Origin of the sequence: Novosphingobium sp. PY1 (assembly GCF_017312445.1) — a bacterium.
Classification (GTDB): Bacteria; Pseudomonadota; Alphaproteobacteria; order Sphingomonadales; family Sphingomonadaceae; genus Novosphingobium.
The window spans coordinates 447,517-504,674 of sequence record NZ_BLTI01000004.1; the positions used below are offsets into that span (position 1 = coordinate 447,517).

The following is a 57,158-nucleotide window of genomic DNA, read 5'->3' on the forward strand; positions in this document are numbered from 1 at the left end:
TTTCCGGCTCTGCGACGCCTGCGTCGGCCGGGCTTTCATCGGTCGCGCTCTCATCGGCCGCGGGCGTCCGCGCCGGTCGGGGCGGCGGGGTTTCCTGCACCGGGCGCTGGGCCGCGGCCTGCGCTTCGGTTTCGGCCAGGACGAGTTCCGGACCTTCCTGGAACCAGCTATGACGGCATTTGGCGCAACGAACCGTGCGGCCATCCACGCCGATGGCGCTGTCCGGGACGGCGTAGCGCGTAGAGCAGGCAGGACAGGCGATGATCATGGTGTCATGTTATAAGCACGGTTAGCTCGCGCGGGACAAGCTTCGGACATGTGGGTAGGCGGCCCAATGGCCTTTTTTCCACATTCAATGCTCGCTATAGGCCGCAAATCGCCCGTTCGGACCCGGACACACTGACGAACCAGATGAGTATGACTGCGGACGGGGAAATCATTCACTTCGACAACGTGGGGCTTCGCTACGGAACCGATCGCGAGGTTCTCAGCGACTTGAGCTTCACCTTGTTCCCGGGGCGCTTTTACTTCCTGACGGGCGCCAGCGGCGCGGGAAAGACTTCGCTGCTGCGCCTGCTCTATCTTGCCCAGCGCCCTTCGCGCGGGATGATCCGCATGTTCGGGACCGATGCGATCACCATGCCGCGCAGCCGCCTGCCGGGGCTGCGGCGGCGGATCGGCGTGGTCTTCCAGGACTTCCGGCTGATCCCGCACTTGTCCGCCTTCGACAACGTCGCGCTGCCGCTGCGCGTGGCCGGCCACCAGGAAAAGGACCTCGCCGGGCCGGTCCGCGACATTCTCGACTGGGTGGGCCTTGCCGACCGCATCGATGCGCGCCCGCCCACTCTTTCCGGCGGTGAGCAGCAGCGCGTGGCCATCGCCCGCGCCGTGATCGCGCGTCCCGCGATGCTGGTCGCCGACGAGCCGACCGGCAACGTCGACCCGGAGATGGCGCTCAAGCTGATGCGGCTGTTCGAGATGCTCAACCGCCAGGGCACCACCGTCGTCGTCGCGACCCACGATCTCGACCTGCTGCGCAAGGTGCCCGAGAGCCTGATCATGCGGCTCGACCGCGGCCGCCTGTCCGATCCGACCGGAGCGCTGCGCTACCCGCCGAGGAAGATGCAGTGAACCTGCGCACCTTACTGGGCGGCGGGCGCCGGCTGATGGGCCGGGGCGAGGCCGAGCTGATCCCGCAGGGGCGCATGTCCGGGCCGATGCCCTGGGTCATCGCGATCATGGTGGCGATGACGGCCATTGCGCTTGCAGCAGGCCTGGCGCTGGGCAATGCCGTCAGCGCCGCGCGCGCCGAGATCGAGGGCGGCGTCACCATCCAGATCGTCGAGCCGCGCGGTGATTTGCGCGCAAAGCAGGCGAAGCGCGCGGTTGCGGCGATCAAGGACCTGCCGGGCATCGCCGGCCTGAGGCTGGTCCCCCAGACCGAGCTGGATGCCCTGATCGAGCCCTGGCTTGGCACCGGCATCGACGATGCGACGGGCACGGCGATCCCGGTTCCCGCGCTGATCGACGTGCGGCTGGACCGTCAGGCCACGCCAGCCCGGCTTGCCGCGATGGAGCAGGCAGTCATGCCGGTGGCGCCGTCCGCGAAGATCGATGCGCAGTCGAACTGGCTCAAGCCGGTGTTCGACGCGATGGTTTCGCTGCAATTGCTTGCCATGGTGCTTGTCGGCCTGCTGGCGCTTGCGCTCGCCGCGGCGGTGCTGCTGGCGGCCCGCTCGGCGCTCGGCGCGAATCGCGATACAATCGAGATCGTTCACCTGCTCGGCGGTACCGATGCCCAGGTCGCGCGCGTCTTCCAGCGTTCGATCGGCTACGACGCGGCGGGCGGCGGGGCGGTCGGGCTGGTCCTGGCGATGGTGGTTATCTTCGCACTGGGCCGCCGCTTCGCCGGGCTGGGGGCAGGGCTGGTCGATAACGGCGCGTTGATCTGGAGCGACTGGCTGCTCCTTGCACTTGTCCCATTGCTGGCCACATTGCTGGCAATGGTCACGGCGCGGCTCACGGTGATGCACGCCCTGCGCAAGATGCTATAGTACACACAAGATGTTTCGTCGCACGGTCGCATTCCTGTTCCTTGCCTGGCTTTTCGGGTTCCTGTGGTTCGCCATCGCGCTGCCGCAGCCTCTCGACGGGACGAAGACCGATGCGATCATCGTGCTGACCGGCAGCGCCGGACGGATCGAGCACGCGCTGGATGTCCTGAAGGAGGGTGAGGCCTCGCGCCTGCTCGTCTCGGGCGTCGACCGCGAGGTCAAGCCGCGCGAGTTCGCCGCCCAGTTCGGCGTCTCGGACAAGCTGCTCGAATGCTGCATCACGCTTGGCTACAACGCCTACGATACGCGCTCGAACGCGATCGAGGCGGCGCAATGGGTCAGCGAGCACAAGTCGAAATCGGTGCGGCTCGTCACTGCCGACTGGCACATGCGCCGCGCCATGCTGGAAATCTCGCGGGAATTGCCTGCCGGTGTCGAGCTGAAGCCGGACGCGGTATCCTCGCGCCCCAGTCTCGGTGCGCTGTTCCTTGAATATCACAAGCTGCTGGCGCGCTTCGTGCTGAACCTGTGGGGCAAGTGATGCGCAGCACCCCGGCCGACGTCCTGCGCAGTCTCGCGTTCTACGCTGCCTTCTATACCGGCTCGATCTTCTACGTGCTGGGCTTCTTTCTGGCCGCAAGGCTGGGCGAAATGCCGGCACGCCGCGTCGTGCGCGGCTGGTCGCGATACCACCGTGCCTGTGCCCGCTGGCTGCTGGGCATGCGCGTGGTCGTCGAGGGCGAGATGCCCAATGACGGGGTGCTGGTGGCGATCAAGCATGAAAGCTTCTTCGAAGCCATCGACCTGCCTTCGCTGATGGACTGGCCGGTGCCGTTTCCCAAGGCGGAGCTTGCCCGCATTCCCGGCTGGGGCGCTGCGGCGATGCGCTACGGCATCGTCGTCGTCGAACGCGAGGAGGGGGCAAAGGCCCTGCGGGCAATGGTCGCCAATGCCAGGCACTTCGCAGCCAGGGGCAGGCCGCTGGCGATCTTCCCCGAAGGTACGCGCGTTGCGCATGGAACGCGCGGTGAACTGCAATCTGGCTTCGCCGGGGTCTACAAGCTGCTCGGCCTGCCGGTCGTGCCGGTCGCGGTCGACAGTGGACGGCTCTATCACCGGCGCTGGAAAAAACCCGGAGTGATCACCGTGCGGGTGGGCGAGCGGATCGAGGCCGGTCTGCCGCGCAAGGAAGTGGAAGCGCGCGTGACCGAGGCGATCAACGCGCTCAATCGCTGACCAGGCTGACCTGCGGCCCGGGGCGCAGGCGGTGAGGAAAGCAGGATCCCCGCCTGCGCAGGGATTACGGAGGTGATAGCGGTCTCGGCGGCTATGCCACTTCGGAGACTTCCACGCTTTGCGAATTGAGCGTGACCGCACCGTAGCTGGTGAGGAACGAGACGTCTGCGGCGTCGCGGCCCACGCCGATCTTGGCGATGCACTCGGGGCGCGACATGCCGGTGGCGTCGACCATGTGCCAGGCACCGTCCAGGAACACTTCGGCGACGGCGTGGAAATCCTGCGGGTCGACGCCCAGGCCATAGACGCTGGCAAAGCGCGCCGGGATCGCACTGGCGCGGGTGAGCGTGATCATCAGGTGCGCGAAATCGCGGCAGACCCCCTGCCGGGTGACGAAAGTCTGCTCGGCGCAGGTGCTGCTCTCGCTCGATCCGACCACGTAAGTGAGGTGCTGGCCGATCCAGTCGCGGATCGCACCGACGCGCGCGCCGCCCTGCAGCCCGCCGAATTCGGCCTCGACCAGGTTCTGGAAGGTGTCCGATGGGCAGTACCGCGAAGGCATCAGGTAATCGACCGTCTCCCCGGGCAGCAGGTGGGCCGGAACCGCCGCGAGGTCGTCGACACGGGCGAGCATGCGCACCGGTTCCACTGTAGCCTCGTAATGGACCTTCAGCGTTTCTGCCGCTGCCAGCCAGATGCGGTCGCCGATGTTGTCATGCCCGGGGATGCGCGCGAAGTGCTCGACCGGCGGCAGGTCGATATGGGCGCGCAGCACTTTCTGTTCGGGCAGGATGGCCGCCTCGACCTGAAGCAGCACGTCGGCGGGAGCCGGGAGCGAATAGTCGAGCTCGGTACGGATCGATAATTTCATGGGGGCAGGGCTCCGGTGCGGGGGCTGTCCTCCGCTCAAAGCCGGGTAGCCGAAAAAGGTCCTGCGGGCCTCAGATTTTCTTCGTTCCGTTCTCGTGGTCGCCGCGACCGAAGTCGGGGCGGGAATCGTCCTGACCTTCCTGGATGATCGAGCGGCGGATCGCGCGGGTGCGCGCGAACTGCTCGAACAGCGCATTGCCGTCACCCACGCGGATCGCGCGCTGCAAGGCGGTGAGGTCCTCGGTGAAGCGCTGCAACATGGTGAGCACCGCTTCCTTGTTGGTCAGGAAGACGTCGCGCCACATCGTTGGATCGCTGGCGGCGATGCGCGTGAAGTCGCGGAAACCGCCGGCAGAGTACTTGATCACCTCGCTCTGGGTCACGTCCTCGAGATCGGAGGCGGTACCGACGATGGTATAGGCGATCAGGTGAGGCAGGTGGCTGGTCACGGCGAGGACGAGGTCATGGTGCTGCGCGTCCATGATTTCGACATTGGCGCCGAGCGCTTCCCAGAATTCGACGAGCTGCGAGAGCTTGACGAGGTCGGTATGCTCGGGCGGGGTGACGATGCACCAGCGGTTGCGGAACAGGTGGGCAAACCCTGCGTCGGGGCCGGAATTCTCGGTGCCGGCGACGGGGTGGGCCGGGATCACGTAGTGATCGGGCAGGGCTTCGCGCAAGGCCGTCGCGATCGACTGCTTGCACGAGCCGACATCGCTGATCAGCGCGTCCTCGCGTAGGGCGTCCCGCACCTGTGCCGCCGCTTCGCCCATGACGCCGGGGGGCACGCAGAAGATCACGAGATCGGCCTCGCGCACCGCCTCGGCAGGGGTTTCGCAGACCTGGTGGACGAGGCCGCGCTCCGCAGCGCGGGCGCGGGTGGCGGGGTCTAGGTCGAAACCGGTAGTCTGGACCTCGGGCAGGAATTCCTGCGTGGCCAGGCCGATCGATCCACCCTGCAGCCCCAGACCGATGATGGCGACTTTCTTGAAACTCATTTGGCGGCCTGCGCCATGTCGCGCAGGGCATCGGCGATCACATCGAGATCGGCGCGTTTGCCGATGGTAATGCGCAGAGCCTGCGGCAGGCCCTGTCCGGGTAGCCAGCGCACGATGTAGCCGCGTTCGGCAAGGCCGTCGAAGGCGGTCTCGGCGGAGAGCGGGCCCTCGAACAGGATCAGCACGAAGTTCGCCTGGCTCGGCAGCGCGCGCAGGCCATGGTTGCCCAGAGCCTCGATCTTCTCGACGAAGCGGGCCCGCTCGTCGCGGTTGTGTACGCGGCTGCGCTCGACGAACGCGGTGTCTTCCAGCGCGGCAAGCGCCATCGCCTGCCCGGTGCTCGATACGTTGAAGGGCCCGCGGATGCGGTTGAGCGTCTGGATGATGCCCGGCGCGCCGGTGCCCCAGCCGATACGCTCGCCGGCAAGTCCGAAAATCTTGGAGAATGTGCGGGTGACCAGCACGTTATCGTGCGCGGCGGCCAGTGCCATCGCGCCGTCCTCGTCCTCGGGCGCGACATATTCGCCGTAAGCCTGGTCGAGCACCAGCAGCACGTCGGCGGGCAGCGCTGCGTGGAGCCGTGCGATCTCGCCCCTGGGCAGGTAGGATCCGGTCGGGTTGTTCGGGTTGGCGATGAAGACCACGCGCGTCCTGTCCGTCACCAGGGCGATCAGGGCATCGACATCGGTCCCGTAGTCGGCATCGGGGGCTACGACCGGCGTCGCGCCGCAGCGACGCGCGGCAATGTCGTAGACCGAAAAGCCGTAGCGCACGTAGATCACTTCGTCGCCCGGGCCGGCATAGCCCTGTGCGGCGAGGTTGAGCAGTTCGTCCGAGCCGGTGCCCATGACGATCCGCGCCGGATCGATCCCGTGCAACTCGCCGAGCTTGGCGCGCAGCGCCTTGCTGTCCGGGTCGGGATAGAGCGCGGGGGCCTGCGCTCTTGCGGCCAGCGCGGCCTCGCTGGTGCCCAGCGGGTTCTCGTTCGCCGAAAGCTTGATCAGCGGTCGCCCGTCCTTGCCGGAGGATTTGCCCGGTACATAGGCGTGAATCGCCTCGATCCAGGGCTTGGGTTGCGGGGCTTTCGAACGGGTTTCGGTGTCGGTCATCACGCGCGCGCCTTTAACGCAGCGTGGGACCGATTGACAGCCTGTGATTGACAGTTGCCGGGACGTCCCCCACTTGGCGGTTCATTATGGCCACGGCCCGCGACATGGAAACCAGCAAAGTCCTTGAACTGGCGCAGCCTCTTCCGCTTGACGGCGGGCAGAGCCTCGAAGGCGTGCGCATCGCTTACGAGACGCACGGAACCCTCAACGAGGCTCGCGACAACGCGATCCTCATCTGTCACGCCCTGACCGGCGATCAGCACGTCATGTCCGACCATCCCAAGACCGGCAAGCCGGGCTGGTGGGTGCGCATGGTCGGGCCGGGCAAGCCGATCGACACAGACCGGTACTTCATCGTCTGCGCCAATGTCATCGGCTCGTGCATGGGCTCGACCGGTCCGGCGAGCCCTGGCCCGGACGGCAAGCCTTACGGCATGCGCTTCCCGGTCATCACCATCCGCGACATGGTGCGCGGCCACATCGCCCTGCTCGATGCCTTGGGAATCGACCAGCTCCATGCCGTCGTCGGCGGCTCCATGGGCGGGATGCAGGCGCTTTCGCTGGCGGCGAACTTCCCCGAACGCGTGCGCGCCGCGCTGGTCATCGCTTCGACCGCGCGTCATTCGGCGCAGAACATCGCCTTCCACGAAGTGGGGCGCCAGGCGATCATGGCCGATCCCGACTGGCGCGAGGGCGCCTATTACGAGGCCAAGGAGAACGGCGGAAAGGGGCCCGAAAAGGGTCTCTCGGTCGCGCGCATGGCCGCGCACATCACGTATCTGTCCGAAGCCGGGCTGACCGAAAAGTTCGGCCGCCGCCTGCAGGACCGCAGCGAGAAGACCTTCGGCTTCGATGCCGATTTCCAGGTCGAATCCTACCTGCGTTACCAGGGCCTGTCCTTCACCGACCGGTTCGACGCCAATTCCTATCTCTACATCACCCGCGCGATGGACTACTTCGACCTCGCGGAGGAGCATGGCGGGATGCTGGCCAACGCCTTCGCCAGCTCGAAGGCGCGCTTCTGCCTCGTCAGCTTCGATACCGACTGGCTCTATCCCACCTCCGAATCGCGCAATGTGGTCCACGCGCTCAATGCCGCGGGCCTGCCGGTGAGCTTCGTCGAGCTTTCCGCGCCGTTCGGGCACGACTCGTTCCTGCTGGACGTTCCCGCGCTCGATCGCGTCGTCGAAGGATTCCTGAACCAGTGAGCCCGGTGATGAGCAACCTGCGGCCCGACCTTTCCGTGATCGCCGCCAATGTCGCGCCCGGATCGAGCCTGCTCGACGTCGGCTGCGGGGACGGGACCCTGATGCAGGCCCTGCGCGACGAGAAGCAGTGCGACGCGCGCGGGATGGAGCTGAACCCTGCGAACGTGGGCAAGTGCGTGGGCAAGGGGCTGTCGGTGATCCAGGGCGATGCCGACAGGGATCTTGCCTTCTATCCCGACAAGTCGGTCGACTATGCGATCCTCTCGCAGACGCTGCAGACGACGATGCGCCCCGACATGGTGCTGGAGGAACTGCTGCGCATCGGCCGCAAGGCCTTCGTCAGTTTCCCCAATTTCGCCCACTGGCGCGTGCGCCTCTCGCTGTTGTGGGGCGGGCGCATGCCGGTGACCCGGCTGCTGCCGGTCGCATGGTACGAGACACCGAATATCCACCACCTCACCGTCGACGATTTCCGCGCGCTGGTGAAGGAGCGCGGAATTACCGTAGAGGGTAGCTGGTTCCTCTCCGGCGACACCCAGTGCAGTTCGGCGGCCGCGAACTTCCGCGCTGAACACGCGGTGTTCCAACTCTCGCGCAACTGATCGGGTCGGGCCAGCGCCCGGCCTGCGACAGGTTCAGGCTGGCTGAACCGTGTCTTGGATCAAGAGAGGATTGGCCAAGGTTATTCGCTCCATCCGCTCAGGCTGAGTTTGCCGAAGGCCGTGCGCCCACCCGGGGCAGCGCTTAGCGCGCCCCGAGGTCTCCCTTGCCCACCGTGCCCGATGCCATTTCCAGCATCCGGTCGAGGCTCTTCTTAGCGGCGACGCGCAGGCCTTCCTCGATTTCCACGCGCGGCTGCAGGTCGCGCAGGGCGAGGTAGAGCTTCTCCATGGTGTTGAGCGCCATGTAGGGGCAGATGTTGCAGGCGCAGTTGCCGTCGGCACCGGGGGCGCCGATGAAGGTCTTGCCCGGCAGCGCCTTTTCCATCTGGTGGATGATGTGCGGCTCGGTGGCGACGATCAGGGTCTGGCCTTCGAAATCCTGGGCGAACTTGAGGATGCCGCTGGTCGAACCGACGTAGTCGGCGTGATCGATGATGTGCGGCGGGCATTCCGGATGAGCGGCGATAGGCGCGCCCGGGTGCTGCGCCTTGAGCTTGAGCAGTTCCGTCTCGCTGAAGGCTTCGTGGACGATGCACACGCCCGGCCAGAGCAGCATTTCGCGATCGAACTTGCGGCTGAGGTAGCCGCCGAGATGCCGGTCGGGGCCGAAGATGATCTTCTGGTCCTTCGGGATCTGCTGCAGGATCGTTTCGGCGCTGGAGCTGGTGACGATGATGTCGGACAGCGCCTTCACCTCGGTCGAGCAGTTGATGTAGGTCAGCGCGATGTGATCGGGGTGGGCTTCGCGGAACGCCTTGAACTTTTCGGGCGGGCAGGAATCCTCGAGGCTGCAGCCGGCTTCGAGGTCGGGCAGCACGACGATCTTTTCCGGGCTCAGGATCTTGGCGGTATCGGCCATGAACTTCACGCCGCAAAAGGCGATGACGTCGGCATCGGTCGCGGCGGCCTTGCGGCTCAGTTCGAGGCTGTCGCCCACGTAGTCCGCCAGGTCCTGGATTTCCGGCTTCTGGTAGTAGTGGGCGAGGATGACGGCATTGCGCTCCTTGCGCAGCCGCTCGATCTCGGCGCGAACGTCGATGCCGGACAGATCGGCGGGCATTACGGTCATGGTAGGCTTTCCCTCTGGTTCCTGTGCCGGTTTCGTTCCGGTTGCCGGGCCTATCTAGGGATGGAATGCCCGTGTCCCAAGGGGAAAATGCGTCATGCGCTGCCGGTAATGCGCGCCGCCAGTGAAGCCATGAGCGATGTGCGGCCCATTATTTCATAGAGACCGTGGTTTGCCACGACCGCGACCATCGCGATCAGCGTGGCGCGGTGAACGCTGCCCAGCGTCGCCTTGTCGTGGCGTGCCACGATCGCGAGCGTGCCGAGCTGGATAACCATGCCCACGGTCTCGCCCCAGGGGCCGAGTAAGGGCATCGGCAGCAGGCGGCCATAGGCCGGCTCCATCAGCAGCACGTTGGCACCTACGATCAGGCGGCGGTGCACTTCGGTATCGCGCCGGTTCACGATCGCGGCGACCAGCATCGCGACGAACAGGACAAGGCCGATGTGGGTGAGCGCCAGAAAATAGGCGGGCGTGAAGAATGGCGGCACGTGATTCGTGCGGATCGACATGATCGCCGAAAAGCTGCCGAGGATCACGATCAGTGCGGCCAGGGCCAGCGCGATCCGTCCAAACCGGCGATGGCGTGCCGGCTCGCCGCGCTTGATCAGGGTCGGCTGGTAGATGAACAGGCCGAGCCAGCCGACCATGACCAGCGCATGGACGTGGATCCAGATGGGCACGCGCGGGATATCGACGAAGCCGCGTGCGGCCCACTGGAAGAAACCGAAGAGAATGAAGGCGGCAATGCCGATTGCCATCTTCTGCCAGAACGTCAGCGCGTCACTGCGTTCACCTGCAATGCTTGCCACGAATTTCCCCCGCGATTATTTCCTATATCGCGCGGTAATACAGTATTGTTGGTCAGTCTTCCAGATGCGGCGAAGTCAAGTCCGCAATGACCACTCGCCGTTCTCGCTCGTGACCATATCTCTTCTTTCCAGATCAATTAGATGGGCATGTACAGACCGCCCGGCGGCAGGCCAGAGGCGCTCGTCCACGCCCTTGTACATGTGCGGAATCATCTCGCCGATCCGGTGGCGGCCTGCTTCGATCTGGCGAAGGATCTGCTTCTCGCGCTGTCGGCGATGGCCGATCATGCCGCGCACGAGTTGGCGCGGCTTTTCGACCGCGGGGCCGTGCGCCGGGTAGTAGACGGTGTCCTGTTCGCGCCGGTAGAGCGCGGCGAGGCTTTCCATGTAGTCTGACATGTCGCCGTCCGGCGGGGCGACGACGCTGGTCGACCAGCCCATCACGTGGTCGCCGGTAAACAGCGCGCCGGTATCGGGCAGGGCGAAGCACAAGTGGTTCGAGGTGTGGCCGGGCGTTGCTACGGCCAGAAGCGTCCAGCCGTCGCCCGAAACCGCCTCGCCGTCGGTCAGGACCCGGTCGGGACGATAGTGCGCGTCGAAAGCGGCATCCGCGCGCGGCCCGTCGTCTTCCAGCGTAAGCGGGGCGCAGCCGACGATCGGCGCGCCGGTGCGAGCGGCAAGCGGGGCAGCGGCGGGGGAGTGGTCCCGGTGCGTGTGGGTGCACAGGATCGCGCTGACGCGCGCGTCGCCGATGGCGGCCAGGATCGCATCGATGTGTTCGGCCTCGTCCGGGCCGGGGTCGATCACCGCCACATCGCTGCCTGAGCCGACGAGGTACGTCTGGGTGCCGGTGTAAGTGAAAGGCGAAGGATTGCGTGCCAGTACGCGCCGCACGAGCGGGCCGACCTGTTCGGCTTCGGAATAGGGGGCGGCGATGGCGCTTTGCTCGGTCATGGAGGCGATATGGCCCCTGATCGCTGCGCTGTCGAGTTTCCGGCCCGAACGCGGGCCCGATCAGCCGGCCAGCCGTTGTTCGATGCGTTCGCGCAGCCGCTCTATCGCGCTGGGCTCATGGCTTTCGCTCAGGCGCCAGTTGCGATCGAGCCAGAGCAGGCGTTCGTAAAAGCGCCGAGTCGCCTGGACCAGTTCGACTGTTTCGGGCTCGAGCAGGGCCAGCTGCTGCGCATCGGACCGGCGCATTTCGGCCGACAGGCGGCCGTGGCGGCGCAGCTGGTAGTCGGTGATCTCGCCCATGAAGAAGGCCCGGTGATTGAGCAGCCAGGCGATCGCGTGCATCATCCGGGTCGTCGTGCGCAGGCCCTCGCTCGACAGGGCGACGCGCGCGTCGTCCTCGTCGTGTCCGGCCCGCTCCAGCTGGCCGGGCAGCGTGAAGGCATGGCGCACTTCGTCCGAAAGCGTGAGAGCTTCGCAATAGAGCGCTTCGACGATGCGCGGATTTATGGTCAGCGGTTTCGACATTGCATTCGATATTTATGAAGGTCGAATCGCGGGCAACAGCGTCTTGGCAAGAATCCACGGCCCGATTCGGGACTGTCCCTGCGTGGCACGTTTCATGGTTTGCCGATGTTAACTGAAAGGCAGCATTACTCCGCAGAAATCCGTCGAATCAGGCAATTATATCCGGGATTAGGTAATCCTCGATCTGCGCGATCTGATCCTTCAGGATGAGTTTGCGCTTCTTGAGCCTGGCAATCTGCAGCTGATCGGAGGCTCCCGTGGCATTGAGAGCGTCGATGGCAGCGTCGAGATCGCGATGCTCGATCCTCAGGAGTTCTAGGCGCTTGCGCATTTCCTCTTCGGTCACGCCGGAATTCCTCATAAGTTTGCGCGGTTTGGGGCCGCGGCGCTGGTTTGGCTGCTGGCCTGCTCAACGCAGCGACCATGCGATTCACCGAATATGAATCAATCATCCTCTTCGCAAGGTGGCCTGAATATGTTTGGATGACTTTGCGCCGTATCCGACAGGAGTCGAGTCGCCAATCCGGGAGCTCGGCGCGGATCCGGCCCCTTCAAGAGGAGAACCGTCCATGGATAGTTCGCACGTCAGCGCCCTTCAACTCAAGCATGCCGGGATCGAACGCCGGCTTCACGACGAGATGGCCCGGCCGTTGCCTGACAATGCGGTAATCCAGTCCCTCAAGAAGCGAAAGCTCAGACTCAAGGAAGAAATCGCCCGCTGTTAGACGCGCGATCCCCCGCGTAGCGGAGATAAGTTCCGAATTAAGCTGATTTCACGGTCCCGCTCCGTTCCCAAAGCGCTCCGATTGGGGTAGTTCTCAGGGTATGACCAGCGGAGCCGTCGAAGCAGCAAGAAACATTCTCACCCGCCTCCACGAGGTCATGGCTTCGCGCAGCAATGCGCAGGCCAAGCTGAACAACGTGGTGGAAGTGATAGGCGAGTGCCTCGATAGCGAGGTCTGCTCGATCTACCTCCTGCGTGAGGGGATGCTGGAACTCTTCGCAACGCGCGGCCTGGCCCAGGAGGCTGTCCACGTCACGCGAATGGCGGTGGGTGAAGGTCTCGTCGGCACGATTGCCGACAATATCGAGACACTCAACCTCGCCGAAGCGACGGCGCACCCCGACTTCTCCTATCGTCCGGAAACGGGGGAAGAGAAGTTCCATTCCTTTGCGGGTGTACCGATCGTGCGGCGCGAACGTGCGGTTGGCGTGCTGTGCGTGCAGCACGTCGATCCGCGCCGCTACGAAGAAGTCGAGATCGAGGCCCTGCAGACAGTGGCGATGGTGCTCTCAGAGCTCATCACCAATGCGGACCTCATCGACGAAGTGGATACCCATTCCTTCGATGCGGCCAGCAACGGTCCGGAGCAGCTTCATGGCCTGACCCTGGTCAAGGGACTGGCATCGGGTACCGCGGTCTATCACCAGCCGCGGGTGACCATCGAACATGTCGTCGCGGAAGACACCGAGGCCGAGCGCCAGCGCGTCATCCTCGCCTTCGAGAAGATGCGCGAGCAGATCGACCGCATGGCCAGCCAGGCGGAATTCGGTGTGGGCGGAGAGCATGAGGAGGTCCTCGAGACCTACCGCATGTTCGCTTACGACGAAGGCTGGACGCGCCGGATCAACGAGGCGATCGATTCGGGCCTGACCGCCGAGGCGGCGATTGAACGCGTGCAGCAGCGCACCCGCATGCGCATGCGCCAGATCGACGACCCGCTGCTGGCGGACCGCATGCACGACCTCGAGGACCTGGCGAACCGCCTGCTGCGGATCGTTTCAGGCCAGATGGGCACGGCGGCCTCGATGGGACTGCGCAGCGATGCGATCCTGATCGCACGCAATCTCGGCCCGGCCGAGCTTCTTGAGTACGACCGGCGGCGCCTGAAGGGCGTCATCCTCGAGGAAGGCTCGCTTACCAGCCACGTCGTCATCGTCGCGCGCGCCATGGGCGTGCCGGTGCTCGGACGGGTTCGCAGCATGCGTGGTATCGTGCGGGAAGGCGACCTGCTGCTCCTCGACGCCGACCAGGCCACGGCGATCGTTCGGCCCGCAGCGGGCATGATCGAGGCCTTCGAGGCCCGTTTCGCCAAGAGCCGTGAGCGCCAGGCTGCCTATGCGGCGCTGCGCGATGTCCAGCCGGTTTCGCGCGACGGTGAGCGGATCACGGTCATGATCAACGCGGGCCTGCGCGAGGACATCACCAATCTCAGCCTCACCGGCGCGGACGGCATCGGGCTGTTTCGCACCGAATTCCAGTTCCTCGTCTCGGCCACGCTGCCGCAACGTGAACGCCAGACCCGCCTCTATCGCGACGTGCTCGATGCGGCAGGGGACAAGCCGGTGATGTTCCGCACGGTCGACATCGGCGGCGACAAGACCTTGCCCTACCTGCGGCACGACGACGGCGAGGGGGAGGAAAACCCGGCGATGGGCTGGCGCGCGCTGCGCGTGGCGCTTGAGCGCGACGGCCTGCTCAAGGCGCAGGCCCGTGCCTTGCTCGAGGCGGCTGCCGGGCGCACGCTCAACGTCATGTTCCCGATGGTGGCCGAACCCTGGGAGTTCGACGCCGCCAAGGCGGTGTTCGACAATCAGCTCGCCTATCTCAAGACGCAGAAGAAGGTCCTGCCCGAAGCGATCCGCTACGGGGTCATGCTCGAGGTTCCCGCGCTTGCCGAGCAGCTCGACCTGCTGGCGCCGAAGATCTCGTTCCTGTCGATCGGCACCAACGACCTGACCCAGTTCCTGTTTGCGGCGGACCGTTCGAACCCCAAACTGGCCGAACGCTATGACTGGCTGAGCCCGGCTATCCTGCGTTTCCTGCGGCGGGTTCTGCGCAACGTCGAGGGTCACAACGTCGATGTCGGCGTGTGCGGCGAGATGGGCGGGCGGCGGCTGGAAGCCCTCGCCCTGCTTGGCCTGGGGATCACGCGGCTGTCGATCACTCCGGCGTCGGTCGGTCCGATCAAGGAGATCATCGGCAAGGTCGATATCTCGCAAATCCGTGAAGCCATGAACGGGTGGCTGGTCAACCCGCCGGAGAACATGCGCGCGACGCTGGCGCGCTGGGCTGCGGATCGAGAAATTCTCGTGGATTGACATAACTCTGGCGCAAGCAGAGGATATCCGTCGCCGGTCAGGCACGACCCACCGCATGCCCTTGAATCAGAAACCTGCCTTCTGATTGACTTCGGGGACTCGTGCGTCTTGGGTTGGGCCGGATCGGGGCCGTATCACCTCATGTCCCTTCGGGAGCGGAATGGAAGACGTCGAAAGCAACGGAGCGGCAGTATCGCCGACGACTGCGGGCAGCAGGCTGCGTCAGGCGCGTGAGGCTGCGGGGCTGACCCGCGCCGATATCGCTACGCAGACGAAGATTGCCGAACGCCACCTCATCGCCATCGAGGAAGATCGCTTCAACGATCTCGCGGCGCGGACATACGCCGTCGGGTTTTCGCGTGCCTACGCGCGCGCCCTCGGCATCGACGAAGTGGAAATCGCCGAGCAGGTTCGCGAACAGCTCCACGCGGGAGATCATTTGCGCTCCGAACTCGTCGAACCGAGCTTCGAGCCCGGCGATCCGGCCCGCGTTCCGCCGGTGCGCATGGCCTGGATCGCAGCGGCCGGCGTTGTCGTGGTGGTTGGCCTGCTGTTGGCCTTCTGGGGCAGCTTCCTTTCGCCCGAGGGCAAGTTGCCCGACCTGATCGCCGACAAGCCGGTGGCAACCGCCAGCAAGGCGCCTGTGCCGGGCCCGGCGGCCGCGCCCAGCCGGATGGCGGCGAACACGGGGCCGGTCGTGATGACCGCCACGGCCGACAGGGTCTGGGTCAAGGTCACTGACGCCGACGGCAAGCAGCTTCTGCAGAAGGAACTGGCGCTCGGCGAAAGCTGGACCGTGCCTCAGGATGCCGCGGGACCCGAACTGCGCACGGCTCGCCCTGACGCGCTGCAGCTGACGGTGGGCGGGCAGGCGGTGCCCGAGATCTCCGACAAGCCGACGCTGGTTTCAGGCATTTCCTTGGCGGCGGCCGATGTCCTCGCTCGGGGAGCGGGAGGTGCGGCCGGCGCGTCGACCCAGGCGGCCCCCGCGCCGGCCCAGACGCCGCGCACGATCGTCGCGCCGACGCGCGATCCGGTGCCGTCTGCGCAGGCGGATCGTCCCGGCACTTTGCCTACGCCCAGCCCTACACCGGTCGCGGCATCGCGGGCGCCAGCGCCGCTCGCATCACCGCGGGCTGCCGCGCCGCGCCCCGCGGTAACGGCATCCGCCACCGTGCGTGCGAAGCCCAGCGTTGCCGCTGCCGCACCAAGCGAGGCTGCATCGGCCAGGCCCGCGCCGCAAGCGAGGCCGACGTCCACAGCTGCGCCTCTTCCGACGCCTTCGCCAACGCCCAGTCCGCGGCCGTCCGATCCTGCGGTTTCCACGGTTTCCGAGTAAGGCTGCCTCGACACACACGTCCGCTTTCTGCAAACATCCGGCGTATCGCGCATGGTTAATCGCCGGTTTTGCCGGCGCAGGCCAGAGTGCGATGCCATTGGGGGCAATGGCATCGGGGGCAATGGTGATGGGGCGGTGGGCCCCGACTTGGAGTAGATTTGGCGATGATTGGTTCACTTCGGGCTGGGCGAGGGATGCGGTTCATGAGCGGACGCCTGCTGGCGACCTCGGCCGTTGCAGCCCTGCTGGTTTGCGGGACGGTGCCGGCTCTGGCGCAGGATTCCACGGAAGGCCGCCTGACCAAGGTCGAGGCCGAAGTTCGGGCCTTGCAGCGCAAGGTCTTCCCGGGCGGCGATGGCAAGTTCTTTGAGCCGCAGATCTCCACGCCTGCGCCTTCGGCGTCTAGCGGGCCGCAAGTGCCCACCAGCACGCCGGTGACCGACCTGCTCGGACGCATGGACGCGGTCGAGGCGCAGATGAGCCGCCTGACAGCGCAAGTGGAACAGAATACCAACCGCCTGAACCAGCTGAAAGCGAAGCTGGCGGCCGACGCGCCGGTCGCGGCCGCTTCGGGTGCGGCTTCGCTGGCGGCGACCTCGGCGCCCGCAACGAGCGCGCCTGCCGCCAACCTCTCTACGATGAGCGGTGTCGCCAACCAGCCTTCCTCGCTTAACCGAACTCCGGTAACGGCCAAGCCGTCCGCGCCAGCGGTTCCTTCCGCGTCCCGCCTTCAGGCGGTGCAGGCCATCGTCAAGCCGCAGACGGACGATCCGGCCGACGATGAGTACAGCTACGGCTACCGTCTCTGGGATGCCAAGTTCTATCCCGAGGCGGAGCAGCAGCTGAAGCTGTTCCTCGAAAAGTACCCGAAGAGCAGCCGTGCAAGCTGGGGACGCAACCTTCTGGGCCGCGCTTATCTCGACGATGGCAATGCGCTCGAGGCGGCCAAGTGGTTCGTCCAGAACTACCAGGCCGACAAGAACGGCGAGCGTGCGCCTGACAGCCTGCTCTACCTGGCGGTTTCGATGAAGCAGCTCAAGGATACCAAGCGCGCCTGTATCGCGCTGGCCGAATTCAGCCAGACCTATGCGGCCGAAGCGGCAGGTCGTCTCAAGAGCCTGTACGACGCCACGCGCAATGGACTCTCCTGCAGCTGATCCCTCGGCCGCGAGGCTGATTCCTCAGGCCGAGCGCGTAGCCCGGTTCCGCGAGGGACTGGCCGCGCTCTGGCCCGAGGCGATCGATGCGCAGCCCGCACGACTGGCGATTGCGGTGTCGGGCGGCCCTGACAGTACGGCGCTGCTCCTCCTCGCCGCTGCGGCGCTGCCGGGCCGGGTCGGGGCGGCAACCGTCGATCACGGCCTGCGCCCCGAAAGCGCGCAGGAAGCGGCCGACGTCGCCGCGCTATGTGCGCGCCTGGGTGTTCCGCACGAAACGCTTCGGGTCGAGGTGGCGCCCGGGAATGTCCAGGCCGAGGCGCGCAGCGCCCGGTATGCGGCGCTTGCCCGATGGATCGAGGCGCGGCAGCTGGCGGCGCTGGCGACCGCGCATCATGCCGACGATCAGGCCGAGACGCTGCTGATGCGCCTGAACCGGGCGAGCGGAGTCGCCGGGCTGGCCGGTACGCGCGGGCGCGGGCAGGTGCCCGATAGCGACATTCCCTTGCTGCGCCCGGTGCTCGGCTGGCGCCGCTCGGAATTGGCCGAGGTAGTAGCCGAGGCCGGTATCCTAGCGGCGCAGGACCCCAGCAATGCGGACGACAAATATGATCGGGTGCGGGTGCGCAAGGCACTTGCCGATGCCGATTGGCTCGATGTTTCCGCGATCGCCCAGAGCGCGCAGTACATTGCCGAGGCCGATGCCGCGCTCGACTGGATGGCGGCGCTCGAATGGCGTTCCTGCGTCAAGAAGGAGCCGATGGGCCTGGGCTACCGGCCGCAGGCGCCGCGTGCCGTCGTCCTGCGGGTGATTGCCCGGATCGTGCGTGATCTGGACGGAGCGGAGCCGCGCGGCAGTGCAGTGGCGCGGCTGTTCGAAACTCTGGTTCAGGGCAGTCCGGCGTCGATTGGCGCGCTTGTCGTGCGTCCCAATGCCGGGCGCTGGAGTTTCAGCAAGGCGCCGGTGCGCGCGGCTCGCCGCCCCAAGGCCTGACGGTCACGCGCCGACGAGGCTGTCGCCCATGCCGACCTGCTTGCCGCGGGTGATGTAGACCTTGTCGCCCAGCTTCGTGGTCCGGAACAGCTTGGCGGCGAAAGGCTCGGGCATGCCGATGCAGCCGTGGCTGGCATAGCCCAGCTCGACCTTGGAGCCGTGCAGGGTGATGCCGTCGTCGGTCAGCCGCTGCATGTAGGGCATCGGTGCGCCGGTGTAGATGTTGGACACGTGGTCCTTGTCCTTCTGCGTGATCGGGAAGACGCCGAGCGGGGTGGGCTTGTCCTCGGTGCCGAGCAGCACGGCAGTCGCGCCGATCTCGTAGCCGTTGCGGAACACGGAAAGGACGCGGGCGTCGAGGTCCACGGTCACGACGATCGGACCGTCGGGGACATTGGCGTCGTCCCAGTGCCATTCGCCGTACTTGATCGGGCCGTCGATGGGCAGGATCCGCTTGATCACGAAAGGCTCGTCGGCCTTGGCGACAGGCGATGCGGCCTGTGCGGCGAGGGCTTCGGAGGCAGGGGCCACCGTTGCCGGATCGGCCTTGGCCGCTGCCACGCGGGCTTCGGAGAGCGATGCGGGCTGCGGCTTGTCGGGAGACGCGGCAAGCATCAGGACGCCGGCAATGACGGCCAGGGCGACAAAGCCCGAAGCGAGGAGGATGCGTCCGTTCACGTAGTCCTGTCCTTGACGAATCTGCCGGTACCGTTCTGGCGATGATCGCTTAAAACGGCGTGAAGCACCAGCGGCGCGGGGGCGCTGTCCCGCTGGAGGACTGCCGGGCCGCAAAAGTTAACGGCCACACTCCGGTGCCTGATCAAGCCATCGAGGGCCGCTGCGCGGCTTCTCAGTCGCCCTTGGGGCGGGCGATGCCTTCGCGCAGGATCGAGCAGGCCAGTTCCGCCATTTCGTCCGGATTGGTTTCGTCGGACCACACCATGTAGCGCAGGCCGAGGAAGACGTTCATGCCCATGATCGCCCAGGCGTGGGCTTCGCCCAGGTCGTCGCGCAATTCGCCGCTGGCGATACCGGCCTTGAGCCTGTCGGTCATGCGCGCTGCGGTTGTTTCGTAGTGCGCGCGGAAGGCGGCGGGATCGACGAATTCGCACTCGTCTATGATCCGGTAGATCTCCTTGTGCTCACGCGCGAAGTGCAGGAACGCCCTGAGGGCAGCGCGTTCGCGGTCGAGCGCGGGAAGGGGCGGCTCCAGGGCCTTCTTGGCTGCCTCGCGCACTTTGCCGCTCATGTCGTCGACGAGCGCGCGGAAGATCTCATCCTTCGAATCGAAGTAGGTGTAGAAACTGCCCAGCGCCGTTCCGGCCCTACGGGTGATTCCCGTTATCGATGCCTCGTGAAACCCGTGCTCGCCGAATTCGAGAGCGGCGGCGTCAAGCAACTTGCGCAGCGTCTTTCGTCCCCGCTCGGTTCTGGGAGCCTTGTCGGAGGGGGCGGAAATCTTGGGTTCGGGCGCATCTGCTGTGGTCACAATGCCACAGCTATCCCCTTCAATGGCGATTGGCAAATCTTCAATGTTGAAACCTGATTCAACTCTCGGTATCGATAGCGGCAACGACAAGGTTCATTGGGAGGTGAAGTGATGCTCAAGGCGCATTTTCTCACATTCGGTTGCAGTACTCTGGCTCTTGCCGGATCGCTGGGGCTGGCCGCTCCGGCTCTCGCTCAGGATGCGCAGGCAGCAGCCGAAGCGCAGGAGACGACCGGCGCTGAAATCATCGTGACGGCCCGCCGCCGCGAGGAGCGCCTCGTCGACGTGCCGATTGCGGTTACCAGCTTCAGCGGCGCCCAGCTCGAGAAGTCCGGCGCGATCGATGTCACCGACACCGCGCAGTCGGCCCCCAACGTCACGCTGGAGCCCTCGCGCGGAACCAACTCGACGCTTTCCGCCTTCATCCGCGGTGTTGGCCAGCAGGATCCGGTTTCCGGTTTCGAACAGGGCGTGGGCATCTATCTCGACGACGTCTACCTCAACCGTCCGCAGGCCGCAGTGCTCGACATCTACGATGTCGAACGCATCGAAGTGCTGCGCGGACCGCAGGGCACGCTCTACGGTCGCAACACGATCGGCGGCGCGGTCAAGTACGTGACCAAGCAATTGCCGCAGGACTTCTACCTCAAGGTCAAGGGCACCATCGGCACTTACGACCAGGTCGATGGCGTCGTGACGGTTTCCGCCCCGATCAGCGACCTCGTGCGCGTGGGCGGTTCGGTAGCGCGGCTCACCCGCGACGGCTTCGGCAAGAACCTCACTACCGGGGCGGAGAATTACAACAAGAACGTCTGGGCGGCGCGCGGCAGCCTCGACATCGGCGGTTACGGTGCGCCGGTGCTGATCCGCATTTCCGGCGACTACACCCACGACAAGTCGAATGCCCGCGGCGGCCATCGCCTGATCCCCGGCTTCGCTTCGGGCGCGCCGGTCCTTTCCGATGTGTTCGATACGCGCGGCGGCCTGACCGATCCGAAGCAGGACGTCGAGGCTTATGGCTTTGCCATCAACGCCACGGCCGAGCTGACCGACGCGCTGACGTTCAAGTCGATCAGTTCTTGGCGCAAGGACAACAGTGCCTCGCCGATCGACTTCGATGCGCTGCCGACCGTCGACCTCGATGTGCCGGCGTTCTATCACAACGAGCAGGTCAGCCAGGAATTCCAGCTGCAGTGGGATGACGGCGGGCCGCTGCAGGGTCTTGTCGGCGTCTATTATCTCGACGCCACGGCCGACACCTACTTCGACAGCCGGCTCTACACGACCTTTGCCGATGTCCTGCCGATGCTCACCGGTCATACCGAGGCCGACGTCGGTACCAAGACTTATGCGATCTTCGGCGATTTCACTTATGACCTGACCGATCAGTTCAGCCTTTCGCTTGGCGGGCGCTACACCTGGGACAAGCGCAAGGCGAACATCCTCAAGCAGAACTACATTCTCGGCGGCTCGGCAGGCTTCCAGAATCCGGGCGTGCTGTTCTCGACCGACACCGACTTCAGCGGCAGCAACGAATTCAAGAAGTTCACGCCGCGCGTGTCGCTCAGCTTCAAGCCTAGCGCCGATCACAACATCTACGCAAGCTATTCCAAGGGCTTCAAGGGCGGCGGCTTCGATCCGCGCGGCGTCGGCAAGAACGCCAACGACCTCGATGGCGACGGCAGCCTGAGCGATGCCGAAATCGCCCAGTACCTCAGCTTCAAGCCGGAGACGGTCGACAGCTACGAGCTGGGCTACAAGGGCAACCTGCTCGGCGGCGCGCTCTATGTTGCCGGTGCGATCTTCCGCATGGATTACACCGACATCCAGATCCCCGGATCGGTTGCCTGCACGGTGAATGGCGTGCCGACCTTCTGCGGTGTCGTTTCCAACGCCGGCAAGGCGCGGATGCAGGGCGCGGAACTGGAGGCCAATGCCCGGCTGGCACGCGACCTCGTCGCCTCAGGGGACCGGCTGAATTTCTCGACCGCGATCGGTTACATCGATGCCAAGTTCAAGAAGTACGAGACCCTGATCGGCGGGCAGACTGTCGACGTCGCGCAGTATCGCAATATCCAGAATACGCCCAAGTGGACCGCCAGCGGAACGCTGTCTTACTCGACCCCGGTCGGCGAGGGCGATCTCAGCATGTCGACGACGGTGTCCTACCGCTCGAAGACCCACCAGTTCGAGTTCCCCAGCCCCTATCTCGACCAGAAGGGTTATGCCCTGTGGGATGCCAGCCTGGTCTATTCCGCGCCGGGCAGCGGCTGGAGCATCGGCCTGCACGGCAAGAACCTGCTCGACAAGGAGTACATCACTTCGGGCTACAGCTACATCTCGCAGAACGAAGAGACGGGCGCGGTCAACCTGGGTGCCAATGGCTACCCGATCCCGACGCTCGGCAGCGAAGGTACGCTGACTGCCTTCTACGGCAATCCGCGCCAGGTCTTCCTCACCGCGACAGTGGAATTCTGATCGGGGCAACTGCGCAGCAGCCTGGCGGGGTCTTCGTCTCCACCCTTACGGAGCACCCCCCCGCAAGATCCCGCCAGGTCCGCTGCAGGTGAAAGGATTGTTCGATGGACTACCGCGACCACCGCTATCGCAGCGCCTGCGGGCGCCTTGAGCTGGCCGCGCGCGATTATCCCGCAGCCGCGGGCGACGAGGCCCCGGTCCTGCTGATGATGCATGGCCTGACCCGCAACAGTGCGGATTTCGAGCCGCTCGCAGCGCACCTGGCCGGCACTTACCGGCTGATCGTGCCAGACCAGCGCGGACGGGGCCTCTCCGACCGGGACCCCGATCCTGCGCAATACCGGCCGGACGTCTACGCACAGGACATGCTGGCCCTGCTCGATGGACTGGGTATCGAGCGCGTCGGCATGATCGGGACTTCGATGGGTGGGCTGATGGCGCTGATCATCAACGCGCTGCGGCCCGAACTCGCATCGGCCGTGGTGTTCAACGATATCGGTCCGGTTCTCGAGGACGAAGGGCTGGATCGCATCAAGAGCTATGTTGGCCCGCGCGGGGCGATGGCCTCCTGGACCGAAGCGGCAGCCCGGTGCCGTGCGATCAACGCGCCCGCCTTCCCCGATTTCGGCAGCGCAGACTGGATGGCCTTTGCCAGGCGCACTTGCGCCGAGAATGCCGATGGCACCGTTTCCTTCGCTTACGATCCGGCGATCTCGCAGGGCTTTTCGGACGAGGACGCGACTGTCGTACCGCCCGACCTGTGGCCCTTGTGGGACCTGCTCGACCGGATGCCGGTGCTTGTCATTCGCGGTGCGCTGTCCGATCTCCTGTCGAGAGCGACGGTCGAGGAGATGGCCAGTCGGCACAAGGGGCCTTATGCCGCCGTGGAAGTGCCGCGCGTCGGCCATGCCCCGATCCTCGATGAGCCCGCGGTCCTGCCGGCCATCAGGTCCTTCTGCCAGGAGCACGTGAACTGAGATGACCAGCACCGCGCCCCGGCGACCGGCTTCGCCCAATCTCGTTCTCGCGATGCTGCTGCTGGTCTATGTGTTCAACTTCGTCGACCGCCAGATCCTCGCGATCCTGGCCGCACCGATCCAGGCCGATCTCGGTCTCGACGACGCACAGATGGGGATGCTCGGCGGGCTTGCCTTCGCCATCCTCTATTCGACGCTGGGCGTGCCGCTGGCGTGGCTGGCTGACCGCACGAGCCGGTCCTGGGTGATAACCGGATCGCTGGTGATCTGGAGCCTGTTCACGGCGGTCTGCGGCGCGGCGCAGGGTTTCTGGCACATCTTCCTCGCCCGGCTTGGCGTCGGCGTCGGGGAGGCGGGCGGGGTTGCCCCATCCTATGCCGTGATCGGCGATCATTTTCCCAGCGAACGCAGGGCCTTCGCGCTCTCGGTCTATTCGCTGGGCATTCCGCTGGGTTCGGCAACCGGCGTGCTGGCCGGAGGCTATGTTGCGGCAAGGGTGGACTGGCGCGCGGCCTTTCTCGTCGTTGGCATTGCCGGGCTGCTGATTGCGCCGCTTTTCAAGTTCGTCGTGCGCGATCGCCCCAAGCCTGCCGCCCCGGCGTCTCCGGCAGCCGGGGAGGGCGTGCGCTTCCTCGCGATCGCGGCCTTGCTCGCCCGCAAGCGCGGCTTCTGGCTGCTTTCGTTCGGCGCCGCCTCCAGCTCGATGCTGGGCTATGGCCTCGCTTTCTGGCTGCCCAGCCTGCTCCAGCGCAGCTTCCACCTCGATCTGGTCGAGACGTCCTGGTTCATCGGCGCGGTTCTGCTCCTGGGCGGAAGCGTGGGCGTGCTGTCGGGCGGGCTGCTCGCCGACCGTCTCGGCCGGGCCAACCGTGCCTTCTACGCCTGGGTGCCGGCGATGGCGTTCGTGGCTGCCGTGCCCCTGTTCGCCGGGGGCATCTGGACTTCGAGCGTGCCGCTCGCCTTCCTCATGTTCCTCGTCCCGCAGGCACTGGCCTATATCTGGCTCGGACCGGTGACTTCGGCGATCCAGCATCTCGTCGAACCGCCCGCCCGGGCCACGGCATCGGCATTGTTCCTGCTGATCAACAACCTGATCGGGCTGGGCGGCGGCATCTATGCGCTGGGCGCTCTCTCCACGGCGCTGGCGCCGGTCTATGGCGAGGAATCGCTGCGCTATTCGATGCTCTTCGGTCTCGTCCTCTACCTGATCGCCGCCGTGCTCATGGCGCTGGCGGGCCCGGCATTGCGGCGTGAATGGGTGTCCGAAGGCTGATCCGCTCGGCCTGCACCGGGCGCAAAACCGCCCGCTCCTGCGTTGCAATCGCGCGCTTATCGACTACCAATTGGCAGTAGCGGCCCTGTCCGGAAGCATCCGGGCAGGGCGGTGATGCTGGTTCAGGTAACGAGGGGACGCTTCGTGAAACTACTCAAGTGGGCCGTTGGTGGCGCCGGCGCTTACGCGATCTACAGGTACTCGATCGGTCGCAAGGCCAAGGGGGAGGATGTGTTCGTCTCCCCTGAGAAGGAGCTTGAGAAGATTGCCCGGGACAGCGAGCCCGAGGCGCCTGCAAAGCCCAAGGCCAAGCCGACGGCCAAGCCCAAATCGGCCGCAGCCAAGCCGCCGGCCAAACCCGCCAGGTAATGGCGGGCGCTCCTGCGCTCGGGCACTCTGCTGGCCGGCGCCGCAGCCGTGGGTCAGGCCTGCTTTCGCAATCGCCGCGCCGGTGTTTCCCAAATCAACGACTTGTCCACTTTAGCTCTGTACGGCCTTGATCCGCAGTCGTATTCTGACGCAGGAGAACTGTGCGAACGACGCGGGAAGTACTGAATATAGTAAAGGGAGATTAATTATGGCCATCACCGACCACGTTGATTTCAACGCTTTTATGGAGGGCGTGAAGCGCCGTAATCCCTACCAGCCCGAATTCGTTCAGGCCGTGCAGGAAGTCGCGGAAGACATCTTCGAATTTATCGCCGACAAGGAACAGTACCACGAGCAGCAGATCCTGCGGCGCATTGCCGAGCCGGACCGCGTCGTTTCCTTCCGTGTCTGCTGGGAAGACGACAACGGCAACATCCGCGTCCAGCGCGGTTGGCGCGTGCAGAACAACAATGCCATCGGCCCGTACAAGGGCGGTCTGCGCTTCCATCCCAGCGTCAACGAAAGCGTCCTGAAGTTCCTGGCCTTCGAGCAGACCTTCAAGAACGCGCTGACCGGCCTGCCGATGGGCGGCGGCAAGGGGGGCTCGAACTTCAATCCGAAGGGCAAGTCGGTGCGCGAGATCATGCGCTTTTGCCAGTCCTTCATGACCGAACTCTATCGCCACATCGGCGCCGACGTCGACGTTCCTGCCGGCGATATCGGTGTGGGCGGGCGTGAGATCGGCTACATGTTCGGCCAGTACAAGCGCATCACCAACCACTTCACCGGGGTTCTGACCGGCAAGGGGCTCGAATATGGCGGTTCGCTGATCCGTCCGGAGGCGACCGGCTACGGCGCAGTCTATTTCCTGGCCGAGATGCTGGCGGCGCGCGGGCTCGACCTCGACGGCAAGACTGCCGTCATCTCCGGTTCGGGCAACGTGGCGACCCATGCGGCGGAGAAGATCGTCCACATGGGCGGCAAGCCGGTGACGCTCTCGGACTCCGGCGGGTTCATCTACGATCCCGATGGACTGACCCTCGATAAGATCAACTGGGTCAAGCACCACAAGACTCACCGCCGCGGCCGCATCAGCGAGTACGTGGACGAGTTCAAGGGCGCCTCGTATCACGAGGGCAAGACGCCGTGGAACGTCGCCTGCGACGTTGCGCTGCCTTGCGCAACGCAGAACGAACTGAACGGCGCGGATGCCCGCGCGCTCGTCGCCAATGGCTGCATCGCCGTTTCGGAAGGTGCGAACATGCCTTCCGACCTCGAAGCGGTGCACGTCTTCAAGGACGCCAAGATCATGTTCGCCCCGGGCAAGGCTGCCAATGCCGGCGGCGTGGCGGTGTCGGGTCTCGAAATGAGCCAGAATTCCGGGCGCCGTCCCTGGACCGAGGCGGAACTGCAGCAGATGCTCAAGGACATCATGTCCGGCATCCATGCCCGCTGCCTGACTTATGGCGAACGCGGTGGCGGCTATGTCGATTACGTTCGCGGCGCCAATATCGCCGGGTTCAAGAAGGTCGCCGATGCCATGCTGGCGTTCGGCGTGGTGTAACAGGGCTGGAGGGGCGCATGTCCGAAACGGTGAAGCCAGAGGAAGCCGCTTCGGACGTGCCTGCCTGCCATGGACCCGCCCGCCATGAGCCCGACCGCAGGCAGGCCGGGCTCTACGACGACAGGACCTATTCGGTGCACGCCATCCACATGGTGCGCACTGCCATGACCAATCACGCCGTGCTCAGCCAGATGGCCGATCACAAGGCGAATATCCTCATGGGCGTGACATTCCTCGTGTTCACCTTGTCGGTGAGCGCGTTCGGCGGCGGCAACTACCGCGTCTCGCTGCTCATCCTCGTCCTCTCCGCTTTCCTGTCGGCGCTGTTCGCGATGGCGGCGGTGACGCCAAAGGTGACTCCGCCAAAGTTGTCGGACGACGAGCTGGACAATCTTCTCTTCTTCGGGGTCTTTACCGGATTGCCGCAGGAGGAATTCATCGACCGTGCCATGCAGCGTGCAGAAACCGATGGCCGGGTGCTGAGCACGATGTTGCGGGACATCTACCAGAACGGCGTGGTGCTCCAGCGCAAGAAGTATCGCTATCTTTCCTATGCCTTTCGAACCTTTCGGATCGGTCTGGTTCTGGCGTTCGCCGCCTTCGTGCTGGAAGCTGCGGTCCCTATCTTTTGATTCGCGTCGAGGTGCCGGGATGAAAAAATTCTCGTCCTGCGTCAGAAAATTACCTTGACGAAAATCATTTCATTGCAATTGCTTGGGTGATTCTTTCACGAATTTAATTCGCGGCGAGCCTTGGCTACGTGCAATTACGTAGTTGCCCAATCTCACCTCATCGAGATAACTCGAGATATAGCCAAAATGGGGTGGATGAACGTGGGGATCGCACCGAACGGTGCGGGTCAGGCCCCTGTTCGTCCAGCGGATTGGACAAAAACATGGGGTCGCAAGCCAATGTACCAAGGGAATTTCCACCTGTTTCTGGTGGATCAGAATCAAAAGCGCCGCGCGACGGTGAGCTACGAAATGTCGAAGCGTGGCATCTATATCGTTCCTTTCGAAGCGGTTGAGGAACTGGCATCGCGCTGGCCCGATGCGGGCATGATTCTCATCGCGGACGACAACAACAACATCGCCACGCTCACCCACCTCATGCTGCAGATGGAGAAATGGCTTCCCTTCGTCGCCTTTGCCGAAAATCCGACGACGTCGCAGATCGTGCGGGCCGTGAATGAAGGTGCGGTGGGCTACAGCGACAGCCCGACCAATGTCGACGAATTCTGCAAGACGGTCGAGGAAGCGCGCGTCTCCATAGACCGCATCGGCCACATCCGCGCGCGCGCGATCCGGGCCAAGAAGTCGATCGAAAGCCTGACCCGCCGTGAAATGGAAGTGCTGGAAGGTCTTGCCCAGGGTCTGACCAACCGCGCCGTCGCCGAGCAGCTCGAAATCAGCCACCGGACCGTGGAAATCCACCGCGCGAACCTGCTTACCAAGCTGGGCGATGTCGGCATCAACGCCGCAATCCGCCTGCTCATCGAGGCGCGCATCATCTGAAGCTGCGTCCCCGGGCGCCTCAAGGGCGGTACCGACAAATCGAGAAATTCACGCAGGCCCGTCCGAACCGCTTGGTTTGGGCGGGCCTGTTGGCTTTATCGGGAAAGGAAAATGGTGCCGGCTACAGGATTCGAACCCGTGGCCCCCTGATTACAAATCAGGTGCTCTACCAACTGAGCTAAGCCGGCCCGGTGCGGCGCGCTGTCGCGGCTGCACGAAACAAGTCCGGCGCCCTTACCGCGAGGCAGGGGCGCCGGTCCAGAGTTTTATGCGTTGGGTGCAAACGCTTTTGGATCAGAAGACCGCGTGCGGTGCGTCTTCGTGCATCATGGCCTGGCGAACCAGAGGGATCGGCGGGCCGCCGTAGCTCAGGAAGCTGTCGTGGAACTGCTTCCATGCGCCGCGGCCACCACGGCTGGCGGTCCAGTCGTCGCGCAGCTTGCGGATCATCAGCTTGCCCAGCGTGTAGTTGAGGTAGGCCGGGTCGTAGGTCCCGCGCGCGGCCTGCTGTTCGGCCGTGCCCTCGTCCTGGTAGCATTCGTCCATGAACATGCGCTTGGACTGCTCCTGCGTCATGCCGCGGGCGTGCAGCCCGATGGCTGACAGATAGCGGCAGTTGCGCAGCAGGGCGTTGGAGAGCTGGCCGACGTGGACGCCGGGATCGCCGTCACCGAGGCCCGCATCCCACATCATTTCCTCGGCATAGTGCGCCCACCCTTCGGCGAAGGCATAGCCCACCCACAGGCGGCCCACCCATGACGGCGAGCGGTTCGAGTGGAGGAACTGCAGGAAGTGGCCGGGCATGACTTCATGGACCGAGGTGAACAGCAGGTCGTTCTTGCCCGGAATGTAGTCCTGCTGCTTCTGCTTGGACCACGAAGGGTCCGGCGGCGAGATGTAATAGATCGAGGGGATGCCCTTCTCGAACGGTCCGGGCGGGTCGATGTAGGCGGAGTTCTGCCGGTTGTAGGGCGGGCTTTCCTCGACCAGCGCCTGCTCGGTTCCCGGGATCGTCACCAGGTCGTGCGCGCGCACGAAGGCAGTGAGATCGGGGATCTGCTTGCGCGCGGCGGTGACCGGTCCACCCTCTGGCTTGTCGGCCCGCATCTTGTCGAAACAGCCCTGGATGTCCTTGCCCGGGGCATAGGCGGCGCAGGCTTTCTTCAGCGCCTCCTGGTTGCGCTTGAGATCGGCCTGACCCACTGCTTCAAGCTCATCCAGCGGGGCATCGACCGCTTCGGTTGCGGCCAGCATGCGCGAGAAACGCTCGGCTCCCAGCGCGAAGTCCTGCGTCGGCGTGGCTGCGGCGAGCCAGTCGGCGAGTTGTTGCATGGCATTTGCCGCAGCTTCGGACGTGGCCTTGAACTCGGCCTGCAGCGCAGGGTCCTGTACGTCGGCAAAGGCTGTGCGGGCATCGCCGCGATAGTACTCCGCGAAACCGCCGAAGCCGGCGACGCCCAGCTTGATGAAGCTGGCGGGCATCTGGGGCTTGAGGTTGGCGCGGATGTTCTTCGCGGCAGTCGGCACCGCCTTAAAGAAACCGATCATGGCCTTCATCCGCGTTGCCTTGTCGGCATAGTTGCGGCTGACATAGACGTTCGGGTCGAGCCCGCCGTTGATGTACCAGGTCGGGTTCGTGTGCGGCTGGTCGGCATCTTCGATCCAGAAGAGGCTGCCCTTGGCAACCTGCACCAGGTAATCGCGCTCGAACCTGTCGGCGTCGGACAGGCCGGTGAAGGCGTTCGCCCGGTCGATGACCGAGTGGAGGAAGGCGGCACGTTTGGCGAGACCGGCTTCGCTCCAGTCGGGCAGCCTGCCGTCGAACTGGTGTGCGCCCTGATAGACGGCGAAGGCAGGGTCCTGGATCATCCAGTCGTCGATGGTCTTCTGGACGAAGGCCTTCCACGCGCTTGCCGGAGCCTCGGCCGCAGGTGCGGCCGCCATCGGCGCTTCGGGAGGGGGCGCGGCGGTTGCACAGGCTCCCATTGCAAGGCAGGCCAGACCTGCCAGCAGTTTGTGTTTCATGTGATAGTGTGTCCCTATCGGTTTGGTGGAGCGACGCCCGGACCGGGGGGAGGGGCGCCCTCGATGGGACAGGTTGTGGTCTATACCGCGCCGAAGGTCCAGCCCTCGGTGCAGGCCAATTCCGGCGTCAGTTCAGCCGGTTGCCAGAGTGCCGGATCGCAGGCGGCGCGGCGCAGCCAGGCGGCGGTGAGCAGCGCGTCGCTGGTGTGATCGTCGATCGCGCCGCTGCCCCGGGCGGGCGGGGAACCCAGCGCCGCGAGCGCGTCAGCCAAGGCCTCGAACGTCGTCATCTTGGCGCGGGAAGGCGAGCGGCCTGCCGCTACGGCGGCCAGCGTTGTGTAGATCTCGACGATGACGGACCCGCGCGCCGGCAGCGGGTCGATGGGCCAGACCGGCACTGTGCCGCCAAGGCGATGGAGCATGCGCATCCCGGTCAGGCTGGACTTGCCGACTTGTGCCGCGCCGACGAGGTTGAAGTTCGAATAGGGCTTGCAGCCCGCGCGGGCCTGCGCCTCCTCGGTCACGCGCATCCGCCCGCGCCGATGTGCCGCGCCGGGCAGGTGGAATTGCTGGCCCTCCCGCCCGCCGTGACGGCGAAAATAGGCGCTGGCCCTGGCGTGGTCGACGAAACTGGTGGCGCATAGGTCCGCATCGCCCACGCAGACCGCATCGATCAGCGCCCAGAGCGCGCGGGCATCGCCGGGGCTTTCGTTCCAGCCGGGGAAGAAAGCCCCGGCGTCGGCGAAAGGCAGCGAGATGCCGAGGTCGAGCCCGACCAGGGTGTCGTCGGGCAGGTCGTGCAATAGATGATCGAGTACGTCCTGCCGCGACCAGACGGCGTGATTGCGCGGGCGCACGATTTGCGGCGCTGCGCCGCTGAGGTCGCACAGGCCGACCGCGATGCCTTTCTGGCGCGGGCCGACAGCGCCGGACCAGTCGATCGCCATGAAGTGGCGAAAGCGCGGCCCGCCATGCGCCGCGGCGTTCACTGCTCGCGCCGCTCGGCGCGCTTGCGGTTCCACCAGTCGATGCGCTTGAGGATCTCGCGTTCGAAACCGCGCTCTACCGGCGCATAGTAGGTCTGCGGAGCCATCTCTTCGGGCCAGTAATTGTCGCCGGAAAAGCCGTCGGGCGCGTCGTGGTCGTAGGCGTAGTCCTTGCCGTAGCCGATGTCCTTCATCAGCTTGGTCGGCGCATTCAGGATGTTGGCCGGCGGGCTGAGCGAGCCGGTTTCCTTTGCGCTGCGGAACGAGGACTTGAACGCCATGTAGGCCGCGTTCGATTTGGGCGCGGTGGCGAGGTAGAGGCAGGCCTGCACGATCGCCAGTTCGCCTTCGGGCGAGCCGAGGAATTCGTAGGCATCCTTGGCAGCAAGGCACTGGACGAGGGCCTGGGGATCGGCCAGTCCGACGTCTTCCGAAGCGAAACGCACCAGGCGGCGCAGGACGTAGAGCGGTTCCTCGCCCGCCGTCAGCATCCGGGCGAGATAGTAGAGCGCGGCCTGCGGATCGGATCCGCGCAGGCTTTTGTGCAGCGCCGAGATCAGGTTGTAGTGGCCGTCGCGGTCCTTGTCATAGACGGCCACGCGCCGTTGCAGGAACTGGCCGAGCCCGGCCGGGTCGAGCTTTTCCGCGATCTTGGCGGCATAGAGCGTCTCGGCCTGATTGAGCAGGAAGCGGCCATCGCCGTCGGCCGATGCGATCAGCGCCTCACGCGCGGCGACATCGAGGGGGAGGGGGCCTTCCAGCGCCTCGGCCTTGTCGATCAGCGCACCCAGCGCCCCGGCGTCGAGGCGGTGCAGGATCAGCACTTGCGCCCGGCTCAGGAGGGCGGCGTTGAGCGCGAAGCTGGGGTTCTCGGTCGTCGCCCCGACGAGGGTGACGGTGCCGCGCTCGACGAAGGGCAGGAAGCCATCCTGCTGGGCCCGGTTGAAGCGGTGGATCTCGTCCACGAATAGCAGCGTGCGTTGCCCGGCCCTTGCGGCCACTTCGGCCTCTGCGAAGGCCTTCTTGAGGTCTGCCACCCCGGAAAACACGGCGGAGACCGCGGCAAAGCGCATGCCCACGGCATCGGCCAGCAGGCGCGCCGTGCTCGTCTTGCCGGTGCCGGGCGGACCCCACAGGATCATCGAGGACAGGCGTCCGGCCGCGACCATGCGTCCGATCGCGCCTTCCGGACCGGTCAGGTGCTCCTGCCCGACCACGTCGGCCAGCGTGCGCGGTCGCAGCCGGTCGGCGAGCGGAGCATCCTCGCGCGGTTCGTCGGGAGGCGTTGCGGGAATATCGTCGGCAAACAGGTCGGCCATGGGGCCTATCTAGCGAGAGTCGCCCGCAATTGCACCGGTCTGCCGCGCGCGATAGGCTTGCGCCCACAAGGAAATGCAAAATGGTGGGATGCGATGGACAAAGCGACCGGCGTAGGGACCCCTTGGTACTTCTGGGTGGCAGCGCTGCTGTCGATCCCGTGGAATGCCTTCGGCTGCCTCGACTTCACCCTGACGGTGACGCGCAGCCCGACCTACCTTGCGCAGTTTCCGCCCGACATGATCGACTACATCGACACGTTTCCCGCCTGGTCCATCGTCGCCTGGGCACTGGGCACGTGGGGCGCGCTGCTCGGCTCGGTCCTGCTGGTCATGCGCTCGCGCTGGGCGATAGCGGCTTTCGCCGCCTCGCTGCTCGGTCTTGCGCTGACTACGGTCTATCAGTGGACCAGCGATGCGCCCGCGGCCGTCACCGGGGCGGGCGGCATGGCGATGAGCGCGTTGATCTGGATCGTCGCCATCGCCCTGCTCTGGTTCGCCGTGCGCATGCGTGCGCTTTACGTGCTTTCCTGAGAGCGCCTGCGCGCGGTCAGGCCCTGGCGCCGGACTTCTGGCGGATCAGGCGGATGTAGGTGTCGGCAACCGCCTGGTTGATCTTGTCCCAGCTGAACTCGGCGGCGCGATCCTCGCCTGCCTTGCCGTGCGAGAGCCGCAGTGCCGGGTCTTCGATATAGGCCTTGAGAGCCTCGGCGAACTGGTGGATCGCGCCGGGTGGCAGCAGACGGCCGGAAACGCGATCGTCGACGAGGCTCTGGCTGCCGGTCGCGGCAGCGGCGACAACGGGCAGGCCGCAGGCCATCGCCTCCAGCGTCACGTTCCCGAAAGTCTCGGTGACCGAGGGGTTGAACAGCAGGTCCATGCAGGCGACGGCGCGGCCAAGGTCCGCGCCCTGCTGGAAACCGACGAAAGCGGCGCCGGGAAGGCGCGCCTCGAACCACTCGCGCGCCGGACCCTCGCCGATGACGAGGACCTTGTACTTCACCTTGCGGCGGCGCAGTTCGTCGAGCGTGTCGGAAAAGACGTCGAGGCCCTTTTCCATGACGAGCCGGCCCAGAAAGCCGATTGTCACTTCGTCGTCGGCAATGCCGTGGGCACGGCGCCAGTCGAGGTCGCGGCGGCCCGGGTGGAAAATCTCGCGGTCGACGCCGCGCGACCAGATCGAGACGTCATAGTTCATGCGCTGTTCGCGCAGCAATTGCGCCATCGATTCGGACGGAGCGACCAGAGCGTCGCAGCGGCGGTAGAAACGGCGCAGGATCGCCTCGATCACCGGTTCGCCCCAGGCCATGTTGTAGTAGCGCAGGTAGGTCTCGAAGCGGGTATGCACCGAAGCGAGGATCGGCAGGCCGCGCTTGCGGGCCCAGCTCACCGCCTGATGGCCGACCGGGTCGGGCGAGGAGACATGCACGATGTGAGGCGAGAAAGCCTTGAGATCCCTGCGTGCCTTGCCGGAAATCGCCAGTGGAACGCGATATTCCGAACGCGAGGGAATGGGCACGGAGTGGACGCCGATGAGGTCGCCGGTCGGCTCGAACGCGGGTTCGGCCACGACAGGCGCATAGACGCGTACCTTGGCGCCCTGGCGCAGGAGATACTCGGCGAGACGGTTGAGGGCCTGGTTGGCCCCGTCACGAACGTAATTGTAGTTGCCCGAAAACAGGGCGATGCGCAGGTCGGCGGTGTCCATGGTGGCGAGCGCCATAGCCTCCCCCGCCCCGCTTGGCGAGGGGGAGAGGCCCGGGATCCCATCCGAAGATGAACGAAAAAGGGCGGGGCTTGCGTTTATGTCACGCGGTGGCCGCCGCCCGGATGGAGTGTGTCAGAGGATCAGTGGCGATAACGCCGTTCGTAGCGGTAATCGCGGTCGCGATGACGGCGATCGCGGCGCCAGTCGCGGCGGTCACGGTGCCAGTCACGCCGATCGTGACGCCAGTCGTGACGGTCTCGACCCCAGTTGTTTCCACGGTTCCAGCGTTCGCGGTAGTAGCGTCCGTAATAGCGATCGTAGTAACGGTCGCGATAGTAGCGGTTCGGGCGACCTTCGTAATAATAGTAATAGCCCGGATGGCCGCGCACGGTCACGTAGCGGCGAGAGGGATAGTAGTCGCGGTCGTAGTAATAGCGGTCGCCATCGTCGGCGAGCGCTGCGCCGACTGCGAGGCCGATCAGGCCCGCGCCGATGGCAATGGCTGCGTCATCGCCGTCGTGATGGCGGCCGCGCGCCTCGGCCGGAGCGGCCATGGCAAGTGTCGAGGCTGCCAGCACGGCGCCGAGGCCGAGTTTGGTGGCAAGAGATTTCAGTGTGGATTTCATTTGGGCGTCTCCCTTCGGATGGCCAACCGGGTGACGGCGGTATCGGTGGGCACGTTAGAAGAGAACCATGGCAGGCCGGTACTGAACCGCCACTGAACTTGTCGCGATTTGTAATAAGGCGTGCGCTGCTCGCGGCAGGCCGATGGCCGGGAGACACATCCCCACCCTTCGACAGGCTCAGGGTGAGTGTCCTGGAGAGGGCCCGGGCAATCTAAGCCCTGCTTCAAGAAAAAAGCCTCCCCGAGATGGCCCGGGGAGGCTTTTTTGGATCGGTTTACGCCGCTTCCTTCTTGCGGCTGGCCTTCTTGCGCTCGTGCGGATCGAGGATCGCCTTGCGCAGACGGATCGACTGCGGCGTGACTTCGACCATTTCGTCGTCGTCGATGTAGGCGATTGCCTGTTCGAGCGTCATGACCCGCGGCGGGGTCAGGCGGATGGCGTCGTCCTTGCCGGTCGAACGGAAGTTCGTCAGCTGCTTCGACTTCATCGGGTTGACTTCGAGATCGTCGGGCTTGGCGTTCTCGCCGATGATCATGCCCTCGTAGATCTTTTCCTGCGGCTTGACGAACAGCACGCCGCGATCCTCAAGGCTGTTGAGCGCGTAACCCACTGCCTCGCCGGTGCCGTTGGAGATCAGCACGCCGTTGAGGCGGCCCTCGATGGGACCCTTGTGCGCGTCGTACTTCTCGAACAGGCGGTTCATGATGCCGGTGCCGCGGGTGTCCGAAAGGAACTCGCCGTGGTAGCCGATCAGGCCGCGCGAGGGGGCCGAGAAGGTGATGCGGGTCTTGCCTGCGCCGGAGGGACGCATGTCGGTCAGCTCGGCCTTGCGGCGCTGCATCTTCTCGACGACCGTGCCCGAATATTCATCGTCCACATCGATCACGACGGTTTCGTAAGGTTCGGTGCGCTGTCCGTTCTCGTCGGTCTGGAACAGCACGCGCGGGCGGCTGATGCCCAGTTCGAAGCCCTCGCGGCGCATCGTCTCGATCAGGACGCCAAGCTGGAGTTCGCCGCGACCGGCAACCTCGAAGCTGTCCTTGTCCGCCGATTCGGTGACGCGGATGGCGACATTGGTTTCCGCTTCGCGCATCAGGCGATCGCGGATCATGCGGCTGGTCACCTTGTCGCCTTCGCGCCCGGCAAGCGGGCTGTCGTTGACGGCGAAGCGCATGGCCAGCGTCGGCGGGTCGATCGGCTGGGCCTGGATTGCCTCGGTGACCGAGGGATCGGCGATGGTGTTCGACACGGTCGCCTTCTCGAGTCCGGCGAGCGCGATGATGTCGCCCGCGCGGGCTTCATCGACGGGCACGCGGTCGAGGCCGCGGAAAGTCAGGACCTTGGTGGCGCGGCCGGTTTCGATCACCTTGCCGTCCATGTCGATGGCACGGATCGGGTCGTTGACCTTGAGCGTGCCCGACTGGACGCGGCCGGTCAGCACGCGGCCCATGAAGTTGTCGCGGTCGAGCAGGGTGGCGAGGAACGAGAACGGCGCGTCGACGTCGAGGTTCGGCGCGGGAACGTGCTCGACGATCTTTTCGAACAGCGGGGTCAGGGTGCCTTCGCGCGCGTCGGGATCGTAGCTGGCGTAGCCGTTGCGGCCCGAAGCGTAGAGCGTCGGGAAATCGAGCTGCTCGTCATTGGCGTCGAGGCTGACGAAGAGGTCGAAGACTTCGTCGAGCACTTCGGAGTGACGGCCGTCGGGACGGTCGATCTTGTTGACGACGACGATCGGCTTGAGGCCGAGGCCGAGCGCCTTGCCGGTGACGAACTTGGTCTGCGGCATCGCGCCTTCCGAGCTGTCGACCAGCAGGATCACGCCGTCGACCATCGAGAGGATGCGTTCCACCTCGGCGCCGAAGTCGGCGTGGCCGGGGGTGTCGACGATGTTGATGCGATAGCCGTTCCACTCGATCGAGGTCGGCTTCGCAAGAATGGTGATCCCGCGCTCCTTCTCGAGGTCGTTGGAGTCCATCGCACGCTCTTCCACGCGCTGGTTGTCGCGGAACGTGCCGGACTGGCGGAAAAGCTGGTCCACAAGCGTGGTCTTGCCGTGGTCGACGTGCGCAATGATCGCGATATTGCGCAGGGGAAGCGGGGCGGACATCGTTAGCCTTACAATTCGAGGGGGCCAAATGGCATCATCGCGATGCTGTTTGCTGCACCGCAAAATTGCCGCGCCCTTAGCCGATACAAGTGATTCCGGCAAGCGGTACTGCTTGTAATCACAATCGGACAGTTGCTGTGGCGTGTGCGACACAAGGTATCGCTTATTCACTGGAATGGCCAGACATACGATTGTGCCTAATTGAATCTCCTTATAAATATCGAAAGTTCTAAATGCGGTGGCACCGTGCAGGGCAAGATGCGGGCCGCCGGACGGGTTTGTTCAGCGAGGATTGCATGAAAGGTTTTTCTGGCGGTCGGGCCGCAGACGTCTTCTGCGTGCGCGGTGCGATTATGGCGCGGCGGATGGAATCGGTCCGGGCGGTCCTGTTGACTGGCGCGGCAGCAGCGATCTGGGGCTGGGCGCCCGCTGCCGCGGCCCAGGACGCCGAGGGTGAGGCGCTGTCGGTCGACGAAATCGTCGTTACCGCGACCAAGCGCGAGCAGACCCTGCAGGACGTGCCGGTCTCCGTCGCGGTAACCAGCGGTGAAACCATCGAGCGCGCGCAGGTCCGCGACTTGAAGGACCTGCAGACGCTCGTGCCATCGCTGCGCGTCAACCAGCTGCAAAGCTCGGCCAACACCAATTTCTACATTCGCGGCTTCGGCAACGGTGCCAACAATGCCGGGATCGAACCCTCGGTGGGCCTCTTCGTCGATGGCGTCTATCGTTCGCGCTCGGCTTCGATGATTGCCGACTTCCCGGATGTCGAACGGATCGAAGTTCTGCGCGGGCCGCAATCGACGCTGTTCGGCAAGAATGCCTCGGCCGGCGTGATTTCCATTGTCACGATGAAGCCGCAGTTCGAACTGGGCGGCAACTTCGAGGCGACTTACGGCAATTACGATGCAGTGACCGTGAAGGGCCGCGTCACCGGACCGGTCAGCGATACCATTGCGGTGAGCCTTGCCGGCGGGCTCAACAAGCGCGACGGCATCGTCCGCGACCTCGGCACCGGCAAGCGCACAAACGACCGCGATCGCTGGTTCGCGCGGGGCCAGTTGCTGTTCGACAACCACGACGATCTGCAGGTTCGCCTGATCGGCGACTACGGCAAGATCGACGAGAACTGCTGTGCTGCGGTCAACTTGCGCCAGGCCCTGCCGACGGCGGCGATCTTCGCGCTTGGCGGCGTCGTAAACCAGCCGGACGAGAAATTCGACAACGTCACCTACAACAACCGGCTTTCGACCAACGACATCGAGAACTGGGGCCTTTCCGGGCAGGTCGACTACGATCTTGGCGATGTCCAGCTGACCTCGATCACGGCCTATCGTCGCTCAAACATCGTGACCGACCAGGATTCCGACTTCTCGAGCGCGGACCTTCTGGAACGCAATTTCCAGGACTTGCGGATCAAGACCTTCACCCAGGAGCTGCGTGCCAACTTCGACATCGGCGAGCGCATCCACGGGCTCGTCGGCGCTTACTATTTCAACGAGAAGATCGACCAGAACAACGAGGTCTACTGGGGCAATGACGCCCGCAGCTACGCCAATCTGCTCGTCCAGAGTCTCTCGGGGGGGGCGCTGAGCATCCCGACACTGGAGACGACCTTCGGCGCGCTGGAAGGCGATCCGACAAAGTATGTCGGCACGTTCTACACGCCCGGCACCGGCCTCACCGAAGCCTACAAGCTCAAGAACGAGGCCTATTCGTTCTTCGGCCAGCTCGACTTCGAGGTCGCCCCGGGCCTGACCGTGACCGGCGGTCTCAACTATACCCACGACCAGAAGCGCTTTGCGACCGGGACGATGGCGGACGATACTTTTGCTAGTATCGACCTCGACGCGGCGGCCTATGCCCCGTTCCGGCAGGCGCTGCTTTACCAGGGCGCGCTCCAGCTGGGTTTTTCGCCAGGCGATGCCGCTGCCTATGCGGCAGGCAATGCCAATAACCCGGCCGCCAATCCGCTCGCCCCGCTGCGGGCGCTGCAGTACTTCCCGCCATTCATGAACGTGCCCAATGCGGTGGAATCGGGCAAGGTAAGCGATGGCGACTTCAGCTACACCGCGCGCGTGGCCTATGACCTGACGCCAACGGTCAATGTCTATGCCAGCTATGCGACGGGCTACAAGGCGGCCTCGGTCAACCTCTCGCGCGACAGCCGGCCGACCGCGACCGATCTCGCTGACTTGCAGCAGCGGGGGCTTGCCGTCACCAACCTGCGCGCCGGCAGCCGCTATGCCGACCCCGAGGATTCTACCGTCTACGAAGCCGGTCTGAAGGGCGACTGGGGCCTCGTTACCGCCAATCTTGCGGTGTTCAAGCAGACCATCAGGAACTTCCAGTCGAACATCTTCACCGGTTCAGGCTTCCTGCTCGCCAATGCGGGCAAGCAGTCGGTCTTCGGTATCGAGTTCGAAGGTACGGCCAAGCCTGTCGAGCCGCTGCTCCTGAGCCTGTCGATGACTTACCTCGACGGCAAGTACGACAGCTTCGCATCATCGGGTGTGGGCGACATCAGCGGTTCGACGCCGCCGGGATATTCGCCGCTCTCGGTCACCTTCGGCGCGCAGTACACGCAGGAGATCGGCAATGGCGATGCCCTGATCCTGCGCGGCGACTATCACTACGAGGCGCCGTTCATGCTGGTGGAGGGCTTGCCGGGCCTGACCGTCAAGGATCCGGCCACCGGCGCGATAGTCGATGCCACTGACGCGATCCAGGCAGCGCGCGACTTCAAGCAGGACATCAACGAGCTGAGCGCCTCGCTGACTTATGCGATGGCGAACGGCGTCGAAGTGTCGGTCTGGGGACGCAACCTGCTCAACGACCGCTCGATCCTGCAGATCTTCGACAGCCCGGCGCAGCCCGGCTCGATTTCCGGTTACCCGAACCAGCCGCGCACTTACGGCGTGGCGGCGCGCTATCGCTTCTGAAGCGAGGGCGCAGGCCGACCCCGCGGCGAGGGAGGAGACGCGGGACCGGTCGACTGACGCAGGGGTGCGAAGCCGGATGGTTTCGCGCCCCTTTTTCCTGCGCCGCGCCTATTTCCTGCGCCGCGCCTATTTCCTGCGCCGCGCCTATTTCCTGCGCCAGTTCCATTGCCGCTGCGTTAACTTGCCGGTGGAGTGAACGGGCCTATAGTGCGGCCATACTATCGAGAGGGGCCCTTATGATCGAATACATGTTCATGCCGTTTCGGCGCTACGCCGAATTCTCAGGCCGTTCGCGGCGCATGGAATACTGGTCTTTCACCCTGCTCAATGTCATCGTCATCGCCCTGCTGGGCCTGCTGGCAGGCGTCATGGGGCTGTCGTTCTCGGCGCTGGCAGGCGGCGATGTCACCGGCACCCTGTTCAGTGCGGGAACGATGCTGCCGATAGCCCTGATCGGCATCTACGGCCTTGCAGTGATCGTGCCGAGCATCGCGGTCACGGTCCGCCGCCTGCATGACCGCGACATGAGCGGCTGGTGGTATCTGGGCTTCATCGTCTTGAGCATGGTGCCGCTGGTCGGCTTCATCGCCAACATCGCGCTGATCGTGATCATGTTCCTGCCCGGCACGCCCGGTCCGAACCGCTTCGGCGAAGATCCCAAGGACCCGACGGGCGCGCAGGTCTTCGCCTAAAGCTCCCGAAGCGCGCGCGCCGGCTTCGCCCGCAGCAGCGGCAGCGAACCGGCGAGCGCAAAAGTCAGGATCAGGGCAAGCCCGGCGCACAGCACCGCGATCACGCGGGGCCAGTCGGGCAGCCATTCGAATTCGAACAGCTTGACGATGATCGCCCAGGCCATGGCGCTGCCGCTTGCCAGCGCGACGAGGGCGAGGACCAGCGCGATCAGGCCGTATTCGGCCACCTGCAGGGCGAGCAGCTGGCCCCGGCTCGCCCCCAGAACGCGCAGGATCACGTTGTCGTAGGTCCGGTTGGCGCGCGCAGCGGCGATAGCGCCGAACAGCACAGCCAGCCCCGCCAGCACGGCAACCGACGCCGCGGCAAGGATCGCGGTCGACATCTGGCTGAGCAGATCGCGTGCTTCGCGCAGGATGCTGCCGGTCTCGATCACCGAACTCGATGGAAATGCGCGTGCCAGCTTCGGCAGCAATCCTGCGGTCGACGTGCCGGGTGGCACTTCGATGGTTGCGGCCAGCTTGTGCGGCGCATCGGCAAGGGCATTGGGCGAGAAGACCAGCACGAAGTTGAAGCCCATCGTGTCCCAGTCGATCCGGCGCAGCGCGGCCACCCGGGCGGTCCGCTCCACGCCGAGCAGACCGATGGTCACGTAGTCGCCCACCTTGAGGCCGACGGTATCGGCGAATTTCTCGTCGAGCGAGACGAGCGGTTCGCCGCGATAGAGCTGGGGCCACCACCTGCCGGAAGTCACGCTGCTGCCGTCGGGGACGTTCACTGAATAGGTCAGGCCCCTTTCGCCGCGCAGGGCCCAGGCGCCCTCGGGGATCTCGTCGAGGTCGGACACGCGCGTCATCTGGTCCTTCGGCCCATAGGCGAGGATCCGCCCGCGCATGTTGGGCACCAGCTTGATTCCGGCACCGGGGACGGTCTGCTCGACGGCATTGCGGAATTCGTCGGCGCGGTCCTGTGGTACGTCGAGCACGAAGAAGTCGGGCGCGCGGGCGGGAAGGGTACGGCGGATATTGGCCTCGAGGCTGGTCTGCACGCCCGCGATGAGCACGAAGGCGGAGAGGCCGAAGCCAAGCGCTGTGACCAGCGCGCCGGTCTGCGAGCCGGGGCGGTGCAGGTTTGCAAGTCCTGCGCGCAGCATCGGGTTGGCCGGGCGCGGCAGGCGCCTCGCGAGAAAGCCGATGCCGTGTCCGAGAAGCGCCAGCATGCCCAGCATCAGCGCCGCGCCCGCCAGGAAGCCCGAGGTCACCATCGGCTGCGCGGCATTGAGCAGCGCCAGCGCGACAATGGCCGCAAGTCCCATGCCGACCGGCAAAAGCAGGGCCTTGCGGTCGGCCGAAAGTGGAGAAACCCGCGCGCGCATCAGCGCCATTGCCGGGAAGGAGCGCGCCCGCACCAGTGGCGGCGCGGCAAAGACCAGCGCGACGAGAAGCCCGTAGGCCGCAGCCGTGGCGAGCGCGACAGGAGACACGGTGAAGCCTGTGTCGACCGGCAGCAGGGAGCCGAGCGCCTCGGCCAGCAGCGGTGTGACCAGCACGCCCGCCAGCAGCCCTGCAAGACTGCCCGCCAAGGCGGCGACGCCGACCTGCAGCAGGTAGATCCGCGCGATGTCGCCGCTGGTCGCGCCCAGCACCTTGAGAGTGGCAATCGAGTTGCGCCGCGCCTCGAGGTAGGAGGAAACCCCGCCGCCGATGCCGATGCCTGCGATGACGAGCGCGGCCAGACCGACGAGGACGAGGAATTCGCCCATGCGCCGCACGAAGCGTTCGGTCGATGGCGCGGCGCGGTCGCGGGTGCGGATCTCGAAACCGGCATCGGGGAAGCGCTTTTCGATCTGCTCCTTGACTGCGTCGGGATCGCGTCCGTCCTTCAGCTTGAGGCGGATCGCGCTGCGGTACATGGCCCCCGGCGCGGTCAATCCCGCGCGCTCTGGCAGGCCGATGGCCGATATCGCGGTGTCTCCCAGCGAAAATCCTTCGCCGAGCTGTTCCGGGTCGGAAGCGATGATCCCCCCGACCTTCTGCGGCTGGCCGCCCAGACGGAAGCTGTCACCCACTTTCACGCCCAGCCGCTCGGCGGTTCCTTGCGCGATCCACACGGTCCCCTCGGGCGGCGCGCCGACCTTGCGCCCGTCGCGCAAGATGAGCTTGCCGTAGAGCGGCCAGTCCGGGGCGACCGCCTTGAGCGCGACCGGGGCAGTAAGCTCGCCCTTCTGGGCAATCGCCTGCATGCGCAAGCCGTCCGAAATCGTGCCGAGCGATTGCAGGGCCTTGCGTTCGGCATCGGTCAGCCCGCGCTGCCAGACACGCAGTTCGACGTCGCCGCCCAGGATCTGCCGCCCGCGCGTTGCCAGCTCGCTCTCGATCGAACCGGTCAGTGTGCCGATGGCCGCAATCGCGCCCACGCCCAGGAACAGGCAGACTAGCAGGAGCCTCAGCCCCTTGAACCGCGCCGAAAGATCGCGCCGCGCGATGGTCCAGGCGGTGGCCCAGGGCAGGGTTGCGTTCATGCCGGCAGCGTGTCGCTGGCGATGCGCCCGTCGGCGATGGTCACGATCCGCTCGCAATGGCTGGCGAGGTTCTCGTCGTGGGTGATGATCAGCAGCGTCGCGCCGCTCTCCTCGCGCCGGGCAAAGAGCAGGTCGATGATCGCAGATCCGGTTCGCGCATCGAGATTGCCGGTCGGCTCGTCGGCGAAAACCAGCGAGGGACGCGGGGCCAGGGCACGGGCGATGGCCACGCGCTGCTGTTCGCCGCCCGACAGCTGTGCGGGATAGTGGCTGAGGCGATGGTCGAGGCCGACGGCGGCCAGTTCCTCATGGGCGCGCTGGCGGGCCGAGGACATGCCGGCAAGCTCCAGCGGCGTCGCGACGTTTTCCAGTGCGGTCATCGTCGGCAGGAGGTGAAAGGCTTGCAGCACCACGCCGATGCGGCCGCGCCGGGCGCGGGCCAGCGCGTCCTCGTCCATCCCGGCGAAGTCTTCACCGGCAACGGACAAGGTGCCTGAGCTTGCGCGTTCCAGTCCGGAAAGCACGGACATCAAAGAGGACTTGCCCGAGCCGGACGGGCCGAGCAGGGCGAGGGTCTGGCCTTGCGGCACGGTCAGGTCGACACCCTTGAGGATTTCGACGGCGCTGCCCCCGTTGCCCAGCGTCAGGCGCAGGTCACGGGCAACGATAGAGGCGTTGGAATGTTGGGAAAGGCTTGTCACCGCCCCCATATGGGATAGCAAAGTGCGATCCTACAAGGAGAAAGCCTTGCGCGCCCTGACAATTGCCCTGCTTACGCTCCCGCTGGCGCTGGCCGCCTGCGACAAGGCCGCGACGCCTCCGGTGGCCGAAGAAACGATGAGTGCGCTCGATGCGCCGCCGGCCATCCCGGTCATGGGGCCGGAACGCCCGATCCTGGCCTTCGGGGATTCGCTGCTTGCCGGATACGGTCTCAACGATGGCGAGAGCTATCCTGACCGGCTCGAACAGGCCCTGCGCGCGCGCGGCATCAACGCACGGGTCATCAATGCGGGCGTTTCGGGCGATACGACCGAGGCAGGGCTGGAGCGGCTCGACTTCACGCTGAGCAGCCAGAAGGAAAAGCCGGAGCTGGTCATCATCAGCCTGGGCGGAAACGACATGCTGCGCGGACTGCCTCCGGCGACGACACGCAACAACCTCGAGGCGATCCTGCAGCGCCTCAAGCAGGAAAACATCAAGGTCGTCCTGCTTGGCATGCTTGCCGCGCCGAACCTGGGCAAGGACTACGCGGCGAAATTCAACCCGATCTATGCGCAGCTCTCGGAGAAGTACGACGCGGCACTGGTGCCCTTCTTCCTCCAGCCGGTGATCGACAAGCCGGACCTGATGCAGCCGGACCACATGCATCCGACTGCGCTGGGCGTCGACGCCATCGTGACCGCCACGGTCGACGACGTGGCCGATGCCCTGCCGACCGGTGCGGAAGCCGAAGCCTCCGAAGCGGCATCGGACGTGGCGGTGCCGCCAACCGCCTCGGCCGGAGAGGAGCGGATGGCGCGCTGATCCGAGCGTTGCGGCTTTCGCCGTGGGCGTCTCGGTCAGGTCTCCAAGCCCCGCTCTGGCTTGGCGGTGCCTGCAGTCTGCTCAGCGCCGCTGCACTGCCCCTGCTCGCACTTCCCAGATCGCCGCTTCCTCGGCAATCGCATCGAAGGGGGCGAGTTCGGTCCCGGTGAGCCAGACTTGCGCCGAACCTGCGCGCAGGCGGTCGAACAGGGCTTCGCGGCGCACGGGGTCGAGGTGGGCGGCCACTTCGTCAAGCAGAAGCAGGCGCGGCCGGCTGCCGCTATTGTCTTCCAGCAGCTGAGAGTGGGCGAGCGTGATCGCGATCAGCATCGCTTTCTGTTCGCCAGTGGAGCACTCGGCGGCGGCCTGGCCCTTGCCGGCCATGGTCACGACCACTTCGTCGCGGTGCGGGCCGGTCAGCGTGCGCTGCGCGGCGCGGTCGCGCGCCCGTCCCTCGCGCAGCGCCCGGGCGAGGGGCTCGGCATCGATCGGACCGCCCGGCTGGTAGGCGAGCGAGGGGCGCGCGAAAGGGGAATCCGGCAGCGCCGCCAGTGTCGTGTCGAGCTGGGCGACGAGATCGGCGCGCGCGGAGGCGACGGCCGCACCGGCCTCGGCGATCTGAAGTTCGATGGCATCGAGCCAGCGCGGATCGGGCGGCATGTCGTCCGAGAGCAGGCGGTTGCGCTCGCGCAGGGCGTTCTCGAGACGGGTCGCGTGCCCGGCATGGTCGGGCCGCACCGCCAGCACCAGCCGGTCGAGAAACCGCCGCCGCGCTCCTGCCCCTTCTACGAAAAGGCGGTCCATCGCCGGGGTCAGCCAGCCGATGGAGAGCCATTCGGCCAGCCGTACCGCCGGAGCTTCCGCTCCGTTGATCTGGACGAGGCGGCGCCCGGGCCTCTCGGCGGCAACCCCTGTGCCGAGGCGGACCGGCTCGCCATCCGGCGTCATCAGCGAAGCGCTGACCGCGAAGCCGCCTTCGCTGCCTTGCGCGGGCATGTCGGTGAGGCCGGCCCGGCGCAGGCCGCGTCCCGGCGCCATCAGCGAGATCGCTTCGAGCACGTTGGTCTTGCCCGCGCCGTTCTCACCCACCAGCAGGTTGAACTGCGCCGTGCCTTCCACCGCGGTCTCGCGGTGGTTGCGGAAACGGGACAGGAGGATGCGGTCGAGGGCCATCGCCCGCGTGCCTAGCCGCTCGGTGCCGTCATTGCGACCCTGCTTGCAGGCTCAGACCGCGTTCGTCTTGGCGAAGGGGTTGAAGTCGGTGTTGTCGTCATAGACATCCACGCCTTCGCGCCGCTTGAGGAAACCGACGACGAGGTATGTCGCGGGCGTCAGCACGGCTTCCCACAGCGTCTTGATGATCCATTGCGTGAGCGCCAGCATCGCCACCGTGTGCGGCGTGAATCCGGGAACGCCGAGAAAGGCCAGGGGATAGAACAGTGCGCTGTCCACGCCTTCGCCGAAGATCGTCGAGCCGATCGTGCGCATCCACAGGAAGCGGCCCGCGGTCAGCACTTTCATTCGCGCCAGCACGAAGGAATTGACGAATTCGCCGGCCCAGAAGGCGACCAGCGAGGCAAGGACGATCCGCGGCGTCTGGCCGAAGATCGCATAATAGGCCGCCTGGTTGGGTGCAGTCACTTCCTTGCCCGCCACCATGTAGCTGGCCGAAGCGAGCGCCCAGTCCGGCGCTGCGGGAATGTTGACGACCACCAGCGACATGACGACCATGAACAGCAGCGCGAAGAAGCCTGCCCAGATGCATCGGCGCGCATTGGCGTAGCCATAGACCTCGGTCATGACGTCACCGATGATGTAGGAAATCGGGAAGAACAGCACTCCTGCCCCGAAGGTGATCGTGCCCACCAGCGGCAGCGCGACTTGCGCCTGCTTGGCCGCTCCGATCAGGTTCGACAGCAGCAGGATCACCACGAATGCGGTCATCACGTAGTCGAAATAGCGAAAGTGGCGGCGGGCGCCGGTCTGACCGTCAAGGCGGGTCAGGTGGGGTTGCGCGTCGGGCTGCGTGCTCATCACCTGTGCGTAACCTGCAACGCCGTGCAGGCAAAGGGGACTTTCAACAGGCCTCGCGGTTTGCGCTGCGCGAGAACCGCGCTATGGGGACCCGCGTGCGCGCCCGTAGCTCAGCTGGATAGAGCACGAGCCTTCTAAGCTTGGGGTCGCAGGTTCGAACCCTGCCGGGCGCGCCAGCCTTCTGCAGCAGCAACGAGACCGAAGCCGCGAGCGTTAGTCGGGCCGGAAGGCGAAGCGATGAAAATCGCGGCCGGAGCGAAGCGAAATTCTATTGAAGTCGGCAGCGGGCTCGCCGATAATGCTGCGGTGCAAAAATATCTCAAGACAGCCTTCTGGACGGCGATGGCGTTCGCCGTTGTCATGGCAATCCTGCCCAACTCCAACGACCTGCACGGTATCGTACCGGATAAAATCCAGCACATGGCGGCATTTGCGAGCCTGGCGATCCTTGGAACGCTGGCCTATCCGCGTATTCCGCGATTGCTTCTGGCGTTAGGACTCGTCGTGGTGGGCGCTCTGATCGAAGTGGTGCAGATGATCCCTGCGCTGCATCGCGATGCGGAATGGGGAGACCTGTTCGCCGATAGTTTCGCTGTCGCGCTAATCCTGGTTTGCATGCAGTTCGTGCTCAAGGCGCTGCCCAACCGCTAGGAGAGGCGGGGCAGGCAGCGCGAGCTCAAGCACTCCGGCAAGATCCTGATCCCGACTTCCTCCTTGCTAGCGGGTGGTGTCGCCGGGAATTGTTGGCCTTGCCGGGGCATTTCAGGACCGGTGCTTGCGGCAATTTCGCGCGAGTCCGAAGTGTTCTGCGCGCACGGAACGGCACCTTACTGCTGTTAAATAAGTTTAATCGTTGTTGCTTTGAGACGAATTCGTTTCGCCAGCTCTTATAACTTATGGTAGTTTCCATGGTTAGTGGAGGAGTGTGGGGCAGCTTGATGAGACGTGCTTCCCAATTCGTCTTGAATATGACTGCCGTGAAGACCCCATTCGCGGATGACACCAAGTGTCCGACGCTCTGCCACAAGGGGAATTGTCAGGTCAGACTAGCGCCATGACTCGCTGATGATTCAACCGTTAACGCCGGCCGGTACAAGCCCCCCTGCTATTGCGTAGCCGGCACGGCACTGGTCCCGGCGCCGGATTCAGAGCAGCTGCCATGCTTCTCGCATCTGGCGTCGGGACTTCGGTCTTGGCCTGGCGCTACCGCCGATCCCGGCATTTTCCCGTCATTCCTTCCGCGGCCCAAGGGTCGCCGTTCTCGAGGTGCAGCCCCGGAAATTGTACAATTGCGACATTGCAGTCGGTTCACGGGACGGCGCGGGCTCATGTCAAGTAAATCACGAAATAGCAGATGTTCCGGTATTCGTTCCCAAGTGTCCGGTTTTGCGTTATTATTTTAAATTGAATTGGATGATAGTCCGCATTAACCTTCCTAAGCCCTGAACTCTGTGCGAGCATTTTCTTGCCGAATGGAGAGAGAAGCAGTGACGCGGCAGGACTTTTCATTATTTGACAGCATCGATGCACGAAGTGCCGCGCCGTTCTTCGTCATGCGACGGAGCAGGATTCCCCCCGCAGACTTTCAGGCGATCAAGCCCGGGTTACAGGGCCCGATTGAGATCGCCCCCGCGAGGCGGCATCTCTCTCATGACTTTCCGCCTCCTGCCTGCATTACCACCGAGGCAGGCCGGGGGCGGAAAATTGTCCGCATCGCGCGGCACCTCCAATGATTGCGTACATCGCCTGCCGCTCCCTTGGGGTATCTGTCCTTGCCGGCCTGTCTCTTGCTGCAGGAGGGTGCGGTACGGGCAATGAGGAAAAGCCGCTTGTGCCGCCAAGCGAGGAGGTCACTACCGTTGCCGAACCCATGGCCATTGCCAGTGAAGCGGCCATGCAGATGCCCGGGGCGCCCTTGGCCCCGTTGCCCGTCGCGGTGACCGAGCCGCGCATTCCCGCAAAGCCCCCGGTCCGCGACTTCGCCCGGGTACCCGGCGGACTTGAAGGAAAATGCCTTGCCAGCGTGGGAGAGGTGACCCACGCGCCCGTCCTGGGCACCCGAAGCATCGACGGGAGTGGGCCGACGATCAAGATCTACGTGAATGTCCAAGGCGCCCATGCTCCATGGCTGTGCCGGGGCAATCGTGACGGCACCATTGCCGGGGTCATGTACACCGGGAGCGAGGGCGAACTTTGAACCCTGTCACCTATCCTGCGATGTCTCTGTCCAGACGGCTGCAATGCCGTGGAGGGATGCGAAGGTGAGGTGGCCCTTCGGAATATTCCTGGCGCTTTACATCCTTGCGCTTGTGACCCTGACCATCGGTACCTTCGGTTGGTTCGGGCAGGAGAATGATCCGCTCTCGGCCGTTTTTCTCATGCCGCTGGGGCTGCCCTGGAACCTGCTGGCAGACCGCGCCGGGCTGGGCTCATTGGCGGGCGCAGTCCTCGCGCCCGGCGTGAATCTCGCCATTCTCGGCTTTCTTGCAAAGATGTTCCCGCCATCGGAGGAGGGGCGCGACGGGCGCCGGGATGGCTGACCTGGGCCCGAAGGCGGCCTTTACTTGTCCCGAATGCCGAGCATACCGGCTTGCTGGCGCAGGTAATCGGCCTTGCCCGGATTGGCGGCGATGGCATCGGTGAGGGCCTTTTGCGCCTTTTCCGGCTGGTCGAGCGTGCGGCGGCTGCGCATGAGCATGATCCATCCGTCGATATTGGAGGGATCGCCTTCCAGGCGCTGTTCGAGTCGTGACACCATGCCCTCGGCCATGTTGCGCTGCTCGCTGGGTGCGATGCGCGAGGCATTGGCGAGGTCCTGTGCGCTGGGGCCGGGAATGCCGCGGGCTGCAGCCGGAAGTGAAGCGCCGGCCGGAGCGCTGGAGGCGGCCTTGCCGTTCGCTGCGGCGAGCTTGTCGGCAACGTCGATCTGGTGGATCTTGCCCACCTGTTCGATGGTGCGCACGAGGTCGGCACGCCAGGGCGCATCGGCCGGACTGTCCTTCAGCAGTGCGATCCAGTCGTCCACGGCGCCCTGGTGATCGCCGGACAAGTCGCGCTTTACTGCCATGAAATAGCGCGAGCGCGGGTCCTTGGGGTCGATGGCGATGGCCTTTTCGAAAGCGCTGACGGCTTGCGGCGGCATCGGATCGCGATCGCTGGCCATGACCCGCGCCTCGCCAAGCGCGGACCAGAGGACGGCGGTGCCGGGCGCCAGCTCGGTTGCCTTGCCGTAGGCGTTTGCCGCTTCGGCGAATCGCGCCGCCTCGAAATAGGCGAGCCCAAGGTGTTGCCAGGCTGCAGAATCCTTGGGCGTGTCCTTGGCCGCTTTCTCGAGATCGTCGATCGAGGCACTGGCCGGCAAAGAAGTTGATGCGGCCATGGCAGCATTGCCTGATGCAGTGTTAACCTCGCCACCGCGCAGTATCGCAGCCCCCACGGCCCCGGCGGCGACAAGTCCTGCAAGTACCAGAGCGATTCTTTGCGGACGAAATATTGTCGTCGTCGGTTGTGTCATCGCTATTTCCCATTCATTACAGTACCGTCGGCTGAGGGGACAGGCCACGGATCAGCTTTGCGCAAATGCGGTTTTTCGCGTGGCTTTGCAATGTTCGGTCGGCACGACGAGGGGGAAGTTGTGAAAGATCGCGTCCGTATCGCTATTATCGGCTCCGGCCCCGCAGGCATGAGCGCGGCGGGCAGGGCGGCCAGGCTGGGCATGTCGCACGTCCTGCTGGAAAAGACCGATCACCTGTCCGACACCATTTTCAAGTACCAGAAGGGCAAGCACGTCATGGCGACGCCTTCCTCGCTGGTGCTGCGATCCGATTTCGAGTTCGATGCGGGCAAGCGTGAACAGATCCTCGGGATTTGGGACGAGCAGGCCGCAAGCAATGCGATCACTGTGCGTTACAAGTCGGAAGTCACCAAGATCGAGGGCGAAAAGGGCGCGTTCGTCCTGACGCTCAAGGGCGGGGACACGATCGAGGCCGAAGCGGTGATTCTGGCCATCGGCACCCAGGGCAACCCCAACCGCCTGCGCTGCGAAGGCGCAGACATGCCGCATATCCAGTACCAGCTCGACGATCCCACCGAATATGTGGACGAGCACATTACCGTCGTGGGTACCGGCGATGCCGGGATCGAGAACGCGCTGGGCCTGGCTGCAGATCCGGCGCAGGGCAATGTCGTCACGATCCTTAACCGCGGTACCGAATTCGCGCGAGCCAAAGAGGCTAACGTCAAGCTGCTGATGGAGGCCGAAGCCGCCGGACGCATCATCATCCGCAATGAGACGACGCCGGCGCAAGTGCGGCCCGGCGAACTTCTGCTGGATACCCGCGACGGGCAGGAAACCATCCGCTGCGACCGCATCATTGCGCGCACCGGCTCGGCCCCGCCGCGCAAGTTCGTCGAGGATTGCGGCATCGAATTCACCAGTCCCGAGCGCGAGGCCTTCCCGGTGCTGTCGCCGGTATTCGAGACGACGCGTCCGGGCATTCACGTCATCGGCGCGCTGGCGGGCTATCCGCTGATCAAGCACTGCATGAACCAGGGCTACGATGTCGTCGAATTCCTCAACGGCAATACCGGTCTCAAGCCTGCCGACGAACCGATCCTGGCGGAGAAGTTCGCGACCCTGCCGGGCCGGCGCAGCGTTGACGAATGGCTGGAACTGTTCGGAAGCCGGATCGAGATCTTCCGCGACATTTCGGCGCTGCAACTGCGCGAACTGATGCTCGATTCCGACGTCAGTGCCTTTCGCAAGGGCGAGGCGGTATTCCAGCGCAACGAGCCGGGCTCCTCGCTCTTCGCCATCGCCGAAGGTTCGGTGGCGGTGGAGGTCAACAAGGACGATCCCTCCATCACCGTGCCGATCGGGCAGGGCTCCATCTTCGGCGAGGTCGGCCTCATTTCCGGCCGCCGCCGCGGCTCCACCGTGCGCGCGGCGCAGGACCTGATCGTCGTTGAACTTTCGCGTTCCGCCGCGCTGAAGATGATGGCCACGGCCCCGGCCGCGGCCAAGGTCGTCAACCGCATCGCGATCGAGCGCCAGCTCCTCCAGATATTCGGCTCGGGCCTCACCCCGGACGATATCGCCGAGCTGGTCGACGGGGCGGAAGTCAAGGAACTGCGCGCCAACGAAGTGCTGATGAAGGAGGGCGAGGAAGGCACCGACATCTTCATCATCCGCCGCGGTTCGATGATCGTCGAGCGCCAGATCGGCGGCAAGCCGGTGTTCCTCAGCTACCTTCCGGCCGGCGCCTATGTCGGCGAGATGGCCGTGATCGATGGCTCGCGCCGGTCCGCGACGGTGCGAGCGGCGATCAAGTCCGAAGTCATCCGCCTGCCGGGTGAGGCTTTCGTGCGTCTGCTGGCGCGCAAGCCCCAGCTCAAGCAGAAGGCCTTCGCCGAGATGGAGCGGCGGCGTGAGATCAATACTTTCGTCGAAGGGCGCAAGGAGAACTTCTCGAGCGTCGTCGACATGTATTCCCAGACCGCGCAGTTCCTGGTCGACAACGGCATCGGCGAGGCGACCGACGTGCTGTTGATCGACGAGACGCTCTGCGTGGGATGCGACAATTGCGAGAAGGCCTGCGCCGACAGCCATGACGGCCTCTCGCGGCTCGACCGCGAGGCGGGGACGACTTACGCGCATCTTCATGTGCCGACCTCGTGCCGCCACTGCGAACATCCGCACTGCATGGCGGATTGCCCCCCCAACGCGATCCAGCGCGGCCCGGACGGGGAAGTCTTCATCGACGAGACCTGCATCGGCTGCGGCAACTGCCAGCGCAATTGCCCTTATGGCGTGATCCGCATGGATTCGGTGCCGCCGAAGAAGCCCTCGATCCTCTCGTGGCTGTTCCTCGGCAAGGGGCCTGGGCCGGGTGAGCCGAGCAAGGCCTGGCGCAAGGCGCATGCCGACGGCGTCGAGCGGCCCAAGCAGGCGATCAAGTGCGACATGTGCGCCGGGATCGACGGCGGGCCCTCCTGCGTGCGCGCCTGCCCTACCGGGGCGGCGATCCGCGTTTCGCCGGAGGCCTTCCTCTCGGTCGCCAAGCTGGCGGAGGGCGAATAATGGCCAGTGCGTCCGAAACCGGCCACGTTGCCAACCGCGAATATCGCAGCGATCACGAGGGTTTCCTGCGTCATCGCGGCTTCCGCTGGATGAAGATCGCGACTGCGCTGTGCGTGGTGTGCATTGCGGCCTATTTCCTCACCGATCCCAAGCCGCGGCCCGGCGGCGGTACCTGGATCGGCTATACCCTGGGCACCATCGGCGCCCTTTTGATCGTCTGGCTCTCGCTGCTGGGCATCCGCAAGCGCGCGATCACCGAGGGGCGCTGGTCCCTCAAGGCCTGGACTTCGGCGCACGTGTACCTTGGCCTTTCGCTGATCGTCGTGGCGACGCTGCACACCGGCTTCCAGCTTGGCTGGAACGTCCACACCCTGGCCTATGCGCTGATGATGCTGGTGATCGTCTCGGGCATGTTCGGCATCTGGGCCTATGCTTCGCTGCCCACCGCGCTCAGTTCCAATCGTGAGCAGATGACGCAGGGGCAGATGGTCGACGCCATTCGCGCGCTCGACCGTCAGCTCAACGAAGCCGCCCAGCCGCTTGCGCGCGGGCCGTCCGATCTGGTGCTGGCAGCACTGGAGGAAGACCCGTTCTCGCCGGGCCTGCTGCGCCGCCTATCGGGCCATTACCCGGGCTGCACGACGCAGAAGGCGCTGGAAGGGCTGGCGCTTTCCGGCTCTGCCGATCCGGCGATCGAACGGGTGGAAAAGCTGCTGGTCCGGCGCAAGGCCCAGCTCGAGAGGATGCGCCGGCACATGCGCCTCAAGGCCATGCTGGAGGTGTGGCTATACGTCCATGTCCCCGCCACGATGGCTCTGCTCGCGGCGCTGACCGCCCACATCGTTTCCGTGTTCTATTACTGGTGAGGGAGGCATGACTTTCAGGATCCGCCAGATCGAGCAGACCGCGACGGGACGCGAAATCGTCCGCGACCGGGACATTGCCGGCGAAACCCTCAGCATCGGGCGTTCGGCCGAGTGCGACATTCACTTGCCCGACCTCGCGGTGGAGCCGCGCCACGCCGAAGTCTCGGCCGTTTCGGGCGCACGGCTGCGCGTCGAGGCGGTGGGCACGCTTGGCTTCGTCGTCGATGGTGCGGAAACCCGCTCCGCTTCCATCGACAGCCTCGGCGGCGCCGAGCTGGGCTTCGGCACTTACCGCATCACCGTCTCGCAGGATGAGGACGGCGCGGTATTGCTAACCGTCCGCAAGGCGGAAACCGCCGCGACCCGTTCGGGGAACCTCGAGGAGAAGCGCGGCTTTTCGCTGGGCGGGGTTCTGCCGGGCAAGCGGCGGATGTCATGGGCGCTGGCGATCGTCATTGTCCTGGCGTTCCTGGCGCTGCCGATCGTGACCAACATCATGAGCGTGAAGGGGCCGCAGGCCGCGGACAAGAGCAGCGTCATCAACGACGGCAGCTGGAACCCGGGCGAACTGAGCCTCGCGCACCACTCGCTGACCGACAAGTGCGTGGCCTGCCACGTCAAACCATTCGAATCCGTACGGGACGAGACTTGCCGCAGCTGCCACAAGGACGTTCACGATCACGCACCGGCGGCGCGCCTCGCAGCGGCGCGCGGCAACCTGCCGCTGGGGCAGGCGGCCTTGTGGAAGGTGGCCCATGCTTTCGGCAAGGAAGGTCCCGGCGCCTGCCAGGATTGTCACTCGGAGCACAAGGGGCCGACCCGTCTGACCGCGCCCAGCCAGCAGTTCTGCGCCGATTGCCACGGCCAGCTCAAGAGCAACCTGCCTGACACGCGGCTTGGCGATGCCGGCGATTTCGGCAAGCTGCACCCGCAGTTCACCGCGCGGGTGATCACCGATCCGGTGACGAGGCATCCGTCCTTCGTCTCGCTCGACAGCAAGCTGCGCGAGGACAACGGCCTGACTTTCCCGCACAAGCTGCACCTCGATCCGATGGGCGGCGCCGCGCGCATGGCCAGGAACATCGGGGCAGAGCGCGGCTATGGTTCCAACGGGCTGGAGTGCAAGGACTGCCACCGCAAGACCGAAGAGGGCGTACGCTTCAAGCCGATCGACATGGAGCGTGACTGCGAGGGTTGCCACAGCCTTGCCTACGAGCGCGTCGGCGGCATCGTGCGCCGCCTGCGCCACGGCGACGTCGAGCAACTGACCGCAGACCTGCTGGCGGCCAAGTGGGATCACAGCAAGCCGCTCGTCTCCAACCGCAAGCGCCCGGGCGAATATGCCGAGGGCGGGCTCTACCAGTTCCGTTATTCGGGCGGCGCCTGGCCGGGGCTGCAGCTTGACGTGGCGCTGTCGAAGGACGGCATCTGCGGCGAGTGTCACCGCCCGACGCGGATCAACGGCCGGCCCGGCGTCGTGCCGGTATCGCAGCCGATGCGCTATTTCGATCACGGCTGGTTCGACCATGCCGCGCACAAGCAGGAGAAGTGCACCACCTGCCACGCCGCAGAGACCTCGACCAGCGCCAGCGACGTGTTGCTGCCGGGGATCAAGACCTGCCGCACGTGCCATCTCGGTGAGGACGCACCCAAATCGAAGGTGCCATCGAGCTGCGCGATGTGTCATGGTTATCACATCACCGAGACGGGTTCGGCGGACCGGAAACCGGACGTCAACCTGTCATCTCCTAAGAAGGTCGCACTTCGGAGGGAGTAAGGCCCATGAATGGCATCAACGCAGGCTTCGCAAGGAAGCCCCAGTGCTGATCGCGCAGATTACGGACCTGCACATCGGTTTCAGCGGAAGCGAAACGGGGGGCTACAACACGCATCGCCTGAAGGCGGTGCTGGAACGCCTGGTGGATGGGCCGAACCGGCCCGATCTCTTGCTCATGTCCGGGGACATGACCGAGTTCGGCGACCCGCAAAGCTACGCTCGACTGGCCGAGCTGGTGCGTGACTGCCCGTTTCCGGTGGCGCCAATGGTGGGTAACCACGACATGCGCGCAGCAATGCTGCAAGCCTTCCCGGACTGCCCGGACAATAGCGGCTTCGTGCAGTACGCGATCGATCTCGGCCCGCTGCGGGTTCTGGTGCTCGATACGCTGGAGGAAGGCCGCCATGGCGGCGCCTTCTGCGAGGCGCGCGCGGCGTGGCTGTCTGCGGAACTGGCAGCGCACCCAGACCGGCCAACCGTTCTGGCCATGCATCACCCGCCATTCGAAAGCGGGATCGACTGGCTCGACAGCGACGAGCGCGAACCGTGGATCACCCGTCTGACCGAGGCCGTCTCGGGCCACGCCCAGATCAGGGGGATCGTTGCCGGGCACCTGCATCGCCCGATCCACACCTTGTGGGAAGGCATCCCGGTCACCGTGGTCGGCTCAACCGCAGCGACGGTTGCGCTCGATCTGAATCCGGTTGACCCGGACAGGCCGGACGGGCGTACGATGATCTCCTCCGAGCTGCCGGTCTATGCCCTGCATCGCTGGGACGGCCGCCGTCTCGTTTCCCATACCGAGGCCGTCGGTGCGCTCGACGCTCTGGCGCGCTATGACGAGGCGTTTCAGGAAGTGGTGCGGGTAATCGTGGGCGAACGGCCCGATTGACGCTGGCGATGGTCCCGAAGCCGATTCGGGACCTGGTCTCTCTAAGGGCTGCGCTGCGCCATTCACTCTGATCCGGTCGAAGGGTGGGAGGCGCCCAGCGCCCCCGCAGTCCCTCTGTCAGATCAGCGCTTGGGCACCCAGACGCTCATGTCGACTTCGTCGGTTACCTTGAAGGGCACGCCGCGGCGGTTGATGAACAGGCGCTCCATTTCCTCGCGGGTGAAGGGGCGTGAGCCGAGGCGACCGAAGACGGCCATCTGGCCACCGGTTTCGTCGACACCGCGGTCGCGGTCGAGGCCCTTGGAGAGGGTGCGGGCCGGGCTTGGCGTCCTGGCCCATGCGATCAGCTCGGGCTTGGGCGCGGGCGAGAAGCCGTAGAAGTTCGGCTGGCTCGAAGGCGAGGTGAGCTGCAGCACCTTGAGACCGTTGCGACCGTCAGCGACATAGGCGAACAGAGAGGCATTGGTCGAACCGACGATGACGTCCTCGGCATCGTCGAGCTGCCCGTCGAAAGTCACCTTCTGGTAGATGCGCGGGTTGGGCGGGCTGCGCACGTCGACGATGACGAGGCCGTCCTGCTTGGCCGCGACATAAGCGTAAGTGCGTGCGACGTAGATGCGGCGGGCATCGGCCAGTGGCACCGTCGCCTGCGGCACCGCGATCGGGTTGCGCAGGTTGGTGACGTCGAAGAGCTTGAGGCCCTCCTTGTCGGTCACCCACAGGTAACGGAACTGGACCGCGCTGGCGCGGGCGTCTTCAAGCGGGCGTACGGCCGAGAGCTGCGGGTGCAGCGGGTCGTGCAGGTCGACGACGACGAGTCCGGCCTTGGCGGTGATGTAGGCCACTTCGCCCGCCAGGATGATGTGCCGCGCACCGTCGAGAACGTGATCCGGGTTCCAGGTCACCGCGCGCTTGAGCTTGTTGTTGCGGAATTCGCCATCGGCCATCGTGTCGATGTTGACGAGGATCAGGCCCTCTTCGCTGTCGGTGATGGCTGCATAGCTGTAGATCGGTTCGAAAGCCTGTTCCTGGTTGGCGTCGCGCAGCGTGAACGGTGTGCCATCGGCCTTGTAGAGCGTCTGGCCCTTGTCGTCCTTCAGGATCGTCGCTTCCATCGTCCGGTTGCGTGTGGGGGCAACCGGCTGGTTGGTCGCCAGCGCCATGCAGGTCGCGTTCTTGGTCTTCACGTGGGTGTTGTGGCCCAGCGGTGAGAAGGGCGCCGAGACGACCGCGTCGGAGAAGCCCTTGTTGGCCACCGAGGCGACGTCATAGACCTCGAAGCCGCCCTTGCCCTCGGCCACGAACATGTACTCGC

The 57,158-nt window shown here is 65.3% G+C and carries 52 protein-coding genes and 2 tRNA genes (2 of these 54 only partly in view); 30 read left to right on the forward strand and 24 right to left on the reverse strand.

Annotation, left to right across the window (positions count from 1 at the left end):
- Positions 1-268 carry the 5' end (the start) of an MJ0042-type zinc finger domain-containing protein gene (locus tag J3474_RS06280; RefSeq protein WP_207093438.1) on the reverse strand. The gene continues 617 nt to the left of window position 1, outside the view, so only the first 268 of its 885 coding nucleotides appear in the window; it begins with the start codon at positions 266-268; the stop codon falls past the left edge of the window.
- A 149-nt stretch (positions 269-417) separates the two neighbouring features.
- Between J3474_RS06280 and ftsE the strand changes: the two genes are divergently transcribed.
- The 4 genes from ftsE to J3474_RS06300 are packed head-to-tail and all read left to right on the forward strand — an operon-like array spanning position 418 to position 3,290.
- Positions 418-1,131: a cell division ATP-binding protein FtsE gene (gene ftsE, locus J3474_RS06285; protein ID WP_007013141.1), complete on the forward strand. Its 714-nt coding sequence runs from the start codon at positions 418-420 to the stop codon at positions 1,129-1,131.
- Positions 1,132-1,166: 35 nt separating this feature from the next.
- A complete protein-coding gene (locus tag J3474_RS06290; protein ID WP_207093600.1) occupies positions 1,167-2,054 on the forward strand; it encodes an ABC transporter permease in 888 nt (295 codons plus the stop codon).
- Between the two features lie 10 nt (positions 2,055-2,064).
- Positions 2,065-2,595: a YdcF family protein gene (locus tag J3474_RS06295; protein ID WP_207093439.1), complete on the forward strand. Its 531-nt coding sequence runs from the start codon at positions 2,065-2,067 to the stop codon at positions 2,593-2,595.
- Complete coding sequence (locus J3474_RS06300; protein ID WP_013831986.1) at positions 2,595-3,290, forward strand: 1-acyl-sn-glycerol-3-phosphate acyltransferase; 696 nt, start codon at positions 2,595-2,597, stop codon at positions 3,288-3,290. The genes J3474_RS06295 and J3474_RS06300 overlap by 1 nt, the downstream gene beginning before the upstream one ends.
- A 91-nt stretch (positions 3,291-3,381) precedes the next feature.
- Here J3474_RS06300 and J3474_RS06305 read toward each other — a convergent pair whose 3' ends face one another.
- The 3 genes from J3474_RS06305 to hisC all read right to left on the reverse strand — a co-directional run bounded on the left by J3474_RS06305 (position 3,382) and on the right by hisC (position 6,267).
- Positions 3,382-4,161, reverse strand: coding sequence for a transglutaminase family protein (locus J3474_RS06305; protein WP_013831987.1), 780 nt, complete (start codon positions 4,159-4,161; stop codon positions 3,382-3,384).
- Positions 4,162-4,231: 70 nt separating this feature from the next.
- Entirely contained in the window at positions 4,232-5,158 is a 927-nt protein-coding gene (locus J3474_RS06310) for a prephenate/arogenate dehydrogenase family protein (RefSeq protein ID WP_207093440.1), read from the reverse strand.
- Positions 5,155-6,267 (reverse strand): histidinol-phosphate transaminase, encoded by a 1,113-nt coding sequence (gene hisC, locus J3474_RS06315; RefSeq protein WP_207093441.1) that lies wholly within the window; start codon positions 6,265-6,267, stop codon positions 5,155-5,157. The genes J3474_RS06310 and hisC overlap by 4 nt, the downstream gene beginning before the upstream one ends.
- Positions 6,268-6,371: 104 nt before the next feature.
- Here hisC and J3474_RS06320 point away from each other — a divergent pair, with 104 nt between their 5' ends.
- Positions 6,372-7,475 carry a homoserine O-acetyltransferase gene (locus J3474_RS06320; protein WP_376706512.1) on the forward strand — a complete coding sequence of 368 codons (1,104 nt, stop codon included), beginning with the start codon at positions 6,372-6,374 and terminating at the stop codon, positions 7,473-7,475.
- An 8-nt stretch (positions 7,476-7,483) separates the two neighbouring features.
- Positions 7,484-8,077, forward strand: a complete 594-nt coding sequence (metW, locus tag J3474_RS06325) for a methionine biosynthesis protein MetW (protein ID WP_038575851.1) — start codon at positions 7,484-7,486, stop codon at positions 8,075-8,077.
- Between the two features lie 142 nt (positions 8,078-8,219).
- Here the strand turns inward: metW and nadA are convergent, their stop codons facing one another.
- The 5 genes from nadA to J3474_RS06350 all read right to left on the reverse strand — a co-directional run bounded on the left by nadA (position 8,220) and on the right by J3474_RS06350 (position 11,840).
- The gene (nadA, locus tag J3474_RS06330; RefSeq protein WP_007013150.1) at positions 8,220-9,206 is read right to left on the reverse strand and encodes a quinolinate synthase NadA; all 987 of its coding nucleotides are present in this window, start codon (positions 9,204-9,206) and stop codon (positions 8,220-8,222) included.
- Positions 9,207-9,298: 92 nt separating this feature from the next.
- On the reverse strand, positions 9,299-10,015 hold the full coding sequence (locus tag J3474_RS06335; RefSeq protein WP_051010003.1) for a hypothetical protein: 717 nt from the start codon (positions 10,013-10,015) through the stop codon (positions 9,299-9,301).
- Positions 10,016-10,090: 75 nt separating this feature from the next.
- Positions 10,091-10,969, reverse strand: a complete 879-nt coding sequence (locus tag J3474_RS06340; RefSeq protein WP_207093444.1) for an MBL fold metallo-hydrolase — start codon at positions 10,967-10,969, stop codon at positions 10,091-10,093.
- A 60-nt stretch (positions 10,970-11,029) separates the two neighbouring features.
- Positions 11,030-11,494, reverse strand: a complete 465-nt coding sequence (locus tag J3474_RS06345) for a DUF1465 family protein (protein ID WP_207093445.1) — start codon at positions 11,492-11,494, stop codon at positions 11,030-11,032.
- Between the two features lie 148 nt (positions 11,495-11,642).
- Entirely contained in the window at positions 11,643-11,840 is a 198-nt protein-coding gene (locus J3474_RS06350) for a YdcH family protein (RefSeq protein WP_173364724.1), read from the reverse strand.
- A gap of 223 nt (positions 11,841-12,063) precedes the next feature.
- On the opposite strand from J3474_RS06350, the gene J3474_RS06355 reads away from it, so the two are divergent.
- The 5 genes from J3474_RS06355 to tilS all read left to right on the forward strand — a co-directional run bounded on the left by J3474_RS06355 (position 12,064) and on the right by tilS (position 18,086).
- A complete protein-coding gene (locus tag J3474_RS06355; protein ID WP_007013154.1) occupies positions 12,064-12,219 on the forward strand; it encodes a YdcH family protein in 156 nt (51 codons plus the stop codon).
- Between the two features lie 100 nt (positions 12,220-12,319).
- The gene (ptsP, locus tag J3474_RS06360) at positions 12,320-14,596 is read left to right on the forward strand and encodes a phosphoenolpyruvate--protein phosphotransferase (RefSeq protein WP_207093446.1); all 2,277 of its coding nucleotides are present in this window, start codon (positions 12,320-12,322) and stop codon (positions 14,594-14,596) included.
- Between the two features lie 160 nt (positions 14,597-14,756).
- Positions 14,757-15,935 (forward strand): helix-turn-helix domain-containing protein, encoded by a 1,179-nt coding sequence (locus J3474_RS06365; protein ID WP_207093447.1) that lies wholly within the window; start codon positions 14,757-14,759, stop codon positions 15,933-15,935.
- 203 nt (positions 15,936-16,138) lie between these two features.
- Positions 16,139-17,092, forward strand: coding sequence for a tol-pal system YbgF family protein (locus J3474_RS06370; protein ID WP_207093448.1), 954 nt, complete (start codon positions 16,139-16,141; stop codon positions 17,090-17,092).
- The gene (gene tilS / locus J3474_RS06375; RefSeq protein ID WP_207093449.1) at positions 17,073-18,086 is read left to right on the forward strand and encodes a tRNA lysidine(34) synthetase TilS; all 1,014 of its coding nucleotides are present in this window, start codon (positions 17,073-17,075) and stop codon (positions 18,084-18,086) included. The genes J3474_RS06370 and tilS overlap by 20 nt, the downstream gene beginning before the upstream one ends.
- A 3-nt stretch (positions 18,087-18,089) precedes the next feature.
- Here tilS and J3474_RS06380 read toward each other — a convergent pair whose 3' ends face one another.
- Positions 18,090-18,764 carry a L,D-transpeptidase family protein gene (locus J3474_RS06380; RefSeq protein ID WP_207093450.1) on the reverse strand — a complete coding sequence of 225 codons (675 nt, stop codon included), beginning with the start codon at positions 18,762-18,764 and terminating at the stop codon, positions 18,090-18,092.
- 172 nt (positions 18,765-18,936) lie between these two features.
- Positions 18,937-19,575 (reverse strand): TetR/AcrR family transcriptional regulator, encoded by a 639-nt coding sequence (locus J3474_RS06385; protein WP_207093451.1) that lies wholly within the window; start codon positions 19,573-19,575, stop codon positions 18,937-18,939.
- Between the two features lie 111 nt (positions 19,576-19,686).
- On the opposite strand from J3474_RS06385, the gene J3474_RS06390 reads away from it, so the two are divergent.
- The 7 genes from J3474_RS06390 (at position 19,687) to J3474_RS06420 (ending at position 27,750) form a co-directional block, all read left to right on the forward strand.
- Positions 19,687-22,053, forward strand: a complete 2,367-nt coding sequence (locus J3474_RS06390; protein WP_207093452.1) for a TonB-dependent receptor — start codon at positions 19,687-19,689, stop codon at positions 22,051-22,053.
- 104 nt (positions 22,054-22,157) lie between these two features.
- Entirely contained in the window at positions 22,158-23,030 is an 873-nt protein-coding gene (locus J3474_RS06395; RefSeq protein ID WP_207093453.1) for an alpha/beta fold hydrolase, read from the forward strand.
- Between the two features lies 1 nt (position 23,031).
- Positions 23,032-24,303: an MFS transporter gene (locus J3474_RS06400; protein WP_207093454.1), complete on the forward strand. Its 1,272-nt coding sequence runs from the start codon at positions 23,032-23,034 to the stop codon at positions 24,301-24,303.
- Positions 24,304-24,447: 144 nt separating this feature from the next.
- The gene (locus J3474_RS06405; RefSeq protein WP_148274930.1) at positions 24,448-24,672 is read left to right on the forward strand and encodes a hypothetical protein; all 225 of its coding nucleotides are present in this window, start codon (positions 24,448-24,450) and stop codon (positions 24,670-24,672) included.
- Positions 24,673-24,880: 208 nt separating this feature from the next.
- Positions 24,881-26,236 (forward strand): NADP-specific glutamate dehydrogenase, encoded by a 1,356-nt coding sequence (gene gdhA / locus J3474_RS06410; protein ID WP_013832005.1) that lies wholly within the window; start codon positions 24,881-24,883, stop codon positions 26,234-26,236.
- Between the two features lie 17 nt (positions 26,237-26,253).
- Complete coding sequence (locus tag J3474_RS06415) at positions 26,254-26,868, forward strand: Pycsar system effector family protein (protein ID WP_013832006.1); 615 nt, start codon at positions 26,254-26,256, stop codon at positions 26,866-26,868.
- A 309-nt stretch (positions 26,869-27,177) separates the two neighbouring features.
- Complete coding sequence (locus tag J3474_RS06420; protein ID WP_232512591.1) at positions 27,178-27,750, forward strand: response regulator transcription factor; 573 nt, start codon at positions 27,178-27,180, stop codon at positions 27,748-27,750.
- Between the two features lie 112 nt (positions 27,751-27,862).
- Here J3474_RS06420 and J3474_RS06425 read toward each other — a convergent pair.
- From J3474_RS06425 to J3474_RS06440, 4 genes are all read right to left on the reverse strand, one after another.
- Positions 27,863-27,938: transfer RNA gene (locus J3474_RS06425), tRNA-Thr, on the reverse strand.
- A gap of 106 nt (positions 27,939-28,044) precedes the next feature.
- A complete protein-coding gene (locus J3474_RS06430) occupies positions 28,045-29,775 on the reverse strand; it encodes a DUF885 domain-containing protein (RefSeq protein ID WP_207093455.1) in 1,731 nt (576 codons plus the stop codon).
- Between the two features lie 80 nt (positions 29,776-29,855).
- Positions 29,856-30,764 carry a hypothetical protein gene (locus J3474_RS06435; RefSeq protein WP_242528217.1) on the reverse strand — a complete coding sequence of 303 codons (909 nt, stop codon included), beginning with the start codon at positions 30,762-30,764 and terminating at the stop codon, positions 29,856-29,858.
- Positions 30,761-32,080 (reverse strand): replication-associated recombination protein A, encoded by a 1,320-nt coding sequence (locus J3474_RS06440; protein ID WP_207093456.1) that lies wholly within the window; start codon positions 32,078-32,080, stop codon positions 30,761-30,763. Before J3474_RS06440 ends, J3474_RS06435 begins: the two co-directional genes overlap by 4 nt.
- A gap of 93 nt (positions 32,081-32,173) precedes the next feature.
- Between J3474_RS06440 and J3474_RS06445 the strand changes: the two genes are divergently transcribed.
- Positions 32,174-32,611, forward strand: coding sequence for a hypothetical protein (locus J3474_RS06445; RefSeq protein ID WP_207093457.1), 438 nt, complete (start codon positions 32,174-32,176; stop codon positions 32,609-32,611).
- A 16-nt stretch (positions 32,612-32,627) separates the two neighbouring features.
- Here J3474_RS06445 and J3474_RS06450 read toward each other — a convergent pair whose 3' ends face one another.
- The 3 genes from J3474_RS06450 to typA form a co-directional block, all read right to left on the reverse strand.
- Complete coding sequence (locus J3474_RS06450) at positions 32,628-33,785, reverse strand: glycosyltransferase family 1 protein (protein ID WP_207093602.1); 1,158 nt, start codon at positions 33,783-33,785, stop codon at positions 32,628-32,630.
- Between the two features lie 140 nt (positions 33,786-33,925).
- Entirely contained in the window at positions 33,926-34,411 is a 486-nt protein-coding gene (locus tag J3474_RS06455) for a hypothetical protein (protein WP_041558720.1), read from the reverse strand.
- Positions 34,412-34,685: 274 nt separating this feature from the next.
- Positions 34,686-36,518: a translational GTPase TypA gene (gene typA, locus J3474_RS06460; RefSeq protein WP_013832014.1), complete on the reverse strand. Its 1,833-nt coding sequence runs from the start codon at positions 36,516-36,518 to the stop codon at positions 34,686-34,688.
- Between the two features lie 296 nt (positions 36,519-36,814).
- Here typA and J3474_RS06465 point away from each other — a divergent pair, with 296 nt between their 5' ends.
- On the forward strand, positions 36,815-39,460 hold the full coding sequence (locus J3474_RS06465; RefSeq protein ID WP_376706513.1) for a TonB-dependent receptor: 2,646 nt from the start codon (positions 36,815-36,817) through the stop codon (positions 39,458-39,460).
- Between the two features lie 236 nt (positions 39,461-39,696).
- Complete coding sequence (locus J3474_RS06470; RefSeq protein ID WP_007013490.1) at positions 39,697-40,152, forward strand: DUF805 domain-containing protein; 456 nt, start codon at positions 39,697-39,699, stop codon at positions 40,150-40,152.
- On the opposite strand, the gene J3474_RS06475 is transcribed toward J3474_RS06470, so the two are convergent.
- Together J3474_RS06475 and J3474_RS06480 are read right to left on the reverse strand one after the other, a co-directional pair.
- Positions 40,149-42,671, reverse strand: coding sequence for an ABC transporter permease (locus tag J3474_RS06475; RefSeq protein ID WP_207093458.1), 2,523 nt, complete (start codon positions 42,669-42,671; stop codon positions 40,149-40,151). The genes J3474_RS06470 and J3474_RS06475 overlap by 4 nt on opposite strands.
- On the reverse strand, positions 42,668-43,381 hold the full coding sequence (locus J3474_RS06480) for an ABC transporter ATP-binding protein (protein ID WP_007013492.1): 714 nt from the start codon (positions 43,379-43,381) through the stop codon (positions 42,668-42,670). Before J3474_RS06480 ends, J3474_RS06475 begins: the two co-directional genes overlap by 4 nt.
- A 37-nt stretch (positions 43,382-43,418) precedes the next feature.
- Here J3474_RS06480 and J3474_RS06485 point away from each other — a divergent pair, with 37 nt between their 5' ends.
- Positions 43,419-44,195 carry an arylesterase gene (locus J3474_RS06485; RefSeq protein WP_242528218.1) on the forward strand — a complete coding sequence of 259 codons (777 nt, stop codon included), beginning with the start codon at positions 43,419-43,421 and terminating at the stop codon, positions 44,193-44,195.
- 81 nt (positions 44,196-44,276) lie between these two features.
- Here J3474_RS06485 and recF read toward each other — a convergent pair whose 3' ends face one another.
- Positions 44,277-45,368, reverse strand: a complete 1,092-nt coding sequence (gene recF, locus J3474_RS06490; RefSeq protein WP_207093459.1) for a DNA replication/repair protein RecF — start codon at positions 45,366-45,368, stop codon at positions 44,277-44,279.
- 51 nt (positions 45,369-45,419) lie between these two features.
- Entirely contained in the window at positions 45,420-46,229 is an 810-nt protein-coding gene (locus J3474_RS06495) for a queuosine precursor transporter (RefSeq protein ID WP_207093460.1), read from the reverse strand.
- 99 nt (positions 46,230-46,328) lie between these two features.
- Here J3474_RS06495 and J3474_RS06500 point away from each other — a divergent pair.
- The 4 genes from J3474_RS06500 to J3474_RS06515 all read left to right on the forward strand — a co-directional run bounded on the left by J3474_RS06500 (position 46,329) and on the right by J3474_RS06515 (position 48,769).
- A tRNA-Arg gene (locus J3474_RS06500) sits at positions 46,329-46,405 on the forward strand.
- Positions 46,406-46,466: 61 nt separating this feature from the next.
- Complete coding sequence (locus tag J3474_RS06505; RefSeq protein WP_207093461.1) at positions 46,467-46,880, forward strand: hypothetical protein; 414 nt, start codon at positions 46,467-46,469, stop codon at positions 46,878-46,880.
- Between the two features lie 1,078 nt (positions 46,881-47,958).
- On the forward strand, positions 47,959-48,426 hold the full coding sequence (locus J3474_RS06510) for a hypothetical protein (protein ID WP_207093462.1): 468 nt from the start codon (positions 47,959-47,961) through the stop codon (positions 48,424-48,426).
- A gap of 64 nt (positions 48,427-48,490) precedes the next feature.
- The gene (locus J3474_RS06515) at positions 48,491-48,769 is read left to right on the forward strand and encodes a hypothetical protein (RefSeq protein ID WP_242528219.1); all 279 of its coding nucleotides are present in this window, start codon (positions 48,491-48,493) and stop codon (positions 48,767-48,769) included.
- A 20-nt stretch (positions 48,770-48,789) separates the two neighbouring features.
- Here the strand turns inward: J3474_RS06515 and J3474_RS06520 are convergent, their stop codons facing one another.
- Entirely contained in the window at positions 48,790-49,743 is a 954-nt protein-coding gene (locus tag J3474_RS06520; RefSeq protein WP_207093464.1) for a tetratricopeptide repeat protein, read from the reverse strand.
- A 90-nt stretch (positions 49,744-49,833) separates the two neighbouring features.
- Here J3474_RS06520 and J3474_RS06525 point away from each other — a divergent pair, with 90 nt between their 5' ends.
- Genes J3474_RS06525 through J3474_RS06540 form a run of 4 tightly spaced genes read left to right on the forward strand, consistent with a single transcriptional unit; the run spans position 49,834 to position 55,843 of the window.
- The gene (locus J3474_RS06525) at positions 49,834-52,308 is read left to right on the forward strand and encodes a cyclic nucleotide-binding domain-containing protein (RefSeq protein WP_207093465.1); all 2,475 of its coding nucleotides are present in this window, start codon (positions 49,834-49,836) and stop codon (positions 52,306-52,308) included.
- The gene (locus J3474_RS06530; protein ID WP_013832025.1) at positions 52,308-53,174 is read left to right on the forward strand and encodes a hypothetical protein; all 867 of its coding nucleotides are present in this window, start codon (positions 52,308-52,310) and stop codon (positions 53,172-53,174) included. Before J3474_RS06525 ends, J3474_RS06530 begins: the two co-directional genes overlap by 1 nt.
- Positions 53,175-53,181: 7 nt before the next feature.
- Entirely contained in the window at positions 53,182-54,951 is a 1,770-nt protein-coding gene (locus J3474_RS06535; protein WP_207093466.1) for a cytochrome c3 family protein, read from the forward strand.
- A gap of 43 nt (positions 54,952-54,994) precedes the next feature.
- A complete protein-coding gene (locus J3474_RS06540; protein WP_207093467.1) occupies positions 54,995-55,843 on the forward strand; it encodes a phosphodiesterase in 849 nt (282 codons plus the stop codon).
- A 122-nt stretch (positions 55,844-55,965) separates the two neighbouring features.
- Here the strand turns inward: J3474_RS06540 and J3474_RS06545 are convergent, their stop codons facing one another.
- Positions 55,966-57,158: the 3' portion of an LVIVD repeat-containing protein gene (locus J3474_RS06545; protein ID WP_207093468.1), read on the reverse strand. Its footprint extends 2,911 nt past the window's final position; only the last 1,193 of its 4,104 coding nucleotides appear in the window; the start codon falls outside the window, past its right edge; it ends in the stop codon at positions 55,966-55,968.

Coding starts and splice junctions, on each gene's coding strand:
- J3474_RS06475 (WP_207093458.1), bottom strand. CDS start 42,671: ATGAACGCAACCCTGCCCTGGGCCACCGCCTGGACCATCGCGCGGCGC.
- nadA (WP_007013150.1), bottom strand. CDS start 9,206: ATGACCGTAATGCCCGCCGATCTGTCCGGCATCGACGTTCGCGCCGAG.
- J3474_RS06295 (WP_207093439.1), top strand. CDS start 2,065: ATGTTTCGTCGCACGGTCGCATTCCTGTTCCTTGCCTGGCTTTTCGGG.
- hisC (WP_207093441.1), bottom strand. CDS start 6,267: ATGACCGACACCGAAACCCGTTCGAAAGCCCCGCAACCCAAGCCCTGG.
- J3474_RS06510 (WP_207093462.1), top strand. CDS start 47,959: ATGATTGCGTACATCGCCTGCCGCTCCCTTGGGGTATCTGTCCTTGCC.
- J3474_RS06480 (WP_007013492.1), bottom strand. CDS start 43,381: ATGGGGGCGGTGACAAGCCTTTCCCAACATTCCAACGCCTCTATCGTT.
- J3474_RS06340 (WP_207093444.1), bottom strand. CDS start 10,969: ATGACCGAGCAAAGCGCCATCGCCGCCCCCTATTCCGAAGCCGAACAG.
- J3474_RS06300 (WP_013831986.1), top strand. CDS start 2,595: ATGCGCAGCACCCCGGCCGACGTCCTGCGCAGTCTCGCGTTCTACGCT.
- tilS (WP_207093449.1), top strand. CDS start 17,073: ATGGACTCTCCTGCAGCTGATCCCTCGGCCGCGAGGCTGATTCCTCAG.
- J3474_RS06530 (WP_013832025.1), top strand. CDS start 52,308: ATGGCCAGTGCGTCCGAAACCGGCCACGTTGCCAACCGCGAATATCGC.
- J3474_RS06370 (WP_207093448.1), top strand. CDS start 16,139: ATGAGCGGACGCCTGCTGGCGACCTCGGCCGTTGCAGCCCTGCTGGTT.
- recF (WP_207093459.1), bottom strand. CDS start 45,368: ATGGCCCTCGACCGCATCCTCCTGTCCCGTTTCCGCAACCACCGCGAG.
- J3474_RS06290 (WP_207093600.1), top strand. CDS start 1,167: ATGGGCCGGGGCGAGGCCGAGCTGATCCCGCAGGGGCGCATGTCCGGG.
- J3474_RS06505 (WP_207093461.1), top strand. CDS start 46,467: ATGAAAATCGCGGCCGGAGCGAAGCGAAATTCTATTGAAGTCGGCAGC.
- J3474_RS06445 (WP_207093457.1), top strand. CDS start 32,174: ATGGACAAAGCGACCGGCGTAGGGACCCCTTGGTACTTCTGGGTGGCA.
- J3474_RS06310 (WP_207093440.1), bottom strand. CDS start 5,158: ATGAGTTTCAAGAAAGTCGCCATCATCGGTCTGGGGCTGCAGGGTGGA.
- J3474_RS06390 (WP_207093452.1), top strand. CDS start 19,687: ATGCTCAAGGCGCATTTTCTCACATTCGGTTGCAGTACTCTGGCTCTT.
- J3474_RS06440 (WP_207093456.1), bottom strand. CDS start 32,080: ATGGCCGACCTGTTTGCCGACGATATTCCCGCAACGCCTCCCGACGAA.
- J3474_RS06455 (WP_041558720.1), bottom strand. CDS start 34,411: ATGAAATCCACACTGAAATCTCTTGCCACCAAACTCGGCCTCGGCGCC.
- J3474_RS06465 (WP_376706513.1), top strand. CDS start 36,815: ATGAAAGGTTTTTCTGGCGGTCGGGCCGCAGACGTCTTCTGCGTGCGC.
- J3474_RS06450 (WP_207093602.1), bottom strand. CDS start 33,785: ATGGACACCGCCGACCTGCGCATCGCCCTGTTTTCGGGCAACTACAAT.
- typA (WP_013832014.1), bottom strand. CDS start 36,518: ATGTCCGCCCCGCTTCCCCTGCGCAATATCGCGATCATTGCGCACGTC.
- J3474_RS06320 (WP_376706512.1), top strand. CDS start 6,372: ATGGAAACCAGCAAAGTCCTTGAACTGGCGCAGCCTCTTCCGCTTGAC.
- ptsP (WP_207093446.1), top strand. CDS start 12,320: ATGACCAGCGGAGCCGTCGAAGCAGCAAGAAACATTCTCACCCGCCTC.
- J3474_RS06495 (WP_207093460.1), bottom strand. CDS start 46,229: ATGAGCACGCAGCCCGACGCGCAACCCCACCTGACCCGCCTTGACGGT.
- J3474_RS06470 (WP_007013490.1), top strand. CDS start 39,697: ATGATCGAATACATGTTCATGCCGTTTCGGCGCTACGCCGAATTCTCA.
- J3474_RS06535 (WP_207093466.1), top strand. CDS start 53,182: ATGACTTTCAGGATCCGCCAGATCGAGCAGACCGCGACGGGACGCGAA.
- ftsE (WP_007013141.1), top strand. CDS start 418: ATGACTGCGGACGGGGAAATCATTCACTTCGACAACGTGGGGCTTCGC.
- metW (WP_038575851.1), top strand. CDS start 7,484: ATGAGCAACCTGCGGCCCGACCTTTCCGTGATCGCCGCCAATGTCGCG.
- J3474_RS06520 (WP_207093464.1), bottom strand. CDS start 49,743: ATGACACAACCGACGACGACAATATTTCGTCCGCAAAGAATCGCTCTG.
- J3474_RS06355 (WP_007013154.1), top strand. CDS start 12,064: ATGGATAGTTCGCACGTCAGCGCCCTTCAACTCAAGCATGCCGGGATC.
- J3474_RS06430 (WP_207093455.1), bottom strand. CDS start 29,775: ATGAAACACAAACTGCTGGCAGGTCTGGCCTGCCTTGCAATGGGAGCC.
- J3474_RS06305 (WP_013831987.1), bottom strand. CDS start 4,161: ATGAAATTATCGATCCGTACCGAGCTCGACTATTCGCTCCCGGCTCCC.
- J3474_RS06400 (WP_207093454.1), top strand. CDS start 23,032: ATGACCAGCACCGCGCCCCGGCGACCGGCTTCGCCCAATCTCGTTCTC.
- J3474_RS06395 (WP_207093453.1), top strand. CDS start 22,158: ATGGACTACCGCGACCACCGCTATCGCAGCGCCTGCGGGCGCCTTGAG.
- J3474_RS06365 (WP_207093447.1), top strand. CDS start 14,757: ATGGAAGACGTCGAAAGCAACGGAGCGGCAGTATCGCCGACGACTGCG.
- J3474_RS06345 (WP_207093445.1), bottom strand. CDS start 11,494: ATGTCGAAACCGCTGACCATAAATCCGCGCATCGTCGAAGCGCTCTAT.
- gdhA (WP_013832005.1), top strand. CDS start 24,881: ATGGCCATCACCGACCACGTTGATTTCAACGCTTTTATGGAGGGCGTG.
- J3474_RS06525 (WP_207093465.1), top strand. CDS start 49,834: ATGTTCGGTCGGCACGACGAGGGGGAAGTTGTGAAAGATCGCGTCCGT.
- J3474_RS06415 (WP_013832006.1), top strand. CDS start 26,254: ATGTCCGAAACGGTGAAGCCAGAGGAAGCCGCTTCGGACGTGCCTGCC.